Annotated in this window: 44 protein-coding genes, 1 rRNA gene and 1 riboswitch (1 of these 46 only partly in view); of the genes, 19 read left to right on the top strand and 26 right to left on the bottom strand. The window is 59.2% G+C overall.

Features of this window, described 5'->3' with window-relative positions; translation table 11 throughout:
- The first annotated feature begins 21 nt into the window (after window positions 1-21).
- Window positions 22-134 (top strand): 5S ribosomal RNA (rrf, locus tag G482_RS0112335).
- A gap of 302 nt (window positions 135-436) precedes the next feature.
- Here the strand turns inward: rrf and ubiT are convergent.
- Genes ubiT through ubiU form a run of 3 tightly spaced genes read right to left on the bottom strand, consistent with a single transcriptional unit; the run spans window position 437 to window position 2,796 of the window.
- Window positions 437-871 carry a ubiquinone anaerobic biosynthesis accessory factor UbiT gene (ubiT, locus tag G482_RS0112330; RefSeq protein ID WP_028450284.1) on the bottom strand — a complete coding sequence of 145 codons (435 nt, stop codon included), beginning with the start codon at window positions 869-871 and terminating at the stop codon, window positions 437-439.
- The gene (locus G482_RS0112325) at window positions 871-1,755 is read right to left on the bottom strand and encodes a U32 family peptidase (protein WP_028450283.1); all 885 of its coding nucleotides are present in this window, start codon (window positions 1,753-1,755) and stop codon (window positions 871-873) included. Before G482_RS0112325 ends, ubiT begins: the two co-directional genes overlap by 1 nt.
- A 33-nt stretch (window positions 1,756-1,788) precedes the next feature.
- Window positions 1,789-2,796 carry a ubiquinone anaerobic biosynthesis protein UbiU gene (ubiU, locus tag G482_RS0112320; protein WP_028450282.1) on the bottom strand — a complete coding sequence of 336 codons (1,008 nt, stop codon included), beginning with the start codon at window positions 2,794-2,796 and terminating at the stop codon, window positions 1,789-1,791.
- 307 nt (window positions 2,797-3,103) lie between these two features.
- On the opposite strand from ubiU, the gene gnd reads away from it, so the two are divergent.
- Window positions 3,104-4,015, top strand: a complete 912-nt coding sequence (gene gnd, locus G482_RS0112315; protein ID WP_028450281.1) for a phosphogluconate dehydrogenase (NAD(+)-dependent, decarboxylating) — start codon at window positions 3,104-3,106, stop codon at window positions 4,013-4,015.
- Window positions 4,016-4,053: 38 nt separating this feature from the next.
- On the opposite strand, the gene G482_RS20345 is transcribed toward gnd, so the two are convergent.
- Window positions 4,054-4,227: a hypothetical protein gene (locus tag G482_RS20345; RefSeq protein WP_156905399.1), complete on the bottom strand. Its 174-nt coding sequence runs from the start codon at window positions 4,225-4,227 to the stop codon at window positions 4,054-4,056.
- Here G482_RS20345 and G482_RS18560 point away from each other — a divergent pair.
- Both G482_RS18560 and G482_RS0112305 read left to right on the top strand, forming a co-directional pair.
- Entirely contained in the window at window positions 4,226-5,332 is a 1,107-nt protein-coding gene (locus G482_RS18560; RefSeq protein WP_084414656.1) for a succinylglutamate desuccinylase/aspartoacylase family protein, read from the top strand. The two genes, G482_RS20345 and G482_RS18560, sit on opposite strands and share 2 nt — an antisense overlap.
- Window positions 5,333-5,579: 247 nt before the next feature.
- On the top strand, window positions 5,580-5,945 hold the full coding sequence (locus G482_RS0112305; RefSeq protein ID WP_028450280.1) for a DUF1801 domain-containing protein: 366 nt from the start codon (window positions 5,580-5,582) through the stop codon (window positions 5,943-5,945).
- An 89-nt stretch (window positions 5,946-6,034) separates the two neighbouring features.
- On the opposite strand, the gene G482_RS0112300 is transcribed toward G482_RS0112305, so the two are convergent.
- Entirely contained in the window at window positions 6,035-7,501 is a 1,467-nt protein-coding gene (locus G482_RS0112300; RefSeq protein ID WP_028450279.1) for a phytase, read from the bottom strand.
- Window positions 7,502-7,807: 306 nt separating this feature from the next.
- Window positions 7,808-9,067 (bottom strand): Hsp70 family protein, encoded by a 1,260-nt coding sequence (locus G482_RS0112295; RefSeq protein WP_028450278.1) that lies wholly within the window; start codon window positions 9,065-9,067, stop codon window positions 7,808-7,810.
- A 206-nt stretch (window positions 9,068-9,273) separates the two neighbouring features.
- Here G482_RS0112295 and G482_RS18555 point away from each other — a divergent pair, with 206 nt between their 5' ends.
- The 8 genes from G482_RS18555 (at window position 9,274) to G482_RS0112255 (ending at window position 17,787) form a co-directional block, all read left to right on the top strand.
- Complete coding sequence (locus G482_RS18555; RefSeq protein ID WP_034619546.1) at window positions 9,274-9,963, top strand: metallophosphoesterase family protein; 690 nt, start codon at window positions 9,274-9,276, stop codon at window positions 9,961-9,963.
- Window positions 9,964-10,072: 109 nt separating this feature from the next.
- The gene (locus G482_RS18550) at window positions 10,073-10,477 is read left to right on the top strand and encodes a hypothetical protein (protein WP_051258984.1); all 405 of its coding nucleotides are present in this window, start codon (window positions 10,073-10,075) and stop codon (window positions 10,475-10,477) included.
- Window positions 10,478-10,684: 207 nt separating this feature from the next.
- Window positions 10,685-12,676 carry a TonB-dependent receptor plug domain-containing protein gene (locus G482_RS0112280; protein ID WP_051258999.1) on the top strand — a complete coding sequence of 664 codons (1,992 nt, stop codon included), beginning with the start codon at window positions 10,685-10,687 and terminating at the stop codon, window positions 12,674-12,676.
- Entirely contained in the window at window positions 12,673-13,938 is a 1,266-nt protein-coding gene (locus G482_RS0112275) for an HmuY family protein (protein WP_028450276.1), read from the top strand. The genes G482_RS0112280 and G482_RS0112275 overlap by 4 nt, the downstream gene beginning before the upstream one ends.
- A gap of 116 nt (window positions 13,939-14,054) precedes the next feature.
- Window positions 14,055-15,104, top strand: a complete 1,050-nt coding sequence (locus tag G482_RS0112270) for a hemin-degrading factor (RefSeq protein ID WP_028450275.1) — start codon at window positions 14,055-14,057, stop codon at window positions 15,102-15,104.
- Between the two features lie 3 nt (window positions 15,105-15,107).
- Entirely contained in the window at window positions 15,108-15,962 is an 855-nt protein-coding gene (locus tag G482_RS0112265; RefSeq protein ID WP_028450274.1) for a heme/hemin ABC transporter substrate-binding protein, read from the top strand.
- Window positions 15,959-16,987 carry a FecCD family ABC transporter permease gene (locus tag G482_RS0112260; protein ID WP_051258983.1) on the top strand — a complete coding sequence of 343 codons (1,029 nt, stop codon included), beginning with the start codon at window positions 15,959-15,961 and terminating at the stop codon, window positions 16,985-16,987. The genes G482_RS0112265 and G482_RS0112260 overlap by 4 nt, the downstream gene beginning before the upstream one ends.
- Complete coding sequence (locus tag G482_RS0112255) at window positions 16,987-17,787, top strand: heme ABC transporter ATP-binding protein (protein ID WP_028450272.1); 801 nt, start codon at window positions 16,987-16,989, stop codon at window positions 17,785-17,787. Before G482_RS0112260 ends, G482_RS0112255 begins: the two co-directional genes overlap by 1 nt.
- Here G482_RS0112255 and G482_RS0112250 read toward each other — a convergent pair.
- The 13 genes from G482_RS0112250 to G482_RS0112190 form a co-directional block, all read right to left on the bottom strand.
- Window positions 17,784-18,182 carry a DUF2306 domain-containing protein gene (locus G482_RS0112250; protein ID WP_028450271.1) on the bottom strand — a complete coding sequence of 133 codons (399 nt, stop codon included), beginning with the start codon at window positions 18,180-18,182 and terminating at the stop codon, window positions 17,784-17,786. The two genes, G482_RS0112255 and G482_RS0112250, sit on opposite strands and share 4 nt — an antisense overlap.
- Before the next feature lie 225 nt (window positions 18,183-18,407).
- The gene (locus G482_RS0112245; RefSeq protein WP_051258982.1) at window positions 18,408-19,202 is read right to left on the bottom strand and encodes an EAL domain-containing protein; all 795 of its coding nucleotides are present in this window, start codon (window positions 19,200-19,202) and stop codon (window positions 18,408-18,410) included.
- Window positions 19,203-19,390: 188 nt separating this feature from the next.
- Window positions 19,391-20,926: a TolC family protein gene (locus G482_RS0112240; protein ID WP_028450269.1), complete on the bottom strand. Its 1,536-nt coding sequence runs from the start codon at window positions 20,924-20,926 to the stop codon at window positions 19,391-19,393.
- On the bottom strand, window positions 20,919-22,874 hold the full coding sequence (locus tag G482_RS18545; RefSeq protein WP_169721077.1) for an FUSC family protein: 1,956 nt from the start codon (window positions 22,872-22,874) through the stop codon (window positions 20,919-20,921). The genes G482_RS0112240 and G482_RS18545 overlap by 8 nt, the downstream gene beginning before the upstream one ends.
- 10 nt (window positions 22,875-22,884) lie before the next feature.
- A complete protein-coding gene (gene mdtN, locus G482_RS0112230; RefSeq protein ID WP_028450268.1) occupies window positions 22,885-23,928 on the bottom strand; it encodes a multidrug transporter subunit MdtN in 1,044 nt (347 codons plus the stop codon).
- Between the two features lie 18 nt (window positions 23,929-23,946).
- Entirely contained in the window at window positions 23,947-24,177 is a 231-nt protein-coding gene (locus tag G482_RS0112225; protein ID WP_211227617.1) for a YtcA family lipoprotein, read from the bottom strand.
- Between the two features lie 411 nt (window positions 24,178-24,588).
- Window positions 24,589-25,662: a DUF1513 domain-containing protein gene (locus G482_RS19700; RefSeq protein ID WP_051258979.1), complete on the bottom strand. Its 1,074-nt coding sequence runs from the start codon at window positions 25,660-25,662 to the stop codon at window positions 24,589-24,591.
- 3 nt (window positions 25,663-25,665) lie between these two features.
- A complete protein-coding gene (locus G482_RS0112215; RefSeq protein ID WP_028450266.1) occupies window positions 25,666-26,658 on the bottom strand; it encodes an imelysin family protein in 993 nt (330 codons plus the stop codon).
- A gap of 13 nt (window positions 26,659-26,671) precedes the next feature.
- Window positions 26,672-28,063, bottom strand: a complete 1,392-nt coding sequence (locus G482_RS0112210) for a di-heme oxidoreductase family protein (protein ID WP_028450265.1) — start codon at window positions 28,061-28,063, stop codon at window positions 26,672-26,674.
- Between the two features lie 98 nt (window positions 28,064-28,161).
- The gene (locus G482_RS0112205) at window positions 28,162-28,401 is read right to left on the bottom strand and encodes a hypothetical protein (RefSeq protein ID WP_028450264.1); all 240 of its coding nucleotides are present in this window, start codon (window positions 28,399-28,401) and stop codon (window positions 28,162-28,164) included.
- A 44-nt stretch (window positions 28,402-28,445) separates the two neighbouring features.
- A complete protein-coding gene (locus tag G482_RS0112200) occupies window positions 28,446-29,585 on the bottom strand; it encodes an imelysin family protein (protein WP_028450263.1) in 1,140 nt (379 codons plus the stop codon).
- A 320-nt stretch (window positions 29,586-29,905) separates the two neighbouring features.
- Window positions 29,906-30,766 carry a lysophospholipid acyltransferase family protein gene (locus G482_RS0112195; RefSeq protein WP_028450262.1) on the bottom strand — a complete coding sequence of 287 codons (861 nt, stop codon included), beginning with the start codon at window positions 30,764-30,766 and terminating at the stop codon, window positions 29,906-29,908.
- Window positions 30,763-31,650 (bottom strand): lysophospholipid acyltransferase family protein, encoded by an 888-nt coding sequence (locus tag G482_RS0112190; RefSeq protein ID WP_034619544.1) that lies wholly within the window; start codon window positions 31,648-31,650, stop codon window positions 30,763-30,765. The genes G482_RS0112195 and G482_RS0112190 overlap by 4 nt, the downstream gene beginning before the upstream one ends.
- Before the next feature lie 84 nt (window positions 31,651-31,734).
- On the opposite strand from G482_RS0112190, the gene metK reads away from it, so the two are divergent.
- The 5 genes from metK (at window position 31,735) to G482_RS0112165 (ending at window position 36,326) form a co-directional block, all read left to right on the top strand.
- Window positions 31,735-32,904, top strand: coding sequence for a methionine adenosyltransferase (gene metK, locus G482_RS0112185; protein ID WP_028450260.1), 1,170 nt, complete (start codon window positions 31,735-31,737; stop codon window positions 32,902-32,904).
- 143 nt (window positions 32,905-33,047) lie between these two features.
- Window positions 33,048-33,500, top strand: a complete 453-nt coding sequence (locus G482_RS0112180) for a hypothetical protein (protein ID WP_028450259.1) — start codon at window positions 33,048-33,050, stop codon at window positions 33,498-33,500.
- A gap of 79 nt (window positions 33,501-33,579) precedes the next feature.
- Window positions 33,580-33,668, top strand: a riboswitch (S-adenosyl-L-homocysteine riboswitch).
- 93 nt (window positions 33,669-33,761) lie between these two features.
- Window positions 33,762-35,162, top strand: a complete 1,401-nt coding sequence (gene ahcY / locus G482_RS0112175; RefSeq protein ID WP_028450258.1) for an adenosylhomocysteinase — start codon at window positions 33,762-33,764, stop codon at window positions 35,160-35,162.
- Between the two features lie 67 nt (window positions 35,163-35,229).
- Window positions 35,230-35,496, top strand: coding sequence for a Rho-binding antiterminator (locus tag G482_RS18535; RefSeq protein WP_051258978.1), 267 nt, complete (start codon window positions 35,230-35,232; stop codon window positions 35,494-35,496).
- A gap of 11 nt (window positions 35,497-35,507) precedes the next feature.
- Complete coding sequence (locus G482_RS0112165) at window positions 35,508-36,326, top strand: dienelactone hydrolase family protein (RefSeq protein WP_034619543.1); 819 nt, start codon at window positions 35,508-35,510, stop codon at window positions 36,324-36,326.
- Here G482_RS0112165 and G482_RS18530 read toward each other — a convergent pair.
- The gene (locus tag G482_RS18530) at window positions 36,307-37,158 is read right to left on the bottom strand and encodes a LysR family transcriptional regulator (protein ID WP_051258977.1); all 852 of its coding nucleotides are present in this window, start codon (window positions 37,156-37,158) and stop codon (window positions 36,307-36,309) included. The genes G482_RS0112165 and G482_RS18530 overlap by 20 nt on opposite strands.
- Before the next feature lie 119 nt (window positions 37,159-37,277).
- On the opposite strand from G482_RS18530, the gene G482_RS0112155 reads away from it, so the two are divergent.
- The gene (locus G482_RS0112155) at window positions 37,278-38,000 is read left to right on the top strand and encodes an SDR family oxidoreductase (protein ID WP_028450256.1); all 723 of its coding nucleotides are present in this window, start codon (window positions 37,278-37,280) and stop codon (window positions 37,998-38,000) included.
- A gap of 14 nt (window positions 38,001-38,014) precedes the next feature.
- On the opposite strand, the gene G482_RS19695 is transcribed toward G482_RS0112155, so the two are convergent.
- From G482_RS19695 to ftsY, 6 genes are all read right to left on the bottom strand, one after another.
- On the bottom strand, window positions 38,015-41,938 hold the full coding sequence (locus G482_RS19695) for an ATP-binding protein (RefSeq protein WP_028450255.1): 3,924 nt from the start codon (window positions 41,936-41,938) through the stop codon (window positions 38,015-38,017).
- Window positions 41,939-41,941: 3 nt separating this feature from the next.
- Complete coding sequence (locus tag G482_RS0112145; protein ID WP_028450254.1) at window positions 41,942-43,480, bottom strand: ATP-binding response regulator; 1,539 nt, start codon at window positions 43,478-43,480, stop codon at window positions 41,942-41,944.
- Between the two features lie 141 nt (window positions 43,481-43,621).
- Entirely contained in the window at window positions 43,622-44,524 is a 903-nt protein-coding gene (ftsX, locus tag G482_RS0112140) for a permease-like cell division protein FtsX (protein ID WP_028450253.1), read from the bottom strand.
- A 10-nt stretch (window positions 44,525-44,534) separates the two neighbouring features.
- On the bottom strand, window positions 44,535-45,188 hold the full coding sequence (gene ftsE, locus G482_RS0112135; protein WP_028450252.1) for a cell division ATP-binding protein FtsE: 654 nt from the start codon (window positions 45,186-45,188) through the stop codon (window positions 44,535-44,537).
- Complete coding sequence (locus tag G482_RS19690; RefSeq protein ID WP_051258976.1) at window positions 45,166-45,750, bottom strand: GNAT family N-acetyltransferase; 585 nt, start codon at window positions 45,748-45,750, stop codon at window positions 45,166-45,168. Before G482_RS19690 ends, ftsE begins: the two co-directional genes overlap by 23 nt.
- 30 nt (window positions 45,751-45,780) lie before the next feature.
- On the bottom strand, window positions 45,781-47,013 hold the full coding sequence (ftsY, locus tag G482_RS0112125) for a signal recognition particle-docking protein FtsY (RefSeq protein WP_028450251.1): 1,233 nt from the start codon (window positions 47,011-47,013) through the stop codon (window positions 45,781-45,783).
- A gap of 69 nt (window positions 47,014-47,082) precedes the next feature.
- Between ftsY and rsmD the strand changes: the two genes are divergently transcribed.
- A protein-coding gene (rsmD, locus tag G482_RS0112120; RefSeq protein ID WP_028450250.1) for a 16S rRNA (guanine(966)-N(2))-methyltransferase RsmD crosses the window boundary here: on the top strand, window positions 47,083-47,409 show its 5' portion. 255 nt of this gene lie beyond the right edge of the window; 327 of the gene's 582 nt are visible here — the first part of the coding sequence; it begins with the start codon at window positions 47,083-47,085; the stop codon falls past the right edge of the window.

Below are 47,409 nucleotides of genomic sequence, written 5' to 3'. Positions count from 1 at the left end.
CAGTTAACTCAACCAGTTATGTCTGGTGACCATAGCGAGGTGGTCCCACTCCTTCCCATCCCGAACAGGACAGTGAAACGCCTCAGCGCCGATGATAGTGCGGGTTCCCGTGTGAAAGTAGGTCATTGCCAGACTCCCCTAAAGAAGCCCAGCTCAGAAGAGCTGGGCTTTTTGCTTTGGGCCGCGGAAGTGGAAGAGCGCAGAACAGAAGCAAAGCGAAGCCCAACACAACACCCACGACAGACAACAGCACCGCGAACCGGCCGTGCCCAAGCTTGCGGCGCAAACCCAACCCCCAAAACAAAGCCCAGCGTAGCTGGGCTTTGTTCATTCAGGCATGGAGACAATCGTAGATCGATTGCAGATTTATTTGAACTTAGGGTATACGGCTCAAATCCATTCAAATTAATGGGTTGGTCAATATACCCATAGGGGGTTATAAGGCAAGCCTTTGCCGCAGGGGGGCTGGTAGACGCGCGAACAATGGGGAAAAGTCGGTGGCATCCATCAGATTTTTAAGCTGCAAGCCCAACTCGGTGTCGCCACTAATCCGCAAACGGCGTTGAAAGAAGAGCGTATCGGGGTCTTCTTGCCGGCGCGCTAGGATCCAGTAGTCGGCCAGGCTTGCAGCAAAGCAGACATCGGCGGGCGCTTGGCTGGGGATAAAGCGGCCATTGGCAAAGCTGTAACTGAGGCCGCAGCCTAGATCGCTGATTTCGAGGCGAACAGTGCGGCCCTCTAACCAGCTAAAGTCTTCTTCTGGCCATAGCGGTTGTTTCACCCAGTTTAGGGTTTGGCTCAGGATGAATGCGGGTGGTTGCTCCGGCAGCTTTTGCAGGGCTTTTTGTACTAGGGCAGGTAACTTGAACATTAGATTGTCTCCAACTGAGCCGTCGGGCGAATGCCAGCTTGGCCATGCCAATAACCGTTCACGATGCCTTCGGGGTGGATTTGCTGCCAGTCGATGGTATGAGGCTGGGTATTGATCTGCGCGCTATAGGCAGCAATGATTTCAGCTGTATACCCCGGCTGAGGGCTGATGCGTAGGTAATCGATGCCCTGCAGTTGTGGGATGTCGGCAATCAAGGCATGACAGGCCGCGGATTGAGTCTGGATGCCATTCAGGCGCAAGAACGCCTGCCCCTCGCGGGTATGGAGGGCGAGCCCGATGGGGTGCTCTAGGCATTTGAATTCACAGGCATCTTTATTCAGATCATAGTGGCGTGCAGTAAAGCAGCGGGCGGAAAACGCCAAGGGCAGGTGCCCGTGCGCAAACAACTCGGTTTCGAGTGTATTGGTGCGCTCGGCTAGGATTTGCGCCACCATACTTTGGCTGGCTTCCAGCGGCGGTAGCCAGCGCACTGCGCCAGCTTGGGCGTGCCAATCCAGCGTGCTGCCGTTATAAATATTCAAATGCGTGCCGGCCACATAGGGGATCTCGCTTTGCCTTGCGACGCGAATCGCCCCCAGATCATTGGCTTCCAGCCAGCCACCCGCGGCGGCCAGGCGGCGCAGGCTACTCAGATCTGAGCCCGATTCCAATACCGCTTGCGAGCTAAAGACCACCTGCTTGCCCTGTTGCGCCAGCTCTTGGCCAAGGGCCAGCCAATCGGCAGTTTTCAATTCATGGCGGCGAGCACAAACGACTTCGCCCAGATAAATGGTGGCCACTGGCCAATCGGCGGCGGCGGCATAAAAGTCGAGCACTTGCTGGCGTGGCCAGTAGTACAAAATAGGGCCCAGAGTCAGTTGCATGGGGCTACTCCAATTAGGTCAAGTCACTCGCCATTAACGCCAGGGGCGGCTGTAGGCGCCTAGCGTCTGTTGATGGCCTTCCGAGACTTTGTTCAAGGCCTGTTGCCACGCCGGCTTGACCGAATAGCGTGGGTCGGCGGCGGCATCCAGTGCGGCGCGTAATGTTTTGGTGACTTCGGCGGTATAGGCAGGGCTGCGCTGGCGGCCTTCGACTTTGATCGCTCGCACACCGATGCGCAGTAATTCGGGCAAGACGGCGAGCGCATTCAGGCTGGTGGGTTCTTCCAGCGCGTAATAGGTGGCGTCGTTGACTTCAAAGCGCCCTTTGCACAGCGTGGGATAGCCGGCGGGCTCATCAGCGGCGAAATGGTCAATCAGGATGCCATTCAGCCGTGTAGACATGGTATCGCCCTGTGGAATCCATTGCACATGGCTTGCAGGCGAACACACCCCATGGGTATTGGGTGACTCGCCGGTGGCGTAGCTGGATAAAATGCAGCGGCCTTCCGCCATCACACACAAACTGCCAAAGCCAAACACTTCGATTTCCACGGGCGTGTTTTTGATCACGTATTCCACCTGCGGCAAGGTCAGTACCCGAGGCAGAACAGCGCGACGAATGCCAAAGTAATCGTGGGCCAGATTGACGGCCTCAAAATTGGTGGCCGAGCCTTGCACCGATAAATGCCGATGCAAGGTAGGGTGAACGCGGGTGGCGTAATCCAGCAAACCGAGGTCGGCCAAAATTACGGCGTCGGCACCGGCATCGGCGGCGGCATCAATGGCGCGATGCCACTCGGCTACGCGGCCGGCTTGGGCATAGGTGTTGATGGCGATCAGTACACTTTTGCCGCGTTGTTTGGCGTAATCGATGCCGGTTTTGATTTGGGCGTCGGTGAAATTGAGCCCGGCAAAATTGCGGGCGTTGGTGGCATTTTTAAAGCCCAGATACACGGCATCGGCGCCATGGTCGACCGCGGCTTTCAATGCGGGCAGGCTGCCGGCCGGACAAACCAGCTCGGGCAGGGCAGTAGCAGGCATGATGGGGCCTCTTTCGTGCAGATGCGTACAAAGACGGATGAAAGAGCTTAGGCCGCCGCACTGGCCAGAATGTTAATCCAAGTCAAGGTTTAGGCCTTCTGCGGCGCGAATCTGTCCAGTGTTGCGGCGCGCAAAACAGCCGAAAAGCGGCTAAAACCGCGAATTAGGTAAATTAATTAGGGGATTAGTGCAATTCTGGCTTGGCGTGCGCGCTGTCTTGCTAGAAAATACGGGTACGCATCTTATTGGCTACAGGCGAAGTTGCCAGCTACCCGCTCGCAACTCGACACCTAGAAGGGATTACACAATGAATATCGCAATGATCGGTTTGGGTAAAATGGGCGGCAATATGGCACGCCGTCTCGCGCGCGGCGGGGCCACTGTGTTTGGCTTTGACGTCAGCGCTGAGACTCGGGAAGGTTTGGCTAAAGAAGAAGCCAACTTCCGTGCTTTTGCCTCTGTACCTGAGCTGATCGCTGCGCTGCCTACCCCGCGCGTGGTATGGCTGATGTTGCCATCGGGCGAGATCTCTGAAGCGGCTTTTGCCGAAATGAAAACGCTGTTGGCCCCGGGCGATCTGATCATCGATGGCGCCAACGCAATGTACAAAGACAGCCAGCGCCATGCGGCTGAATTGGCTGAGCTGAATATCAAATTCGTTGATGCCGGCGTTTCTGGCGGTGTGTGGGGCTTGCAGAATGGGTATTGTTTGATGTTTGGTGGCGATAAAGATGCCGCTGAAATCGCCACGCCATTTATGAAAATCTTGGCGCCTGCTGCTGATCGCGGCTGGACGCACACTGGCCCAGCTGGCTCTGGCCACTTCACCAAAATGCTGCACAACGGTATTGAATACGGCATGATGCAAGCCTTTGCAGAAGGCTTTGCCATGCTGAAAGCGAAAAAAGAATTCGATCTGGATGTGGCTGAAATCGCCGAAACTTGGCGCCATAGCTCAGTAGTGCGCTCTTGGTTGCTGGACTTGGTGGCCGAGTCGTTCTCGCACGATACCGAGCTCGAGTCGCTGAACCCATTTGTACCTGATTCAGGTGAAGGCCGCTGGTCGGTGCTCGAATCAGTGGAGCTGGGTGTACCGGCACCGGTGATGGCAACCAGCCTTTACTCGCGCTTTGCTTCACGTGGCAACGACGATTACGCGATGAAAATGCTGTCGCTGATGCGTAATGCCTTTGGCGGCCACGCCATGTCGAAAAAATAAGCGGCCTGCCTTGCTGCAGAAATAGGCGGTCACGCGATCTAGACGATCCAGTAGAAATCAGCAGGCGGCAGCAACCGCCTTTGCCAGCTTAAACTGCCAAGGCCACCTAAAACGCCATCATCGATGGCGTTTTTTACGCCCATTGTCTCGCCATTTCGCGGTAATCCCGCGATAATTGCACCTCTTTGATTGTTTTGCGGAATCAACGCCATGCACCATCAGCACATGCTCAAATCTTATGTTTATCACGGCCTAACGGCTGGTCCCAAACTGGTGGTGTTGGGTGCCGTGCATGGCAACGAGATTTGCGGCCCAATCGCGATTGAGCGCGTGATGAAAGAGCTGGATTCTGGCCAATTGGTGCTGCAGCGCGGTCAGATCACGTTTATTCCGGTAACTAACCCGCTGGCGCATGCCAAAAACGAACGCAATGGCGATCGCAACCTGAACCGCAATCTGCGCCCCAATGCGTTGCCGCATGATTTTGAAGACCGCATTGCTAATATGCTGTGCCCGATCTTGGAGCAGCAGGATGTGCTGCTGGATCTGCATTCCACCACCAACCCACCGGGCGAGCCATTTATTATGCTCGGGCCTGAAAACAACGATGGCGAACTCTCGCCATTCTCTCGTGCCGCTGAAGAAGAAGCGCTGGCAATGCGCCTGGGCCCTAAACGCATTGTGGAAGGCTGGCTGGAAACCTATGCCGAAGGCGTGAAACATCGCCTGGCGCACAGCAAGGCCAGCGAGCGCGCACACATGCTCAGCACCGATCCAAGCTACGGCGTGGGCACCACCGAATACACCCGCGCCCACGGCGGCATCGCGCTGACGCTGGAATGCGGTCAGCATCTGGACGCCGACGCGCCCGAAGTTGCCTATCAGGCCATTCGCAATACCATCGCCCATCTGCATCTGGCCGATGTGCCAGCCCCTGCGGTGCAAACCGAGTTTGAATTGCTGAAACTCACGCAAGTGATCGACCGCCATGATTTGGGCGATGCCTTTGTGAAAACTTGGGCCAGCTTCGATAAGCTGCACGCTGGCGATCTGATCGGTCACCGCGCGGATGGTAGCGTGGTGACCGCGCCCGCCGATGGTTATATTTTGTTCCCCAATCCCGCCGCTAATCCGGGCAATGAGTGGTTCTACTTTGCGCAGCACAGCGATCGCTTGGTTGATGGCATGCACTCCACTCGCACGGCCTTGGGGGGTATAGACCACTGGGATAAATCTGGATTGCATTATAGGCATATACCTAGGCTGTCTCCGCTGGTGGTGCAGGCTGAGACCAAAGTGCACGAGCAATCTTCTTAAAGTCTCGGCTAGGCCGAGCCTAGGAAATCGGGCTGTGAATCTGCAGCCTTGATGTTTTATACCCACCCCTCCCGTCCCCTCCTTGAGGGGAGCCTCGCTTCGTGAGCGGGGGGTAATCAATCTCAGCCGCCTCTTCGCAGGCGGTATTTTATTGGCCTGCCGCAGCGATACCTGCGCTGGCGCGATAGTGCCGGGTGGGGCAAACGCGGTAGCATCAGGGCTTCGCTGATTGCCGCCAGGTGTTGCCATGTCTGCCCAAACCGTTACGGCTTTGCTAGATGATATCCAGTTTGTAAACCCGCCCCTGCATGCCATCGTGCAAGCTGTGCGCCAGCGGGTGCGGCAGCTATTTCCCGATTGTGGCGAGGTGGTGAAATATGGCGGCATTTTGTTCACCGCCGAGGTGCAGTTTGCTGGTGTATTTGCCTATCAGGCGCATGTATCGGTGGAATTTGGCCACGGCGCGCAGATCGCTGATCCGTTTGGTTTGCTCGAAGGTCAGGGCAAAGGCCGGCGGCATCTTAAATTACGCACCCTTAGCGATCTGAATGACAAACATCTGAGTGAATATTTGCAGCTGGCGCAGCAAGCGGCGCGGTTGGCGCAGGCCTAAAAGCCTCGCCCGACTATCCCGCGGGCAGAAATAACAACGCCTGCCCGCTCGGCGGACAGGCGTGTGCTGAAGAGGTCTACGCGAGCGGATTACAGCTTGCGTGGGTCAAAGTTGTTGTACTTTTCCAGCTTGAGTGCAGTGGCGATTTTTTCCCAGCTGGTGAATTTCAGATTGGTTTGCGCGGTTACGCCATCCAGATTATTCAGATCGTCGTTGTAGCCGTCCTGAGTCACTAGCAAACCATACGGGTAGCCTGGCAATTGCAGTGCCACCACATCCGCACCATCACATTCCTGTACCCCTTCGGTATTGCCATTTGGCCCCTGGCTGAGACGGAAGCCTTGCTTGAGTACCGGTTTGGCATTGCCATTGAGGGCAAACACCGCAAAGCTATCGTCATACGGTGCATCGCTGACATTCGGTGCGCCACCGTGGGCGCCGCCCTGGCTCGAAGCGATCAGATAGCCGGTGCCATTCGGGCCGTAATAAATGCTCAGGCCTTCCAGATCGCGGCTGATTTTGCTCTCTGGGTTAAAGAAGCTGTGTTTCACCACGGTGGCAGGTGTGCCGGTGGTGTAGGTTTCGCGGCTACTACCGCGGGTTTCGTACACTGGCTGGGTATCGGCCTGACCGGTTTTCAGGTCCACTCGCCAGATACCCACGTCTTCTTGGCCCGCATAGAGCATGCCATTGCGCTGATCGACCACCATGCCTTCAAATTGCGGGCTCCAGTCACGGGTGGCATCCAGATCATTGGTTTCGCGCAGATTTTGCCCGCGCCAGCTATATGGGAAGCGCCAGTCGCGGCCCGCCACCGCCACCACATTCACGGTGCCGCCGGCTTCGGCGATCAATTCAAACTGACGAATACGCGCCTGTTTACGCTGATTCACCAGCACAAAATGTTTGCCGCTGGCTTTGTCCGAGAAATGGGTAATGCCATAGCCGGTGTTTTGTTTGGATACTGCAATCGCCGCATCTTTGCTCGCGTCGCTCTCGCTACCCTCGGTCGGCACGGTCGGGAACAGGCGCAGCGGGGTGGCCGAAGTGATATCGCTCAGTGGTGTGGTGCTGTTATTCGGATCGATTTTCCATACCCGGATCAAATCCTGGCCACGGTCGGTGGCGATGGCCAGATCGACGGTGCTGTTATCGTCCAGCTTAAAGCCATACACGATATCCACATTGTTGTAGCGGCTTTTGCCTTTGTTATCGTTATTCAGCGCACCCGGACCGATGCTCTGCACCAATTGCCCTTGCAGATCATAAACCCGCATCCCGCCATCTTTGATGGCCGTTACGACTAAGCTTTTCGCGCTTTGGCTGGGGTGTACCCAAATGGCAGGATCATCCACATCGCCAGCGGCGCTCAGCACATTTTCGGTTTCGGCATCAAAGCTGACCGCGCTGACGGTATAAGGCTGCACGGTCGGAGCCGGGGTTGCCGTCGCAACCGGCGTGGCCGTCGGGGCCGGCGTCGCCGCCGGATCAGTGATATCACCGCCACAGGCGGTTAAAAGGGCGCTGAGCACACTCAGACAAAACAAATGGCGCATTTTTTTGTAAGTGGGTTAGGGAAAACCCGAGGAGCTTACGCAGCAAAGCTTACAAATTTGTGGCGGATGCGTGATGGAATGATGACGATGGCTAGCCGCCATGTATCAATGAGGCCGACCGATCGCCGCGCTGCTATTGGGGTATATGCCTAAAGCGACTCTCAGGGTTGCTTTGTGGTCATATACGCAGGCGGGTATGCTCGCCACGATGAAGCGCTGTATTGGGTTAAGCAAGCCAAGCGCTTATTAAGTCAGTCACGCTGACCCAATCACGCCCACTCTTGTCTTGCCAAACGCGCTCCAATATCAGCCGTAGCGCTGCTGCGCTACGACCGCCAGCCCACAGCCCACACTACCAAAATGATCGCCCTCCACCGCGCGGGCGGTGGGGAAGGCGGCGGCGAGGGCGGTGCGCAGGGCGGGAACGGCGGATGAGCCGCCGGTGAAAAACAGCGTATCAACTGCTGCGGGCGCGACACCGGCTTGCGCCAGCGTGGCCAAGGCGGCTTTGCATACGCGCTGGATTTCCTGTGCCACCGCGGTTTCAAATTGGCCGCGGCTGATGGCGGCGCTAAGGCCGGCTTCGGCTTCGGCCAGATCGAGCTGGGTACGAGCCTCGGCCGAGAGGGCGATCTTGGCGGCTTCAACCCGCATGGCCAGCTGGTGGCCGGCCTGATGGCGAATCACATTCAGCAGCCGCTCAAAGCGCACCTGATCGACCACTTCCGGCGAAATATCCTGGAAAGTGCGCCACATTTTGCGGGTATAGGCCAGCTGAATGGTGTGCCAGGTGGCGAGGTGGAAAAACACCCCGTTCGGAAATTCGGCGTTATTGCTCAGCAAGCTGCCCATGCCCAGCTCGGGCATGACGCCGGCCAGCGATAGCCGTTTATCAAAATCAGTACCCCCGATATGTACCCCGCCACTGGCTAATAGATCTGCGCTCCGGTCAGCCATACCCCTGCGCTGGGGCGAGAGGCGCACCAGCGAAAAGTCGGATGTACCCCCGCCAATATCAATCACCAAGACCAGCTCTTCCTGCGTAATGCGCTGCTCGTAATCATGGGCGGCGGCAATCGGCTCGTATTGAAAGCTGACTTCTTTAAAGCCCAGCAGGCGGGCGATCTGGCTTAGGGTGTCTTCGGCTTGCTGGTCGGCGCTGCGATCGTCATCGACAAAATACACCGGCCGCCCTAACACCACGGCATCAAATTGCTGGCCGGCGGCTTGTTCGGCGCGGCGTTTCACTTCGCCGATCAGCGCGCCGATCAATTGCTGGAAAGACAAATGCCGGCCGCCCACTTCGGTGCCGGCGTCCATCAGGCTGCTGCCAAGCAGGCTTTTAAGCGAACGCATCAGCCGGCCTTCGTAGCCTTCCAGGTATTCCGCGAGCGCGGCGCGGCCAAAGGCCATGCTGTCTTCTTCCAGATTGAAGAACACCGCCGAGGGCAGCGTGAGCTTGCCATCTTCCAGTGGCAAAAGGCGCGCGCCATCCGGGTGGTAGAGGCCAGCAGTGGAATTGGATGTGCCAAAATCAATGCCGCAAGCGGCGCGGGATACGGTCATGCAAACAGGTCCGAAGGGGGCGAGGGGGCAGCAAGGCTACGCGGCAGCGGGCGGGGCGTCAAATCGGTGTGACCAAAGACAGGTCAAGCAGCTTGTCTGGTTGCCCAGTGGCGCGAGCCAGCCCGCAGCCGGGCTGGAATTGAGCCGCAACGCCAGCGCGTTTTGCAATACAATAGCACTATCCTATCCCCCATTTCGGACGCGAAATGATTTTTTTCTGTGGCGACACGCATGGCCGGTTCGAGCATGTGATCCGCGCGGTGCACACGCATCGGCCGGACGCCATTGTATTGCTGGGGGATATTCAGGCGCAGCGCCCGCTGGAAGACGAGCTGGCAGCGATTCTGGCGCTGACCGAAGTCTGGTTTATCCATGGCAATCACGACACCGATACCTTCTACGATTACGCCCATCTGTTTGATTCTCCACTGGCCGAGCGCAATTTGCATGGGCGGGTGGTCGACATTGCTGGCCGCCGGATTGCCGGCCTGGGTGGGATATTTCGTGGCCAGATCTGGATGCCACCAGCGGCGCCCAATTACCCCAGTCAGGCGCATTATCTGGCGCATTGCGGCCAGAGCAATCACTGGCGCGGTGGTCTGCCGCGCAAACATCGCAGCACGATTTTTTATGCCGATTACCAGGCATTAGCGCAGGAACGCGCAGATATTCTGGTGACGCACGAGGCCCCGAGTTGCCACCCTTATGGCTTTCAGGCGCTGGATCAGCTGGCCAATAAGCTTGGCGTGAGCACGGCTTTTCATGGCCATCAGCACGATTGCCTCGATTATCGGCCGCATGATGCCCGGCTAGGGTTTCGCGCCTATGGCGTTACCCTGCGCGGCATCACCGACGAGCACGGCAATATCATCGATCCGGGCATTCTGCCCGACTAAATCCCCGCGCGGCGCTGTGGCCGGCTTCACGCCGGCGCGCAGCTCAATTCAGCCGAGGTTCAGCCGCGGCTTTCCATACTGGCGACTCTGTGTGTGAAGGAGTTGTGCAATGTGGTCATCCCTTTCTTTGGTGGGTGCGCTGGCGCTAGTGAGTGCCATGGCACAGGCGGCGAGCCCCGCGGTATCGGTGCGGGTGGGCGACCCTGATTTTTATGGCCGCATCGAATGGGGCCAGCAGCAGCGCCCGGCTGTGATCGTGGATGAGCCGCTGCTGATTCACCGCACCCGCTATGACGATGCCCCGGTGTATTTGCGCGTGCCGCCCGAACATCGCCGGGCCTGGGGCCGCAATTGCGGCTATTACCGTGCCTGCGCCCGGCCGGTGTATTTTGTGCAGGAGCGCTGGTATCGCGATACCTATTGGCCGCAGCGCGGGCGCTGGGAAAAGCATGGTCGCTGGCGGCATCATCATCATGATGGGCGGGGGCACCCTCGCTGGGAGCGGGATGATTGATGCTAGGTCAATTTTATTGACTTAATTTTGATTGGCGTATTTAGGGGTATGGCCGTTAGTTCCTTTTAGATAAAGGCACTGGCGGCTATACCTTTTGTTGTTTCTGGCCTGCGGCATGGTGGCAGGCATAGAAATGACTTTCACGTATTGATAATTGTTATCAATATCACTATAGTGTTCACCTCTGTAGTGATAATGATTATCAATATGAAATTGAATTTGATCGCGCTCAGCCTGCTGGCTCTGCCAGCGCTGGGGCAGGCCGATACCGAGCTCGATACCGTGGTGGTCAGCGCGACCCGCAGCGAGCGCTCGCAAGCCGATGCACCGGTGAAAACCGAAGTCGTTACCCGCCAGGAAATCGAGCGCACCCACGCCCGCACCTTGACGCAAGCGCTGGAAAACATTCCCGGGCTGCAGCTGCGCGAAATTCATGGCAAGTCGGGGTATGAACTTTCGCTGCAGGGGCTCAATAGCGATCAGGTGCTGGTGCTGATTGATGGCTTGCCGATTTCGGCCAGCACGGGCTCGACGGTGAATCTGAGCCAGTATCTGGTGGGCGAGATCGAGCGGATCGAAGTCATCAAGGGCGCCGCCTCGGCGCAATACGGCAGCTCGGCGATGGGCGGGGTGATCAATGTGATTACTCGCCGTACCCAGCCCGGCTTGCGGGGCAATCTGGATTTAAGCGTAGGCAGCTATGGCGAGCAAAATGATGCGGGCCGCGCCTTGGCCCCCGGTCGCAGCAGCGGCCGGGCTCAGTTGGCGGCGGGCAATGCCAACTGGCGCCTAGCGGCACAGGCCGAGGTGCTGGACGATCAGGGCTTTGCGCTCGATCCGGCTGGCTGGAGCCGACAGGGCGATGCCATGCGGCGCGAGCAATACGGTGCGCGACTAGATTGGCTGCCAGCGGCGGGACTGCAGTTTTGGCTGGATGGTAGCCGTTACCTCGAAAACGATACCCAGCGCTACCAGACGTACGCGCCACCCAAATATATTCCGCAGCAAAAGCAGGAAGAGATCACCCGCGATCGCTGGGTGGCGGGTGGGGAATGGCGCTTTGCCGGGCATGGTCGCCTGAGCGGGAATTGGCTGCACGAGCAATACGATACCCGTTCGGTGGCGCAGGCCAATGGCGCGCTCACCGGCGATCGCCGCGCGCGGCAAACCTTGCAGCAAGCCTCGCTGCAACTCGATTTACCGGCATGGTATAGCCAGCTGTGGCAGGTGGGGATTGATCTTCGGCGCGATACCCTTGCGCAATTAAATAATGGCTACAGCGAATTGCAGCGCAGCGGCATGGCCGAGCGCGAAAGCCACGAGCTGTATCTGCAAAATGATGTTTTCCTCGGCGACTGGCTGGAGCTGGTGGCCGGCCTGCGCGCACAGCATGATTCCGATTTTGGTGGCCACGCCGCGCCCAAGCTGGCGCTAAAGGCCGATCTGCTCAATACCGCCGAGCAGCGCCTGGTGGGGCGCGCCAGCTGGGGGCAAGGCTACCGCGTGCCCAATCTGAAAGAGCGCTACTACCTGTTTGACCACAGCGCGCTGGGCTATATGGTGCTGGGCAATCCGGCCCTGCAACCCGAGCGCTCGAATAGTTACCAGCTGGGGCTGGATTGGCACTGGGGTACTACGCTGGCGGTGCAGGCCAATGCCTTTTACAACCAGATTCGCGATCTGATTCAGGTCGATCAGGATCAGGCCACCGTGGTGCAGGGCGTGGCGCAATACCGCTACGAAAACCTGGCTAACGCCCGCACGGCCGGGCTGGAGCTGGCTACCCAATGGCAGGCGCTGCCAACGCTGGCGCTCAATGCCGCTTACACCTACACCCATACCCGCGATGAGCAAACCGGCCAGGCGCTGACGCGGCGGCCCGAGCATATTGCCCGCTTTGGCCTCGATTGGACGCCGCGCACCGGCAGTACCCTCAGCTGGCGTACCCAGTGGCAAAGCCGCGAGCTGGTGAGCAGTGCCAGCCAGGCGTATTCGCCCGCCTGGAGCAAAAGCGATCTGAGCTTTAACCAGCAGCTGGGGCGCGATCTCACCGCCTATGCCGGCATCAGCAATCTATTTAACGCGCAGCGCGACTTTAGCGATGCCAATGATTTCGGCCCGCTGGCCGGCCGCTTTGTTTATCTCGGTGCCCGTTATCAATGGGGCGCCGGTTCAACCCCAGGGAAGGAAACACCATGAAACTGAGATTGCTGGCGCTGGGTAGCGCCCTCGTACTGACGGCGTGTGGCGGTGGCGGGCTGGATACCCCGATCGCCGTGGCCACCCCAAGCCCCGCGCCCACCGCTGCGCCAACCGCGGCGCCGGCCAAAGCCGTGCAATGGCAGGCGCAATTGCCTGCCGCTGGTAGCGCCGTGTGTTTTGATTTTGATGCAGGTAGTGAAGTGGCGTGCAGCACCGCCAATTGGGATCTGAAGCTTGCGAGCGCCGCGCGCGGGGTGTCGCTGTGGAGTAATAGTGGCGAATCGGGCAGCGGCAAGGGTGGGGTGTTTGGTAGCCCATTCGATTACACCTGGAGCGCACTGCAAAAATGGCAGGCCGGCTTGCTCGACCCAACAACCGGGCAGGCGATTCCAGACACGCTGTATCTGAAAGACACCGCCGATAGCGTCTTTACCGGCAGCAATGGCATTCAAAGCAAGGCCTTTGAATATGGCGTGGGCGGCAGCAATGATCACAAGCTGTATCCGAATTTCCGCGTGTTCTTGGTGACCACCGACCATAGCGCGGCAAGTGCCACGGGCAATAGCACATCCCCGGTGTATGCGCTGCAAATGACCGGCTACTATGGTGGCCCAAGCGGTACTACCTCAGGGTATCCAACTTTCCGCTGGGTTGACCGTAGTGTGGCCGGCGCGCCTGTGCGCAATGAGCAAGTCGATGCCCGCACCGGCTGGGTGTATTTCAACCTCACTAGCGGGCAAGCTGTGGCGGCGAGCGATGCATGGCATATCGCCTTTAACCGCTACAACGTGAAACTCAATAGCGGCTCTTCGGGCACTGGCAAAGTCGGCGGCTTCCTCGCCAAAACCCCGGCGGGCTTCTATGCCGCCGATGGCAGCACCCCGGTGGCGGCGAAATTCACCGAAAACAATATTCTAGATACAACCAAATCCGAGCTAACCGCCAGCGATTTGCAGCTGCCCACCCAAGCCAGCCAGTGGAAAAAAGACAGCGTGGCTTCCAAGCTCAACCCAGCGTATCAGGGCAATTACCCCGGCAAGCTCGATTTTGGTTGGTATAGCTACTACCCGGTGGCCAATGGCGCGATTGTGGCGCACAGCCAAGTGGCCAACCCGGATCGCGGCACGCTGCTGCGCTCGGCCGAGGGCAATAGCTACGCCCGCGTGCGGCTGAAGGAAATCCGCTACGCCACGCCGGGCAATGTGAGCAGCCAGCAAACCTGGCAGTTTGAATTCGAAACCTTGCCCGCGAGCAAATAAGCCCCGCTAGCGCCCGCTGCAGCGCAGGCTGGCGGGCGCAAACCAAGCCTTTCTCTTTACGATCCGGCTGGCGTGCTGTGGCGCGCCGGCCAGCCTATTGCACAGGAAATTGAACCATGAATGCCATTACTTTTGCGGCCCAAGCTTCGGCTTTGCAAGCCAGTTACCAAAGCCTGAAAGACGCCGAGCCCAAGCTGCGCGCACGCGAGGCCGCTAAACGCCTGCAGGTGAGTGAAGCCGAGCTGGTGGCGGCGCAATGCGGCGTGACGGCGATTCCGCTGCAGGGCTTGGCGCAGGCCATGTTCCGCGCTTTGCCGCCGTTTGGCCGCGTGATGGTGCTAAGCCGCAACGAGCATTGCGTGCACGAGCGCCACGGTGAATACGAAGACCTGCATTGCGAAGACAAACCGGTGGGCATGGTATTGGGCAAGGATATTGACCTGCGTATGTTCTTTAACAACTGGGTGCATGCCTTTGCCGTGACCGAAGGTGAGCGCCGTAGTGTGCAGTTTTTTGCCGCGGATGGTGAGGCGGTGCACAAGGTGTATCTCACCGAGCACAGCAATGCGAGCTACTGGACCGAGTTTGTCGGCCGCTTTGCCGCCGAAAGTGCGACTTGGCCACAAATTACGCACTATCCGGCCGACACCGCGGCCACCGCAGTGGCCGATCCGGCCGCGTTCCGCAAGGCTTGGCAGGCTCTGACCGATACGCATGGCTTTTTCCCGCTGCTGAAAAAATTCAATGTCAGCCGTTTGGCCGCTTTGCAGGCTGCTGGCGCCGATTTGGCGCAGCAAGTGGCGCAGGATGCCGTAGAGACGATGCTGAGCCGCGCTGCCGAGCAAGCTTTGCCGATTATGTGCTTTGTGGGCAATCGCGGCATTGTGCAGATTCATTCGGGCCCGGTGGCCAAATTGCTGCGCACCGGCCCGTGGTTCAATATTCTTGACCCCGATTTCAATCTGCATCTGAACACCACTGCCATTGCCTCGTGCTGGGTGGTGAATAAACCAACCGATGATGGCTGGGTGACTTCGCTGGAAGTGTATGCCGCCGATGGCGAGCTGATTGTGCAGTTCTTCGGCGTGCGCAAACCGGGCGTGCCAGAGTTGCCCGCTTGGCGCGCGCTGCTGCGTGATTTGTGCAGCCAGCCTTTGGCGGAGTAAGCCATGCGTTTTGTGTTGTCATTATGGTTATTGGCCAGCGCCTTGCTGCTGGGGACGGCGGCCAGCTTTGCCGCGCCCCCGCAGCGGGTGGTGAGCCTTGGTGGGCCGCTGACCGAGATTGTGTACGCCCTCGGTGGCGGCGCGCAGCTGGTGGCGGTGGATCAGTCGAGTATTTATCCGGCGGCGGCGGCGCGCCTGCCCAAAGTCGGCTACTACCGGCAGTTTTCGCTCGAAGGCGTGGTGGCGATGAAGCCCGATCTGGTGCTGGCTTCGGATCAGGCTGGGCCGCCGGAAGCGATTGAGCAGCTGCGCCGCCTGGGTTTGCGGGTGGTGGTGTTGCCGGCCAAGGCCGATCTAGAGTCACTACAGCGCCGGATTTATGGCGTGGCTGGGGCTTTGCAATTGAATCAGGATGGCAAAGTGCTGGTCAGCCGCTTGCAGCGCGAGCTGGCGGCGGTGCCTAAGCTTGCTGGCCAACCACGGGCACTGGTGCTGATTAGCCGTACCGGCCAGCCTGAGGGCGCCGGCAAAGACACCGCCGCTGATGCCACGCTGCGGCTGGCGGGCTATCGCAATGTGCTGGCCCAGCAGCAAGGCTATAAGCCGCTGTCGGCCGAGGCCATTGCGGCGCTCAAGCCCGAGGTGATCATCACGTCGAGCATGTCGCTACAAAGCCTGGGTGGGCTGGATAAATTGCTGGCCTTGCCCGGTTTGGCGCACACCAGCGCGGCCAAACAGCGCAAAGTGCTGGTGCTGGATGACTTGCTGTTGCTGGGCTTTGGTCCACGCTTGCCAGAAGCGATTCGCGCCTTGCGGCAGCCGGCCCTGCCCGCCGCCACTGCGGTGAGCGCACCATGAGCCAAAGCTTGCGCGCGCCCTTGCCGCTCGTGCCTGGCCCAGTTGGGATCGCCTGGCTGTGGCCGGTGCTGCTGGCGGTATTGCTGCTTTTGCTCTTGCTGTCGGCGGCCAGCGGCGCGGTGGAAATTCCGCTGGCGGAGTTACCGCGCGTGGTGCTGGGCCACAGCACGGCGGCCGAAGCCGAGCTGTGGCGCTCGATCGTGCTGGAAGTGCGCTTGCCGCGGCTGCTGTTTGCCGCGCTGGCCGGGGCCGTGCTGGCGCTGGCGGGGGCGGTGATGCAGGCGCTGTTTCGTAATCCGCTGGCTGAGCCTGGCTTGGTGGGTATATCGTCCGGCGCCTCACTGGGTGCGGTCTGCGCAATTGTACTGGGTGGGGGTAGTTTTGCCTTGCTGGCCAGTAGCGCCTTTGTCGGGAGCTTGCTGGCTACTGCGGCGGCCTATCATCTGGGGCGGCGGCATCCGGGCATGGCGGGCTTATTGCTGGCGGGCATTGCGATTAATGCGGTGTGCGGCAGCTTGATTGGGCTGTTTACCTATCTGGCCGATGATAATCAGCTGCGCAGCTTAACCTTTTGGAATATGGGCTCGCTGGCCGGCGCCAGCTGGCCGCGGCTCTTGGTGCTGTTGCCGCTGTTGCTGCTACTGAGTGCGCTGGTGCTGCGCTACTGGCGGGCGCTGAATGCCTTGCTGCTGGGCGAGCGCGAGGCGCTGCATTTGGGCTTTCCATTCAAAAGCATTCGCCGGCAGCTGATTTTGCTGACTGCCTTGCTGATCGGCCCGCTGGTGGCGGCGACCGGTGGCATCGGCTTTGTGGGCCTGGTGGTGCCGCATGTGGTGCGCATGCTGCTGGGCGCAGATCATCGGCGGCTGTTGCCGGCGGCCATGCTGGGCGGGGCGATTGCGCTGGTGTTGGCCGATTGGCTGGCGCGCACCGTGGTGCAGCCAGCGGAATTACCCATCGGCATTGTCACCAGCTTGGTGGGTGGGCCGTTTTTCCTGTGGTTGCTTTTAAGCCGGAGGCGCTGATGCTGCAATTAGACCAAGTGAGTTTTCAGCGCGGCGAGCGGCCGATTTTGCGTGGCATCGATCTGACCCTGCCGTGCGGCGAAATCACCGCCATTCTCGGGGCCAATGGGGCGGGGAAATCCACGCTCCTGCAGCTTTTGACCGGAGAGCTGGCGCCCAGCGCCGGGCGCGCGCTACTGGATGGCCAGCCTCTGGCGCAATGGCCCGCCGCCGAGCTGGCGGCGCGGCGGGTGGTTTTGCCGCAGCAAGCGCAGCTGACTTTTCAGCTGAGCGCGCATGAGGTGATTGCCATGGGCGGGTATCCGTTCCCGCAGCTCAGCCCCGCCGAGATGCGCGCCCTGCTGTTGCAAGCGGCGGCGCTGGCGGATGTGAGCGAGCTCTTGCTGCGACCGTATCCACAGCTATCGGGCGGCGAGCAACAACGCGTGCAGCTGGCGCGGGTGTTGCTGCAAACCTTGGCCGCGCTGCAGCACAGCACGCAGCCGGTGTATTTGCTGCTGGATGAGCCTACCGCCAGCCTTGATCCGCGTCATCAGCAGCATGTGCTGGTGCAGTTGCAAAGCTTATTGGCCAGCCTGCCGGCTGGGCAGCAGCTGGCGGTGGGCGTGATTTTGCATGATGTGAATCTGGCCGCACGGTATTGCCAGCGGCTGGTGCTGTTGGCCGCGGGGCAGTTGGTGGCCAGCGGGCCGGTGGCGCAAGCGCTCACCGGCGCGCATCTTGAGCAAACCTATCAGCTGCCCGCTACCGTGCTGCCGCATCCCTTGCATGCGGGGCAGCAGCTGGTGGTGTTTGCTTAAAAGCCCAGCCACTGCTGGGCCAGCTGATTGAGCAGGCGGCCGGGCAGAAAAGCCAGGCTGCCGGCCACCACCAGCGCGCCGAGATATACCCCGCGCATTTTGGCGCGATGCACCGCAATCTGCCCCCGCCGCGCCGCCAGCACTGCGGTGGGAATCTCGTACCACACCAGCAGGCTAAACAGGTGAATCAGCCCCCAATGGCCAAACAACACCGGGCCAATGCTGGCCGGAATTAAAAGCGAAATCGTGGCCGTGCCCAGCATCAGCAACACATAAATCCGCCCCAGCCAGCGATGCAGCGCATCCCCTTTGCGCCGCCACAACAGCCAACTACCCAGCCCAAAGGCCGGCACCACCGTGGCCAAGTGCCACTGGACTAAAACAGGGATGGACATGCAGGCTCCTGCCAGAACGGATGAGAGGTTGAACGCTGGGGAGGAAATCCGCACCAGCAGCTTGGCCGAATATGCTAATGGGATTGCTGGCTGGAGCTCAACTTTTGCGCTGCGATTGTGCTGTTTGGGTGTCTGGAGGGGCGAGGCGGATCGGGGGATGGATTGAGAGTGCCGCTGAGGTAGATCACTGTACCTAGTTTGCTTAGGATGGCGCCATCACTACTTTTATTTGCCAATACTCACCGTGGGTAATGCTTCGATGTGTGGTTTGGCAAAGTAATAGCCCTGAAAAAGATGAACGCCCATGGCATTTAATACCGCGAATTCATCGGCAGTTTCTACGCCTTCGGCGATGACTTGGATATTTAAATGCGAGCAGGTGAGCAAAATACCCGCCAGAATGGCTTGCCGGCTGGCGCTGTGATTAATGCCCCGCGTCAATTCCATATCAATCTTCAGAATGTCGGGCTGAAAAGTCGCGAGCAAATTCAGTCCCGAATATCCGGCCCCGAAATCATCAATCGCTGTGGTAAAGCCGCGCTGGCGATAGGCCGCAAAAATGCTAATCAGATGCTCGCTATCCACAACTCTTTCGCCTTCCGTGACTTCAAACATCAGCCGATCGGTTGGAAACTGGAAACGCTCGGCAGCCTCGAGAGTGGCGCGAATGCAAGTTTCAGGGCGATAAACTGCATTGGGTAAAAAATTAATCGAGAGTAGGCAATCAGGCAGATGCTGCAAACCGAGCCCCGCGGCTAATTCAATCGCCTTAACTCGGCAGGCCTGGTCGAATTTATAGCGGTTGCCATCATTCACCTGGCTCAGAATATCTGCTGCGGTTTCGCCGTTCTTGCCCCGAATCAAGGCTTCATAGGCAAATGGCCGGGCTTTTGTGACATCCCAAATGGGTTGGAACGCCATCGTAAAATCAAAACCTAGATCATCCAGATTGCGGCATTGGTCACACCCGACTGACTGAAAATGACCCTGGAATGCGGGTGTGATCTGGATGTTCTGCATGCTCGACTCTCTTTTTGGTGCAGGAAATTTGGCTCAACCCAAGCAGCATAGCCGGTTTTACTCGGCAACACTGAGGGCCATGCCAATCGTTCGTGAGTGTTGCAGGGGGTTAGATACAGAGGGCATGCCGCGCGCTGCGCCCATCTGATGCGTCAACAAGGCGCGGTGGCTGAAGTAGCGTCATGTCCTTACTCCGGTGCCTTACCTAAGGCCCCGGTCGCGAGCGCCAACGTGGCGGCCGCAGTGAGCGTGGCGCTATAGCTATCGGCTAGCGTATTTTTGGCCACAAGCAATTGGGTTTGCGCGCTGGTGACCTCGCTGATCGAGCCTACTCCATGCTGATAGGCAGCCAAGGCCGCCTCGTAGGTGGTTTGCGTGGCCGATACAAGCGCTTCTGCTGCGCTGTAGGCCGCCAGATGGCTTTGTAAGGCATTGCGCGCGACCACAACCTGGCGAATGGCTTCATCCTTCGTGCGGCTTAGGTGCAGCTCGGTATTTTCCGCCGCGATCTTGGCTTTGGCTAAGGCCGTGCTGCGTGCGCCGGCGTCGTATAAGGGTACCGTGACTCCGAGGAAAATCTGTCCACTATGCCGTGAGCCATTTAAATCTAGCGTGGGCGCCAACGGCCCCAGCGAAGGAATCAGTGTGGTGCTGGATGCGCCAGCGCTTTGCGCGAGCGAGGTCACCACAAACACCTTGGGTTTGAATTCCGCTTGCACCGCTTCAATGTGCGCTTGGCTGGCGGCTTGTGCCGCATAGGCGCTTAATACATCGGGGCGTCGCGACAAGGCCGCGGTCAGCGTTTGTTCTACGGCGGGAAGTAGGGTCGGCGTTAATTGCCGACCGGCAGCGCTAGCGATCTTGAATTTACTCAGTGGCGAAATCCCCATTGCCGATAGCAAGCCTAAATAGGCGTTCTCGAGTGCCCCATTGGCCTGCACCAGCGCCAGATTGGCCTGAGCATAGGCTTGGCGAGCCTGCGCGACTTCCATTACGGTGCCGATGCCGTTGTGGCGGCGGGCTTCGGCCGCTTGCTGGATGATTTTGGCATTTTGCAAGGATTGGGTGGCGCTCTCCACTCGAGCTTGGGCTGCTGCATGAACGTAATAGGCGCTCACAATGCCGTAAATCAGCTGCTGATGACTAGCCATAAAGGCAATATTGGCGATGACGGCCCCTTGCTCGGCCACCCTGAGCATGGCGGCTCTTGCCCCGAAATCAAACAGTAGCCATTCCAGTGAAAGCGCTGCGACCGAGCCCGATGCTGTTGTTTCGCTGCTGCCGCCAATCCCTTCGACACGGCTGTGTTTGAAACTGGCTTGCCCGGCGCCAATGAGGCTGGCGTTTATTTTGGGATAGAAACTGCTTTGCGCTGCCGCGACCGCCAGTGCGGCTTGGCGAGACTCATTCCAGGCCATCCGGGTGGTTGGGTGGCGGGATAAGGCAATCTCGATCAAATCAGCCAGTGCGTATGCTTTTCCGGCCTCCAGCGTCAACGGCTCCGGTAACAGGCCAAGCTCATCATTGGCGGGCAGTACGAAATTTAGCTCTTGCGCAGTGGGCGCATTGGCTGGGGCGCCTGCCACAATTTGCCCGCTCGCAGTGGTGGCCGGTATCCAAGGTTGGTCCGGGCGGGGGGGCGCTAGATCAGCGGCAAAGCTGGCGAGGTTGGGCAGGCACAAGGCGGCGAGGGCAAAGCTCGCCATGGGGGATTGCTTACGCATGGTCTGGCTCTTCCGGCGAGGTGGTGGCTTGTAGCGCGAGAATGCGCTCCAAGTCTTGTAGGCATGATTCAAGGTGTGGATCCAGACTGGGCTCACTACTAGGGCTAGGTGGCCAAGTGCCGTGGGGTTGAGCGCCGGCAGCGGATGGATTCAGGCGCGCTAGGCGCTGCGCGATGGCGGTTCTGGCTGCGGGGGGCTGGGTGCTTGCCGCAAGCAAGCACAGCAGTAAAGGCCCAATGAGGCGGCTGATGTGTTGGGCGGTTTGCTGCTGCTGGGCGAGCCAGGCGGCCGATGGGCGAATGGCGGCAGGTTCAAACCGGATTAAACCTAAATCGCGCTCTACTGTACTTAAGGCGGCGCTTAGTGTGCTGGCTTGGCGTTGTAGTTCAGCGTGGTTGTCGGCACGGCCCATCTCGCCCAAGCCTTGCAGTAAGCGCGCCAGCCCTGAGTCGATGCGTGGGGCGATGCTCACCGGCCAGAGATAGGTAAACACCAGCGAGATCATCAGAAAACCCAGCAACATGCCTAATAGCCGATCACGGGCGCCGACCAGATCAAACGACGCTGAATCCCCCTGAATCACGCAGATAAAAAACGCAAATGCAATCTGCAAGCCGGCATAGGCAATCTGCGCGCTGCCCCCGACAACCCACGCTGATAATGCCGCCCCGATAAACACCAAGATTAATAAGGGGGTGATCGAAGTGAAGGTGGGGATCAGCCACACCAAGGCCAGCACGCCAGCCAGTGCGCCCACGAAGCAGCCGAAAATACGTAGCCGCAACTTTTCCTGCGTCTCGGCCGTGGTCGCCAGTGCGACGATGTAGCAGGTGATGAGGCTGGTGTGAATGCCGGGCCAGTTGAGCGCGGTATAAATCAAGTAGCAGGCCATGGCGGCTGCGGTGGTTTTGAGGGCGTAGCGCAGATGCATTGGATTACTAAACGCATCGGCGACAAAAAAGCCGCTAGCCTCGCGGTTGGCCGCCGGGCTGGCAGGCACAGCTGCCGTGGGCGGTATCGTTAAGCCCAGCAGACAGGCAGACATTTGCTGCCAGAGGGTTTGCGCATACTTGGAGTCGCCATCCCCCGGCAGGTGGGCGGCTAGATTAGGGCGGGCGGGGTATTCGCCAGCGCGAAAACTGCTCGCGATGGTGTTGAGTGCCTGCGCCAGCTGCTGTCGTGCCGAGGCAGGAAAGTCCGGCTCTTGTGCTGCCACCTTGAGCAACAGTAGCAGTGGGGTGATGGTTTGCGTGGCGTGATCCAGAGCTGCTAGTTCATTGGCGGGGGCCGTCTTTTCCAGTTTTGCCAGCTTTAGCCATTGGCCGATTTGGGTTGTGCCTTCAGCCAGGATTTGTGTCCAGGCGTGGGCTGGGGCTGCGTTTGGTGGCGCGCTCAACTGGCTCGCCGCTAGCTCCAGCCGGTGGGCCAGGGCTTGTTCGGCTAAGCGCCGGGGGACTGGGCCCAGTAGCAAATTAATAAGGATGCAGCTTGCTGCTGGGATCGCCGCAAACAGCCAGGCGTAGAGCAAGGCTCTGGTCACGATCTCGCCGCTGGGGGCCTGCCCAAGCAGATCCAGCGCATACACCATGATCAGCGCGATGATGGCTCCCACTGGGCGCAATTTGCTCGCCGAAGTACAAAACAGTAACAGGATGGAGAACCCCACCATGCTGGCTACCCGCAGCATCGGCTCATCGATCAATGGCCTGGCCATCAGTAGCACCACCCCGATCAGCAGTGTTGCCAATACCACGATTGCCAGGCTCTGGATGATGCTGCTAACGCGATCGGTTTTGCTCAGAAAAAACACCAAATAAACCGTTAATGCGGGCTCCGGGGTGGCAAAGTACACCACCGCCAAGGTGGTCAGTAGGCAAATCAGCGCCGTGCGCAGGGCATATTCCAGCCGCCCCGGGCTTGGGCGCAGCAGCTGCAGGAGTGTAGGCATGTGCCAGATCTTAGGCTGGGCGCTTGCAGGCTGCGCCATGCTTGATCTCGACCAGCGCGCTGGCGCCGAGGCGGGTGACTTGGGTCGGTGGGTGCTCAAGGCGTATTCGCACCGGGAAGCGCTGCGCCACCCGCACCCAGTTCAATGAACGTTCCACATATGGCACCGAGCGCGGCAGCGTGATGTGGCCGGTATCCATGACCCCCCAGCCAATACCCTGCACGACACCTTTGATGGCTAGGCTGGGATTAATCATCGAATACACGGTGACACAATCCCTGGGGGCAATGGCCTTTAGCTCGGTTTCCCGAAAATTGGCCAGCGCAAACCATTCTTCGGTATTCACCAAGGTAAATAGCGATTGCGACGGGGCCACCATTTCACCGGGCGAGACGCTTAAGCCCACTACCCGGCCCGCTTGAGTGGCTTTTACCGTGGTATTGGCCAGTGCGTGCTGCGCTAAGGCTAATGCGGCCATTCGCGCCTGCACGGTGGCCTGTGCGCTATCGAGCGTGCCAATCGCCGCAGTGGCGGCGGTTTCCTGCGCTTTGGCCTGCAGCAGCGAGGTGTGTGCATCGCGCTGGGCGGTTACAGCTTGATCTAATTGCTGTTGTGGCACATACCCGCTGGCCGCCAGTGGGCGCAGGCGTTCAACAGTGCGGGTGGCCAAGGCCAGGTTGCTGGTGTTGCGGCTGATCTGCTCGGTGGCAATGCGGGCTGTGGCTTGTTGCACCGCCAGCTCGCGTTGTTTTGTGGCTAATGCCGCCTGCGCCAGTGCCAAATCCGCTTGTGCCTGCTCTACCGCCAGACGATAGGGTGCGGGGTCGATTTGAAACAGCGTCTCTCCGGCTTGCACATGCTGGTTTTCGCTTACCGCGATGCGGATAACCCGCCCGCCCACCGCGGCGGCGGCATGGGTTACATCCGCATCGATTGAAGCCTCATCTGTGGAGGGAAGCTGTGATTTGCGCTGCCACACATACAGCCCCAAAGCGATGGTGAGCACGATGAGGGACAGCGAGATGAGCTTGCCAAGCAGCGGGTGTTTTTTCATTTTTGTGTATTCAGATGATTAGCCAAACCAGGTCAGCCACAACAAGAGGGCGCAGATGGCGCCGATCGAGGTACATACCCACAGCGGATAAGGCAGGAATTCGGCTAACTTGAGTGCTAGCAGGACGCAGCGCGCCGCAATCGCGGCGCCAACCCCGATCAGCGCGCAAACCAGCCAAGCCGGAAACTGCGCTCCAAATAAGCTAAACGCGGGGGCGATGGATGAGCTGCAGGCGCTCAACTGCGTCACGAGTAATAGCGCAGCTAAGCGTCTTGGCCTTGGTGGTTTTCTGGCAATGATGTTCATCGGCACGCGTTCTGCTCAGTAATCGGCCTGCGATTTGACGCGGGCGCTTGGCTTTATGATGGGTGCCACTATCTCTGTCAAAGAGTGTAATGAATGCGCTTTAAAGTTTTGTGATTGTCAGTCGGGTTGACCAAAAAACAGCTCACAGGCGTGGGCTGAAAAGACAAAGCAACTGCTACCGTTGCTCTGGCAACGCTGCCCGGTGGTGGATGAATTACTTAATGAAATGGGCGACTTAAGTAAAAGTGCTCGGCGGGTTTTTACTCGATTGGCTTGCCAGGCACGCTTAGGCTTAAGCGTTAGGTGATTTCACTGAGCTACCGCCGCCAGGCGTGACTGACTGGCGGCAGGGCATCAAGTGGCGATCACCAAATGGTTATCCCATTTCTGCTGGGTATAGCCCGCGAGCCTTTGAATGGACTGGTCTGCAGCCTGATACTGGTAGATGCCACCCTCTTCGCTGCTAATCCAGGCTTGCTGGCCGCGGCTGGCGATGCCGGCGGGGCGGGGGATGGCGAGGGCGGGCAAAGGGCTGCCGTTGCTGCGCCAGCGGGCCAGCTGGTTGCCGCGCATGGCGCTGATGAGAAATTCGTTCCCCACCGCCGCAATGCTGGCGCCGTAGCCCATGAGTCCGGCGGGCTGCTCGGCGAGGATCAGCCGCTCGCCACCGGGTGGCAGCAGGGCCAGCAGCGGCGCATCGCGATGCTGGCTGGCGCTGGCATATTCGGCCTGCATGGCAATCCCCAGCGTGCCGTCGCTGGCGCGCGCGAGATGGCGCAGGCTCAGGGCTTTATCCGGTAGGCTGTAATTAGCCAGCAATTTGCCCGATGGCCATTCAAGCAGCGCCACGCTTGGGTTCATGGCGCCGCGATTGAGTTTGGTGCGGCCGGTTTCCGGCAAGGTGAGAATCCCGCCATTGGCCACCGCCAGTATCTTGCCTGGTACTAGCCATAGCAATTCATGTGGGCCGATGCCCCCGGAGGGTATTTCGCCCAGCCGCTTCAAAGTGTGTGCTTCGTAAATGCCCAGTAGGCCGGCGCTGGTGTCGTCGTTGTTTTCGGTGGTCAATAAGGTTGACGTATCGGGGGTGAGCAGGGCGTGGCCGAAAAAGTGCCGATCAAAGGCTGCGTCGGCCAGCTGCAGTAGCTCGCCGCGTTGCCAGTTGATGCGGGCCAGCCACACCCCCAACCGGCGGCTAAGCACAATCGCCTCGCCGTGGGGCAAGGGCAAAATGGCGTGGCCACGGCTAGGTAGGTCAACCACTTTGCCATTGATCGCGCCAAAGCCATTGACGGTCTCGCCCCAGTAGGCGCTCAGCAGCGTGGGCGCCGGCTCGCTGGCTTTCACCCACGGGCTAAGCAGCGAAATGGCGCTAATTTGCAGCGAACAGCGCAGAAAATCGCGGCGGCTAGGCGCATGCATCACCATCGCTTAATCCCCATCGCCTTCGGTAAAGCCCAGCGTCAGGTCGAGCTTTTCCGCAACCTGATCTTGCAGGATTTTGCGTGCCTGCTGGATGGCTTTGCTGCAGCCCAGCCGTGCGGCGCTGGTGGCCTTGTCGAGGTTGGCGGGCAGCTGGCCGCAGCTACTTTGGGCGCTCGCGAGAGTTTGCTGCATGCGCTGATCCAGCGCGCTATGGCCATCGGCCTGCAATTGCCGGCTAATGCCGCCATAGGCCAGCGCGGCCCCTTGCAGCTGCGCCAACAGCTGGGCTTTGCTGCTGCCGCTGCGCCATTCCACAAATTGCTCGGCGCTTACCGCGTCGGCGGTGGGCATGCGTTTGCCCAGCCCGGTGAGGCTGGCAATCAGCAGGTTCACATGCTCAGAGAACATATTGCGGCGGAAAAACGGGTTTTCGGCGCCCAGCTGCTCGCGATAAATCCGCCAGCCTTCATCGAGGGTATGTGTTTCGGTGGCAATCTGCTGGCTGATTTGCTGCAGATACCCACAACGCGCTGGGTTTTTCAGCTTGGCCAGCTGCGCCTTGGGCTGATTATCACCCCACAGCAGGTATTCGGCTGCGCCCAGCCCCTGGGTAGCCACATTGGCTGGCCCGCCGTTGATTGCGGTTTCGAGCTCATTGATGCGGGTGGGGCGAAAATCAATTTTGCGGCCCAGCCGCGCCAGCACCATTGGCCCGGCCGGGGCGCCATCCAGCGCGCGCCAGGCGCTGCTGGTGGCTAGCCAGGCTTGGCGGGTGGCTTGCAGCTGCGCTTCGTCGGGTTTGGCGCACAGCGTAGCGCTGCGGCTGGCCAGCTGCTCGGCCGCGCGGGTCAGTGCCTGCTGGCGTGGCAGATAGCCTTCGTCCAGCCATTGCTGGGCTTGCGCGGCAGTGGGCTCGGGGCCGCTAAATTCGGGCTCGGCGGCTTGGGCGAGCTGCGTCAGCGCCAGTAGCAGAGCGGTAAAAAGCAATGAGTTGCGCATAGTGGCCTCGGGCTTAGAGCGAATTCAGGAAGGTCAACAGGTTGTCCCTATCCTGCGCCGTGAGTTTTAGTACATATTGCTGGCTGGCTGCGGCTTCACCGCCGTGCCAGAGTACCGCTTCCATCAGGTTACGCGCGCGGCCATCGTGCAGAAAACGCGTGTGGCCGTTCACGGTATGCACCAGCCCCAAGCCCCACAGCGGCGGGGTTTTCCACTGGCGACCATTGGCGCGGCCATCGGGGCGACCATCGGCCAAACCTTCGCCCATATCGTGCAGTAGCAGGTCGGTGTACGGATAAATAGTCTGATTTGCCAGCTGCGGAATGGCTTTGAATTCACCCGTTTTATAGCTTGGCGTATGGCAGCTGACGCAATTGGCGTCTTTGAAAATCTGCTTGCCACGCAGCACGGCGGCGCTGTCGGCATCGCGGCGCGTGGGGACGGCCAGCGTTTGCGAATACAAAATCACCTGTTTTAGCGTTTTGTCGTCAATTTCGGGTTTGCCACCGCTCGGCGCTTTTTTGCAATCAGTCTGCGCTGGCATGCAGTCTTCGTGCGGATTAATGCTTGAGGTAATACCGATATCGCCAAGGAAAGCGCCGGCGCTTTGGTGGCCAATCGAGGCGACATTGGCCTTCCAGCCAAAGCGCCCGATCAGCTCTTTTTTGGCGAAAGCGTCGTACACGTAGTTGGGCTCGCCAGCGATGCCTTTATTGTCGGCCTTTTGCTTGGCCGCATTGGCGAGGATGTCTTTCTCAGGTATTGCCTCTAACAGCCCGAGCCCAATCATCTGCGGGGCAATACGGGGGGAGAGCATCACGTCTTTATGCATTGGCCCATAAGCCAGATCGCTAATGCGGTAGTGCGGTTTCAGTAGTTCATACGGCGTGCCATCGGCAAATTGGCCGGTGATGGGCTCGTATTTAATCTGCACCTGGCCTTCGGGCTTCACATACGGAATGGCGCGATTATTCAGCTGGCCGCCGTAAACCGGATCGGGCTTCTGACCGGGAATCGACAGACGAATCAGCAAAGCCATTGGCTGCTCTTGCTGAATGCCATTGCTAAAGTCGGGCGGCGCGCCGCGACCATCGAGCGTATGACAGGCGCCGCACGATTGCGCCACAAAATGCGGGCCTAAGCCATCGCGTGCCTTGGTGGACGACGGCGCTTCCACCCAGGCTTTTTTAAAGAAAGAATTACCAACCACAAAATCGGTTTTTTGCTGATCGGTGAGGCCGGGGTAGGGTAGCGAGAAGGCATTTTTGCCGTGATCGTCAGTGGTGCCGACTTCGCCGCCGGGCGTTTCCTCGGCAGGCTCAAACGCCGCGAGCAGCGCCGCGCCTTCATACGCCAGCACCGAGCCCGCGAGCAGGCAGCCCATTAGGGTGAGTTTGGTTTTCATCGGGTTTCCCTAACAATGACAAAACCCCAGCCCACTGGCTGAGGTTTTGTAAGCGCTAATCAGTTAGCTGTATTTGATCGTGACTTGCAGCGATCACCTTATCGTTTGAAAAGTGCGATGAAGTCTTCCCATTTTCCAGACTGGTTCAGTTTTCTTAGCTTTATCGTGTTGTATTTGTTGTAAAAATAGATAGCCACCGCAATTGGGAGCACAACAAAGAGGATTAGCGCCTCGATGACCGTGGCATCTGCTTCAGTGATAAGTTTTAAAAAGCTATGGTCTGGAAATAACACCAGAACAACTAGCGCACCCAATCCGCATGCAATGAAATTAATCATCTCTTCTCCGTGCTGTCACAAGCGTCTGTTGTAGTGCTTGTCGTTCACACGCTAGTATTCAGCCGCTTAATGCCCAGCTCTTTGGCTGCATTCACTAGATTTTTAGTCTGATTTTTCAGCGATTCCACCACCGCTTGCACGCGTTTGCGGCCCGGCGCGTCTTTTTTGCCGACGATTTCGCGATCAAATGGCGCTTGGATGGCTTCGGCGGCTTGCACGCTGGTGGCCATATCGCGGCTCACTGCGTCGGCGACTTCGGCATTTTTCTGCGCCACCAGCGCTTTCAAACTCGCGCCTTCAATCACTTCGCCCGAGCGGCGTACAAACCGGCCTTCCCACACGTTTTGAATGCCTTTGGCGTTGGCCACGATATCGCGGTGGGTGTTATCCGAGAAACATGAGTGCTCGTCTTCCTGGTTTTGCGTATCCAGCGCCACTTCAATGCGCTCGCCGGCCAGTTCGCCACGACTTAACGTGCCCAGACTGGTGAAGATTTTCTTGATGCTGTCCTGACCGCCTTTTTCAAACTGGGCGCGGAAATTTTTCTGGTTGGGCTGCCATTCTTTTTCGACGCTGGCCAAGTCATCCACCAGCATTTGCGTGACTAATTTCAGGTATTCGCCGCGGCGTTTGGCGTTCGGCGCGGTGGTGTAATCGGTGTACGGGCGCTGGCCGGCGCTATCGCGGCTCAAGTCTTGGCCCCACAGCAAGAATTCAATCGCGTGCCAGCCGGTGGCGATGTTTTCTTCGCCGCCGCGCTCGTTCAGGCTGCGCAGTTTGGCTTCGGTAATTGGCGTTTTGCTATTGATAATGCCTGCTTTGGCCTTGCCTTTCACGCTGTCGATGTACGCTTCATCCAGCGGCCAGGCGTTGATAAAGCCTTCCGGGCCGGTTTCACTATCAATTGGGCCGCCGTAAAAGCGGAAAGCTTCGGTTTGGCCATACCATTCGCGCGCTTCCAGCCATGCGGCTTGGGCAGCTTTTTGCGTGTCGGCCGATGGATTGGCGATAAAGGCGTCGATCTTGGCTTGCATCTCGCGCGCGCTGCTCAAGCTGTCTTGATAGCCGGCCGCTACCTGCGTGGCGTATTGGCTGATGACTTGTTGCTGGGTGATCTCGGCGGCCATGGCTGGCGCGGCGTGCAGCAGGCCGCTGCAAAGCAGGGCAAGGGCTAGTTTTTTCATCATCGCTCGCTCGCGGCTAGGGGCCGCTGTGTCGTTATCAAAATAGAATGATTCTCAGTGTATTTGATAACGCTTCTCAATGGCAAGAGCTGGCCCGGCGGGCTTGCAGCAGGGTTGTGCCACAGCTGAGGCCAGCTTGGTGCGCGGGTGGCGCAAGCACTCGGGGCGACCACTGCGCAGCATGTGCAGCCAGTGAGCCGGCAAGCGTGGCTTGGCCTGAGGCTGGTGCTGGCGTTGCCCGAGTGATCGGGGTGGGTTATTGCTTTAGGGTATACGCTCTAGGCTATTGCTATTATTGCACTACAGCGCAATACCTACCCCTAGTAAACGCTGGCTTCGCCTTCGGGGCGGGTTTTAAAGCGGCGGTGCAGCCAGAAATACTGGCTAGGATATTCCAGCACTTTACGCTCGATAAACTGATTCATGCGCAAGGTATCGGCCGCCGCATCGGCGCTGGGGAAATTGTCCCACGCCGCTTCGTAGCGCAACACCAGCTGCGAGCCGCGCAGTGTGGCGATCATCGGGATGACCGCGGCGCCGCTCATTTTGGCAATGCGCGAGAGCGCCGGAATGGTGGCAGTGGGTACGCCAAAAAACGGCACAAAGATCGATTCTTTCGGGCCCAGATCCTGATCGGGCAGGTAGTAAAAGGCGATGCCCTGCTTTAAAGCGCGAATAATCGGCCGGATACCGTCGGCGCGGGGCACCAGCAATGGCTGGCGAAAGCGCCGGCGGATGCGCAGGCTAATTTCATTAAACGCACCGCGCTGCGAGGCCAGATAGGCCGAGCCATCGTGTTCCATTGCGTAGCGCACGCCACCAAAATCCAGCCCCAAGAAGTGCGGTGAAAGCAAAATCACCGGCTGGCCGGTATGCGCCGCCAGATGCTCCTCACCTTCAACCCGCACCAAGCGGCGAATGCGGGCGGCACTGCCCCAATACAAAATGCTGTAGGCCAGAAACAAATGCGCGGCCTGACAAAAATGCTGGCGCAACACCTGCGCGCGTTGGGCGGCCGGCCAAGCGGGGAAGCACAGGCGCAAATTGGTTTCGCCAATGTGGCGGCGGCGTTTGAGCATAGCGTAAAGCAGCAGCCCGATCGGAATGCTGACCCAGCGCATCAGCGGGAAAGGTATCCAGTGCAGTAGCCACAAGAGGGCGGCGAGCAGGCGGGTACTCATGCGGCCTCCGACGGGTAGGCGGGCGGCAGTGGCGCCCCTGCCGGATGTTTAAAGCGGCTGTAGCTCCAGAAATATTGCTCGGGAATCTGGCGGATCAGGTCTTCCAGATTTTGATTCATCACCGTGGCATCGTGCTCGGGCTCGCCGGTAAGCTCACCCACAAACGGCTGTACATGAAAGCGGTAGCCACGGCCAATGCCGAGGCGCTCGGTATAGCAGGGCAGAATAATGGCATTGCTGGCGCGGGCCATTTTGGCCAGCAAAATCATGGTATAGGCCGGCTGGCCAAAAAACGGCGCCCACACGCCTTCGCCGCCGCCCGGCACTTGATCGGGCAGCAGATAGGCCACGCCGCCTTGCTTGAGGGTTTTGAGTAGCACGCGCACGCCAGCGGCATTGGCCGGGGCGGGCTCGGCGCCGCCGCGCGAGCGTGAATAAATCATCAGTGGCTCAAGATAGGGCTGTTTGGGCGGACGATACAGCGGGGCCAGTTTGCGTGGGATGAGCCCGGCGACGCAGACGCCGGTCATCTCTAGCGCGCCCAGATGGGGCGACATAAAAATAATCGGCCGACCGCTGGTCAGCGCGGCTTCAACATGCTCCCAGCCGCGTTTTTCCCGCACCAAGGCCGTGAGGCTATGCAAAGGTCTCATCCAGTGCGGTAAAAATTCGAGGGCCGCGATGCCATGGGCAGGAATACTTGAGTGTAATAATCGGTTATAATCGCGGCTATTTTTCGCAATCGCACTTAACCTTAGATTGGTTCGCAGCACGCGCCGGTGACGGGGGGAGCCCCACCACACCAGCCAGCCAACGATCCAGCCTAGCGCTTGCAGCAAGGGCAGTGGCAGTCGGGCAAAGAGTTTGGTAATGGTCAGCAGCATTGACAATGTTGAAAGCCGGAATCAAATGCCGATTGTAGCTGCGATTGGCCCAAAAGGGGTCATGTAACCGAGGACAATACTGCAATGAAAGACTTTCTGTTTACTTCCGAATCGGTTTCTGAAGGCCATCCGGACAAGGTGGCAGACCAGATTTCCGACGCGATTCTGGATGCCATTCTGACTCAGGATAAAACGGCCCGCGTGGCAGCCGAGACTCTGGTGAACACGGGGTTGGTTGTGCTGGCCGGTGAAATCACCACCACCGCGAACATCGATTATATCCAGATCGCCCGCGATACCATCAAACGCATTGGCTACGATCATTCCGACATCGGTTTTGATTACAAAACGTGTGCCGTACTGGTGGCCTACGACAAACAGTCGCCCGATATCGCCCAAGGCGTGAACGAAGGCGAAGGCATCGATCTGGACATGGGCGCTGGCGATCAGGGCCTGATGTTTGGCTATGCCTGCGATGAAACGGCCCAACTGATGCCGGCATCGATTTACTACGCCCACCGTCTGGTACAGCGCCAAGCCGAATTGCGCAAAGATGGCCGCCTGCCGTGGCTGCGCCCCGATGCCAAATCGCAAGTGACCCTGCGTTACGATGGCGAAACCGGCAAGGTGAAGGAAGTGGATACCGTGGTACTGTCAACCCAGCACCACCCAGATGTATCGCACGAAGAATTGTCGGCAGCGGTGATCGAGCATGTGATCAAGCCGGTGTTGCCGGCCGAGTGGGTTACTGAAAACACCAAATTCATGGTGAACCCAACTGGCCGTTTCGTGATCGGCGGCCCAATGGGCGATTGCGGTCTGACTGGCCGTAAAATCATCGTGGATACCTACGGCGGTGCCGCGCCACACGGTGGCGGCGCTTTCTCGGGTAAAGACCCATCCAAAGTGGATCGCTCGGCCGCTTATGCGCTGCGCTATGTCGCGAAAAATATCGTGGCGGCCGGCATTGCCAAGCAATGTCTGGTGCAAGTGTCATACGCGATTGGCGTAGCTAAGCCGGTATCGATCATGGTCGACACCTGGGGCACTGGCGTGATCCCGAACGAAGCGATTGTGGAACTAATCCAGAATAACTTCGATCTGCGTCCGAAAGGCATTATCCAGATGCTGGATCTGCAGCGCCCGGTGTACGGCCGCACGGCCGCCTACGGCCACTTTGGTCGCGAAGAGCCGGATTTCTCGTGGGAGCGCACCGATAAGGTTGAGCAGCTCAAAGCTGCGGCAGGCCTGTAATCTTGCGCTAGCTAAAAAGCCGCCTTCGGGCGGCTTTTTTTATGCCTTTTTTGGGCGAGGGAGATACAGATCAAGATCATTGTCTTATCCCTATGCTGAAATAAGCCCATAAATCCTCATAAATCAATCACCGGAGCTTCATCATGCGCATTGTTACTCGACTTGCCTCCCCACCCGAATACCGCAAACTCGCGCCGTGGTTTAAAACGGCCGGTCAGGCAGAGCCGACGCTGGCCGATATGGTGTTGCTGGCCGAAACCGAGGGCGAGCTTTGTGGCGCACTGCGCGTGGTAATGGCTGGGGTGATTCGGCTAGAGAGTGTGATTGCCCGCGATGACGAAGTGCTGGCCACCTTATTGCAGCAGCTGGGCCGCTGGATCGGGCGCGAAGCCTGCTGGGCCGTGGTTAGCCCAGATGCCCTGCCGGTGTATCTGGCCGCAGGCTTTGTTGAGCAAGTCGCAGGGCCAGATACCCTAGTGAATGAAGCGGCAACTCAGGCGCGGGTGCTGTTGCAGCGGCCGGTGCCCGTCGATGCCGAGCCTACTGAGGCGATTGCGCTGGCGGCCAGTGGCGCGCAGCCCAGTGCTGGCGAATAGGCGTTTAGTCCTTGCCGCCCATCAGTTGGCTAGCCCGAAAGTAGGCAGCCAACGGCGCTAATTTACGCTAAAATTGCCCCACACCGAGGGGCGCTGCAGCCCGCCGGCCCTACCAGGGCCGCGTGAGTCAGGCTCGGTGCTTATCCAATTTAACGGCGCTCACCTATCGTTAAACCCTGCCGGGTTCGATGACCGTCGCTGCAGCACACCATCTGTTGCCGACTTAAGGTGAGCATCGACCCGGCCACATGGAGCATTATCGTGGCCGAATTTAAAGACTATCACGTAGCCGATATCAGCCTTGCCGCCTGGGGCCGCAAAGAGCTGAGCATTGCCGAAACCGAAATGCCGGGCCTGATGGCCGTGCGCGACCAATTTGGCGCGCAACAGCCATTGAAAGGCGCGCGCATTGCCGGTTCGCTGCATATGACGATCCAAACTGGCGTCTTGATCGAAGCGCTGAAAGCTTTGGGTGCTGATGTACGTTGGGTATCGTGCAATATTTTCTCGACGCAAGATCACGCTGCTGCGGCGATTGCTGCGGCGGGCACGCCCGTGTTCGCTTACAAAGGCGAATCGCTGGAAGAATACTGGGAATTCACGCACCGCATTTTCGACTTCGGTAACGGCGAATACGCGAATATGATTCTGGACGACGGCGGCGACGCAACGCTGTTGCTGCATTTGGGCGCACGCGCTGAAAGCGACTCGAGCCTCGTTGCGAATCCAACCAACGAAGAAGAAACCGTACTGTACGCCGCGATCAAAGCGCAAATTGCCAAAGATCCAAAATGGTATTCAACGCGTTTGGCTGCCATCATCGGTGTAACCGAAGAAACCACCACCGGCGTACACCGTCTGTACCAGATGCACGAGCAAGGCAAGCTGGCTTTCCCAGCGATCAACGTGAATGATTCGGTGACTAAATCAAAATTCGACAACCTGTACGGCTGCCGCGAATCATTGGTTGACGGTATCAAACGTGCAACTGACGTGATGATCGCCGGTAAAGTGGCGGTGGTATTGGGTTATGGCGACGTAGGTAAAGGTTGTGCGCAATCATTGCGCGGCCTGGGTGCAACGGTTTGGGTCACTGAAATTGACCCAATCTGCGCGCTGCAAGCTGCGATGGAAGGCTACCGCGTGGTGCGGATGGACGATGTGGCCGGCGAAGCCGACATTTTCGTTACCACCACTGGTAACGTTGGCGTGATCACGCACGATCACATGAAAGCGATGCGCCACAATGCGATCGTCTGCAATATCGGTCACTTCGACTCTGAAATCGAAGTCGCCAGCCTGCGCCAATACAACTGGGACAACATCAAGCCACAGGTTGACCACATCGAATTCCCTGATGGCAAACGCATCATCTTGTTGGCTGAAGGCCGCTTGGTGAACTTGGGCTGCGCAACCGGCCACCCTTCGTTCGTGATGTCCAACTCGTTTGCCAACCAAGTTTTGGCGCAAATCGAGTTGTTCACTAAGCGTGAACAATATCCAGTGGGCGTGTACGTACTGCCAAAACATCTGGACGAAATGGTAGCCCGTCTGCATCTGCAGAAAATCGGCGCGAAGCTGACCGTACTGAGCCCAGAGCAAGCCGCCTACATCGGCGTGCCAGTGGATGGCCCTTACAAGCCAGCGCACTATCGCTACTAAGCAACTCGCAAAACGCCCCTTGTGGGCGTTTTTGTTTATCTGCGTATGAAAAAATACTGAGGCTGCAATGAGCGCACCTGCCACTTATACCCCGATTGCTTGTGCCGCCTACGATTATCTGGAGATCGCCGCGATGCACCGCGAGCCGGTGCAACTGGTGCTCCACGATGGCACGTGCCTGCAGGCCGTAGCCTGCGATGTGCGGGTGCGTGCACAGATTGAGTATTTTGTCGTTGAATGTGCTGGTGCTGTGCAAGAGATCCGGCTTGATCAGTTGGTGTCGATCGAGTCGCTGGCGCAGCCCCCACGCTTTGCCTTAATCCAAATCCGCTAACAAGGAAGATGATGACCACCGAAACTCGCCGTGATTTTCTCAAAGCATCTGTGGCCAGCGGCTTTGCGCTGGCCGTGCAGCCCGTGGCTGCGACCACGCTGCAAACCGATAGCACAGGCCTAACAGCAGGCATGGTGCAGATTGGCCCGCTGCCCGCCTATCGGGCGATGCCCGCGGCGGCCACTGGCCCCTTGCCGACTGTGCTGGTGATTCAGGAAATCTTTGGTGTGCACGAGCATATTCAGGATTTATGCCGCCGGCTAGCCAAGCAGGGCTATCTGGCGATCGCGCCGGAGCTCTTTTACCGCTATGGCGATGCGCGGCAGTATGCCGATGTGGATAGCTTGATTCGCGAGCTGGTAAGCAAAGTGCCCGATGCCGAAGTGCTGGCCGATTTGGATGCCACCGCCGCCTGGGCCGCCAGCCAAGGTGGTGATCCGCAGCGCTTGGCGGTAACGGGGTATTGCTGGGGCGGGCGCATTACATGGCTGTATGCAGCACATACCCCCAAGGTAAAAGCCGGTGTGGCTTGGTATGGTCGCTTGGTGGGGCCAACGAATCCGAATACGCCGCGCCAGCCCATTGATGTGGCCAGCCAGCTAAAAGCGCCAGTGCTGGGCCTGTACGCCGGGCAGGATAAAGGCATTTCGCTTGAGAGCGTGGCGCAAATGCAGGCGGCGCTCAAAGCGCAAAAGCAATCGTTTGCCTTCCAGATTTACGATACGGCCGCGCATGGTTTTAACGCCGACTATCGCCCAAGCTACAACGCCGCCGCGGCGCAAGATGCGTGGGCAGCGATGCTGGCGTGGTTTAAGCGCTTCGGGGTGTAGCCATAAAGACGGGGGCTGCGCTGAGCGCGGCCACCGCTTGATTAAGAATCGGCTGCTCCAGCAGAGCGGCGCGGTAGCACAAACCATAGCGGATGCTGGGCAGTGTTTGCGCGAGCGTCACTGGCTGTACGGCATAATCGGCGGCGAGGCTGGCGGGCACCAGCGCCCAGCCTTGGCCCGCCTCGACCAGCTGCAAGACCAGTGGTAGGGTATTGGCCCGATGATTCGTCTGCATCGCCACCGTATCCACCCCCAGCAACGCCAATAGCTGCTGCTGGCTCGGCGCATCCGGGCATAAAATCCAGTCGTCCAGTGCGATATCGTGCAGCTGCTGGATCGGCTTATCTTGTGGCCAATCGCGGGGCGCGACCACACACAGCGGGTCATCCAGCAGCGGTAGAAATAACTCATCCTCGCAGCGCTCCGCCTCGGCTGCGAGCCGCACATCGCCGGCGCAGCCAGCCTGTAATTGCCACTGCACTGCTGGCAATGCGCCAGCCAACACCGCTAGCCAATAATTCACCGCCTGCCGGGGTACATCGGCCGCCACGCCCAGCGCCAGCGGCTGGCAATGATGTTGGGCGGTGAATTGCTGACGAATGCCGGCCAGTTGCGCCAGCAGGCGCTGCGCTTGCGGATACAGTAGCCGTGCCGCTTCGGTGACCGCTACGCCGCGCGGCTCGCGGATAAACAACGGCGTCGCCAGATCGTCTTCCAGCTGGCGAATGGTGACCGACAAAGTAGGCTGGGTGATAAACAGCCGCTGGGCAGCCAGCGTGATATTGCGCTCTTCAAACACCGCCAGAAAGGCCTTGAGGTGACGGGTATCCATAGATTAAACCGATGGCAGCCAGCGATATTTCCCATTTTACGCCGCTTATGGCCGGGGAATACACTCTCTTTCATCGCAAGCCATTGTTAATGGCGATTACAGAACCAAAGGATACCATCATGCAAAAGAAACTAGTCATTATCACCGGTGCCAGCTCAGGGATCGGCGCTGAATTAGCCCGCCAAGTGGCGGCCTTGGGTCACCCCATGCTGCTGTTGGCTCGCCGCATTGACCGGTTACAAGCGCTGAATCTGCCTAATACCCTGTGCCGCAGTGTGGATGTCTGCGATGGCGCCGCGGTACAGGCCGCGGTGGCCGAAGCCGAGGCGTTGTATGGCCCCGCTGATTTGCTGGTGAATAACGCCGGAGTGATGTTGCTGGGCAAAATGGCCGAGCAAGCGCCGGGCGAATGGCAGCGTATGCTGGATGTGAACATCGGCGGCGTATTGAATGGCATTCACAGTGTCTTGCCCGGCATGGTAGCGCGCCAGCATGGCACCATTATCAATATCAGCTCGATCGCTGGGCGCAAAACTTTCCCTAACCATGCAGCCTATTGCGGCACCAAGTTTGCGGTGCATGCACTGAGCGAAAATCTGCGCGAAGAAGTGGCCGAGCACAATGTGCGGGTGATTACCATTGCCCCGGGCGCGGTGGAAACCGAGCTGTTAAGCCACACCACCGATGCGCAAATCAAGGCTGGCTACGAAGACTGGAAAACCGCGATGGGCGGGGTTTTGGCCGCCAGCGAGGTAGCGCAAGCGGTGTTGTATGCCTATCAGGCGCCGCAGTCAGTGTGTATTCGCGAAATCGTGCTGGCCGCCACGCGCCAGCCCGCGTAAACCACACGGCGGGTTTAGGCTGGGCTGGCCAGGGTTTGGGCTACCCAGTCTGCCAGTGGCGCAAAATCATAGTCATCCAGCGCCGCTTGCAGTGCGGCCAGCTCGGCCCTTGGGTAATGCGCCGCGATACTCGGGCGCAAGCGGGCAAAGGCGGCGCTAGCACGGCGATCATTGCTTTCGAGCCAAAGCTGCAGTATTTCCAGCTCATTCAGTAGCTCGGCCGGGCTGATTAGCGGGGCGGTGGCCTCGGTGGAGGTGGTTGGCGCCGGTAGCTTGGCCTGAATTTCGGCGCAGGCGCTGCTTAGCGCCTTGGCCAATTCAGCCAGTAGCGCCTCAGTGGCGGCAGGCTGCGGGGCGGCGGGAGCGCAGGCGTTTTCCAGCTCGGCCGCCAGAGTGGGAATACGCTGTAGCCCCAGATTGCCGGTGACGCCTTTCAGCGTGTGCGCTAGCCGCTGCGCACTGGCCCAATCGGCGCTGGCGATGTGGGTGGCGAGCGTGGCCGCAGCCTGTTGATAGTTACGAGCGAAATCGCCCAGCAGGCGGTTGAGGGTGTCGGCCTTGTTGGCTAGCCGGCCCAGCGCCTGCGGGTAGTCGAGGCATTGCCATTGGTTGGTTTCAGGGGTATTGCTCTGTGGGTCATAATTTTCAATATCTACAGCAGTATACCTAAGGTATTTGCTCAGCGTTTGGGCCAGCTGCTGCGGGTCAATCGGTTTGCTGAGGTAATCATTCATGCCGGCAGCGCGCACCGCGACCTGATCCTCGGCGCTGGTGTTGGCGGTCATGGCAATAATCGGCAGCGTGGCCAGTGCCGGCAATCGGCGAATGGCGCGCGTGGCGGCATAGCCATCCAGCCGCGGCATTTGAATATCCATCAAGACCAAGGCATGGGCCGCAGGCGCCGCGCTCAGTTGCTCTAGCGCCGCCTGGCCATCACCGGCCTCGCAGGCTTGCAGGCCCAGCTCGGCCAATAATTCGCAGGCAATTTGCTGATTGATGGCATTGTCTTCTACCACCAGCACACTGGCGGGGGCAAAGCGCAGCGTAGGGGCGCTTGGCGTAATGGGTTGGGCTTCGCCTCGCCAAGCTGCGGGCAAGTAGGGCGCCGCAATAGCGCGCGCATTCAGCGCTTGCCACGTAGGCCAATCTTCGGCGGCCGGCTCGCCCAGCAGCCATAGCTCGGCCGCGGGCTGCGCCGCTCGCAGCTGGCGGGCGATGGCTAGCAGGCTGGTCGCTGGCGCAAACAGCATATCCAGCAAATAGCAATCACTCGGCCCAAGCGGGCTGTCGTCGATGATTTGCTGAAACGTCGTTGCCGGGCTGTAGCGCTGGGCCAGCTGCGCGAGCCCCGTATGCCGGCTTAATAGAGTGACATGGCCGCGCGTGGGTGGCTGAATGGGCGTGGCGGCGGCGCTGGCGCTGAGCCGCACCTTAAAACGAAATACACTGCCTTGCTCGGGGGTACTTTCGACGCTGATCTCGCCCGCCATCAGCTGCACCAGTCGCTGCGCAATACTCAGCCCCAAGCCGGTGCCGCCAAATTGGCGGGTGGTTGAACTATCGGCCTGTGTGAAGGGCTGAAACAGCCGCGCCAGTTGCTCGGGCTGCATGCCCACGCCGGTATCGCGAACAGCGGCGCTGAGCCAGCAAGCATCCCCTTCCTGAATGGCCTGCAAGTGCAGGCTCACTTCGCCATGGGCGGTAAATTTGATCGCGTTATTGAGTAGATTGATCAGCACTTGCCCCAGCCGCAGCGGATCGCCTTGCCACTGCTCCGGCAGTGTGGGGGACAGATCAAACCAATAGTGCAGTCCTTTTTCTTGCGCCCGCCCCGCCGTGACCGTCGCAACTTGGGCGAGCACGTCGCTTAACGAAAAGGGGATCTGCTCTAAAGTGAGCCGATCGGCTTCGATCTTCGAGAAGTCGAGCAGGTCATTAATCAGGCTGAGCAACACCTGGCCGGCATGACTGATTTTGTTTAGGTAATCGTGCTGGCGCGGATTGTCGCTGTGTTTCGCGGCCAGATGCGCCAGACCCAGTACGGCATTCAGTGGAGTGCGGATCTCATGGCTGATATTGGCCAGAAAGCGAGATTTGGCTTCGGTAGCGGCTTCGGCTGTGTGGCGGGCTTGCTCCAGCGCGGCGGCTTGCTGTACCGCGCGGGTGATATCCATAAAAAAGCCATTCCAGTAATCTTGCCCATCGGCGCCACGCGCCGGCACACCCACGGTGCGAATGTGATGCAGCTCGCCCGCCAGCTGCACGGTATGTTGCACATCTGCGGTTCGCCGCTCGGCAATGGCGGCGCGGATTTCGCTGCGCGCCTGCTGCATCTCTGCCAGCGGCACATGCCGCCAGCGCTGCGCCGGATCTGCGTAGATTTCCTGCAGACTCACGCCAAATAGCTCGGCGGTTTTGGCGCTGAGGAAGGTAAATTCGCCAGCTTCCCCTTGTTGGCGATATTGAAAGACCGCCAGCGGCAGGGTGTTGGATAAATCCACAATCTGCTGTCGCGCCAATTCGGCGGCTTGTTTGGCATTGGCCAGCGCCGTTTGCTGCGCCAGCTGTTCGCTGATGTCGCGCGAGGTGACGAGCACGCTTTGCACCTGCCCGTGCGCATTCAGCTCGGGCGTGAGCATCCATTCACGCCAATGCTCGGCCAGGCCATAAGCAAAGCTGCGGCGCAGTGGTTGCGCCAGCTGGCTCACACTGGCAATCGCGGCTTCACGCTCGGCCGCTTCGCTGGCGCTAAAGCCCAAATCGGCCAGCCGACAGCTACTGACCTCGCGCGCAGGCTGCCGCAATTGCCGAAACAGCGCCGGGCTGGCATACAGCAGCCGGCCATCGGGGGTAAAGCGCATGATCACATCCGAGGCATTTTCGGCCAGGGTGCGAAACGCGGTTTCCCGCTCCTGCAATTGCCGCGCGGCGGCGGCTTGCTCGTCCTGATGACGCTGTTGCAGCGCCCGCCAGCGCTGGCGGGCATACAGCAGCAGGCTCGCCACCAAGACCAGAATGCTAGCCAGGCTCGCTAACGGTAGCCAATGCCACCAGGGCGAGAGCTGGCTGCGATCTTGTAGCACCATTACTTTCCAGGTTCCGCGCGGGTCGGGCCAGCTAAGTTGGGATTCCGCCACCAGATAGCGCATGCCACCCAGCCGCAGCACGCCCGCACCCGCTGGCGCCCAATCCAGAAGGCTGGGCGGGGTATTGCCCAGTAAGGCGTCAAATTGATGCAGCTGGCGCAAAGCCAGTAAATCATCGGCGGCGAGCGGCTTTAGCCACTGAAATAAATCCCCGGGTTGGCTGCTGCCAAAAATCAGCCCATCGGGCGATAGTAGCCAGGCACGCGAGCCGTGCTTGCGCAGCAGCCCATCAATAAAGTCACCGCCCATTTTGATGACCAGCACGCCTTGCGGATAGTGTGGCACTTGCGGCAACCACACCGGGGCAGCGAAGTAGAGGCCGCGCTCATGCGAATGAATACCAATGGCCGGATAAATATGCGCTTCACCGCGCATGGCTTGCTGCCAGTACGGGCGCTGCCCCAGCTGTTCGCCCAGCAGCAGCTGGCGGTTTTGGTTATCGGTGTAGGCCAGTACCTGGCCGGTGCCGCTTAGCAGGTAGGTGCTCTCGGCGCCAAATTGCCGCAACACATGCTGGCTATCTTCGACTAGGCGCGCCGTGGCGCTCGCCTCGCCAAGTAGGCTGCCGCGCACACTGGCCGAGGTGCGCCCCATCAGCTGGGCTGCACCCAAAACGCGCCCTTCGCTGGTATTGGAGCGAATCTCTAACGCCAGATCATGCGCCAACAATTGTAAATGGGTTTGCTGAGCTGCCTGCTGTTGTGCCGCTTGCCACTGCACTGTAACCCAGCCCGCGAGCCCCGCGAGCAGTAGGCTCAATAGCCACCAGCGCCAAGCAAAGCGGGCCTGCATGGCTTAGTCTGCCTGCCGCGGTAGACGCAGCGTGAGGGTGGTGCCGGTGTCATCGTCGGTTTGCATCTCTAGGCTGCCATGCTGGGCCTCGGCATACAGCCGGGCGGTGTAGGTGCCGATGCCATTACCCTTGGCTTTGCCCGCGGTGACATATTTCTCGAAAAAACGCTGGCGGATCGCCATGGGCACCGCGCCCTGATTGTGAATGGCCAGCTGAATGTCTTTCTGACCCACGGTGGCCGAGCAATGAATCTGGCTGCCTTCGGGGGCGGCCTCGGCGGCGTTTTTCAGTAGATTGGACAGAATCCCCAGGCTTAGGCCAGTATTGCCCAGCACATTTAAAGGCTGCTCACCCAGGCCGGTGAGATCCATGCTGATTTTGCCGGCAAAGGCGAGCTCAACCTCGGCGGCCACGCGGCGCACCTGCTCGCCCAGCTCGAATACCTCGGCATCGAGCAGGTAGCTGCCGGTTTCCATCCGTAATAAATCGAGGGTGCGGTCAATTTGCTCTAGCGCGGCATGCGTGGCATTGGTGGCCAGCCGTACCAATTTTTGCTGGCTACTGGTGAGGCCATCGGTGAGTAATTGCTCGGTGGCTTGCAGTACCGCGCTCAGCGGGCTTTTCAGATCGTGTTTATTGAGCTGTTCTACTTCCTCGCGTAAGCGGGCGTCTTCTTCCAGGCGCGCTGATTGCAGCTGCAGATTGCTCACCGCTTTGGCTAGACGTAGCTGGGTGCGCACGCGTGCGCGCAAGATGGTGGGGTGAAAAGGCTTGACCACATAATCAACTGCGCCCATTTCCAGCCCCTTGGCAACATCATCTGGCTGATCTTTGGCGGTCATAAAGATAATCGGAATCTGGCGGGTGGCTGGGTCGGCCTGCAGTGCCTGACACACGGCATAGCCATCAGGCTCGGGCATCATCACATCGAGCAGAATCAAATCGGGCGGGGTGGCGCTGCGGGCGAGCTCCAGGGCTTTGTTTCCGCTTAAGGCCACTTGCAGCTGGTAATCATCTTCCAGCACCGTGGCGGCGGCTTCGATATTGTCTTTGGCGTCATCCACAATCAGGATGCTGGCGCGGCGGGTTTCCTGCTCGAGATTGAGTTCGCCAATCAGGGGGCGGCGGCTGGCGGGTTGAGGGCGAGCCGGCGCCGAGCGTTTGCCCAGCAGCATGCGGTGCATGCGGTTGGCAAAATGTTGGGTGGTAAAGGGTTTGATCAGGTAATCGGTAACGCCGTTTTCCAGCGCGGCCTCAATGCTGCTGCGCGTGGCATTGGCGGTGATCAGCATAAACGGGATATGCGCGGTGCCCGGCTGATTGCGAACCCATTGCAGCAGCTCCAGCCCGTCCATGCCGGGCATATTCCAGTCGCTGATGATGCAGTTGATGGGCTGCTTTTTGAGGATCTGCAGCGCCTCGCGGCCGCTACTGGCTTGCTCAATGCCGGTAAAACCCTGCTCTGACAGAATGCTTTTTAGGGTTTGCCGGAAGGTGGTTTGATCATCAACGATCAGCACATTTTCTTTGCGGAGCGCCACGCGGTTGCCTCATCCAAACAATCATATTCCTGCTTGGATTATGCGTGGCACGGCAAGCCCTTGCCAAACAAAACGCCCCATTCACCAGCGCCTGTTGTAAAGCGCGGTGGGATGGGGCGCACGATTAGGCTCTACGTGGCTTTAACGGTACTGACGCAGATGGCGCCACACCGCCAGCAAGGCGCCGAGCAGGCACAACGTAGCGACAATGCCGCAGACTGCGGCAATAGTCAGCAGATCAGGTGTTTGCAGTGCAAATTGCTGGCCATACGACTGCGCCAGTGCATTAATGGCCGGATTCAGATGCCCGATCACGCCCCAAACAATGCCGGTGGCCACCAGCCCGCCCAGAATACCCTGCAGCAGCGCGCTGTGGATAAAAGGGCGGCGGATAAAGGCATCGGTGGCGCCGATCAGTTTCGCCACTTCGATTTCGTCTTTGCGGGTCAGGATCTGCATGCGGATCGCATTGCCGGTAATCAGCACCAAGGCTGCACCGAGCATGCCGGCAACAACTTCAAATACGTTCGCCCCCAGCTGGGTAATGCGCGCCAAGCGGCGCGCCCATTCGGCATCCAGCTGTACTTCTTCCACGCCAGTGTGGCCGCTGAGCTCTTTTTGCAATGCTTCCAGCGCGGCCGGATCAACGCTTTTCGGTTGCAGTACAAAGGCATCGGGCAAGGGGTTGTCTACCAGCCCAGCCAGCAAATCGGCATTGCCAAAGCTGCCTTGCAAGCTTTTGAGTGCTTCATCTTTCGGCGTGAACGTGAGCTTAGCGATGCGCGGGTCGGCTTTGAGTTGCTGCTGCAGGGCGCTCACCTGCGCGGGCTCGGCGCTGGGCGCCATAAAGATCGAAATCTGTGGCTCGATGCTGATATGTTGGCTGATCTGCCCAACGCTATTCACGATCAGCCACAGCGCGAGTGGGAAAGCGGCGGTGATGCCAATCACCAGCAGATTAAGCAGGCTGCCGATGGGCTGGCGCACCAGCGCCCCGATCGAGCGAGTAAAAGCTTGTAGGTGAGAGCGGAACCAGGCTGTCATTGTGTGCCCCTCAAGCGGTAAATTGGCCGTTTTTCAGGCGCAGAATGCGGCGGCCATAGTCGGCCATCAGGCTTTCATCGTGGGCCGAGATCACCAATGTGACGCCCACCTGATGGAAGGATTTGAACAGCTCCAGAATATCGTGCGCGTAATCGCGATCGAGATTGGCGGTGGGCTCATCGGCCAGCAAAATCGACGGACGATGCACAACCGCGCGGGCAATACACAGGCGCTGCTGCTCGCCACCCGAGAGCGAAATCGGGTTGAGTTTTTCTTTGCCGGCGAGGCCGACTTTATCCAGCGCGGCTAATACGCGGCGGCGGCCTTCCTGATGATCAAAGCCGATGATATCCAGCGGCAGGCGCACATTATCAAAGACGCTGCGGTCGTACAGGATTTTGTGATCCTGAAAAATCAGGCCGATATGCCGGCGCACAAAAGGCAGCGAGGCGCGGCTCATCCGCGCCAGATTTTGCCCATTCAGCAAAACCGCCCCGGCGGTGGGCTTTTCGATGCCGGCCATTAATTTGAGCAACGTCGATTTACCCGCACCAGAGTGGCCGGCCAGAAACACCAGCTCGCCGCTGGGGATTTCGAAGCTCAGATTCTTGATGGCATCAAAACCACCCGGATAGCTTTTGCTAACTTGCTGAAACTGAATCATACAAATCCTCAATAAAACTGGGGTCAGCTCGACTGCTATCCCAATGTCCATCTAGATGATAAAACATCAGCTCAACGCCTGCGCCCTCACGACCCTCGCCAAAATACTGCCCCTTAGGCTGAAACCCCAGCTTTTCCAATACGCGGCCACTACGAGGGTTGCTGACTAAATGCTCGGCATAAAAATACTGTGGGGCTTGTGCTTGTCGGCAGTAAGCGATGGTGGTCTGAGCGGCTTCAGTGGCGTAACCTTGCCCCCAGAATGCCTGGCCAAACCAATAACCTAATTCGGTGTGTTGCGGTTGGTAGACCAGCCCGACACACCCAATCAAGTTGCCGCTGCCACGTAAAGTGACAGCAAAGACATCTTCAACCCGATCCCGGCTGGCTTGCGCTTGCCAGGCGAGAAACTCTTGCGCCATTGTTAAATCATAAGGATGCGGAACGCGGCGGGTATTGCCCGCAACCGCCCATTCTCCCGCAAGTTCAGCAATATACGGGGCATCCGTATCTTGCAGTGGCCGCAGTGTCAGCCGGGCGGTGGTGAGGGTGGGCAGTTGCATGCGCGGGCGTTTTAAGCTGGGCTGAAACGGCTATTCAAACAGCGCGTCGATGTAGTCTTTGGCCACAAACGGGCGCAGATCATCAATACCTTCACCCACGCCAATAAAGCGCAGCGGTACTGGGCGGTTTTTGGCAATGGCGGCGATCACGCCGCCTTTGGCCGTGCCATCCAGCTTGGTGAGCACCAGCCCAGTCAGGCCCAGCGCATCATCAAAAGCCTTGGTTTGCGCCAGCGCATTCTGGCCGGTGTTGGCATCAAGCACCAACAGCACTTCATGCGGGCCAGTCGGCTCGGCTTTTTGCACCACGCGTTTTACTTTTTTGATTTCTTCCATCAGGTGCAGTTGGGTGGGCAGGCGGCCGGCGGTATCGACAATCACCACATCAATGCCGCGCGCTTTAGCGGCGTTAACCGCGTCAAAGGCCACGGCGGCGGCGTCGCCCGATTCTTGGGCAATCACATGCACGCCATTGCGCTCACCCCACACCACCAGCTGTTCGCGTGCGGCAGCGCGGAATGTATCACCAGCGGCCAGCAGTACCGATTTGCCTTGGCTTTGGAAATACTTGGCCAGCTTGCCGATTGAGGTGGTTTTGCCGGCGCCATTCACGCCCGCCACCATCAAGATAAACGGCTTGTGCCCGCTGACATCCAGCGGGATTTGCAGCGGCTGGATCAACTCGGTGAGGCTGTCTTTCAGCGCGCCTTTGAGCTCGGCCGCGTCTTTCAGGCCCTTGAGCGACACGCGATCGCGCACATCATTCAGCAAATGCTGGGTGGCATCGACGCCCATATCGGCCGTGAGTAAGACGGTTTCCAGCTCGTCATACAGATCGTCATCGATCTTGCCGCCGCCAAACACGCTGGCCAGGCTTTTACCCAGTTTATCGCGGGTTTTCGCCAGACCTAGCTTCAGGCGCTCGGTCCACGAGAGCTTGGGTTTTTCTTGCGGCTGCGCTACTGGTGCCAGTTGAGCAGGGTCGCTCTCGATGTATGTGTCTGCAGTTTGTGTAGTAGCTGCTTCTACAGGCGATACCTCGGCAGGGTATTCTGGGGCTGCGCTGGGCGCCGGCGCCGCCGGCTCGGCGTGCTCGACGGCGGCATGGGGCAAGGGCTCGCTGGCGGCTGCTGGCGGGCTAATCGGCTCGGCTGCGCTCGGGTTCAGCGCCGGACTGGCCGCCGCGGGCGTGGTGGTGTCCGGGGCCGGTGAAGTCGTTACCGGGGTGTCGGCCGGCTTCTTTTTACGAAAAAAACTAAACATGGTGTTGGCTTGATTCCTGCAAATCGCGGAAAATACGAATCTATTTGCGAGATTTTAACTGGAGCAGCCGTGTCCGCACAGCACAAAAATCAGGTGCGTATTATTGGCGGCCAATACCGGCGCCGTATCCTGAAGTTTCCCGATTCACTGGGCCTGCGCCCCACCCCCGACCGCGTGCGCGAAACGCTGTTCAACTGGCTGGGGCAAGACCTCACGGGTTGGCACTGCTTGGATCTGTTTGCCGGCAGCGGCGGGCTAGGTTTTGAAGCCGCCAGCCGCCATGCCAAACAAGTGGTGATGGTCGAAATGGCCCGGCCGGTGTATCAGGCCTTGCAGTCCAGCCAGCAAACGCTGGGTGCGCGCGAGATTCAGCTGTTGAACGCCGATGCGCAGCGT

The organism is Chitinibacter tainanensis DSM 15459 (assembly GCF_000429785.1).
GTDB classification, from domain to species: Bacteria; Pseudomonadota; Gammaproteobacteria; order Burkholderiales; family Chitinibacteraceae; genus Chitinibacter; species Chitinibacter tainanensis.
Note: the sequence above shows the minus strand (reverse complement) of the source record. Positions and strands in the feature narration are given on the sequence as shown.

Coding starts and splice junctions, on each gene's coding strand:
- ubiT (WP_028450284.1), bottom strand. CDS start 871: ATGTTCAAGTTACCTGCCCTAGTACAAAAAGCCCTGCAAAAGCTGCCG.
- G482_RS0112325 (WP_028450283.1), bottom strand. CDS start 1,755: ATGCAACTGACTCTGGGCCCTATTTTGTACTACTGGCCACGCCAGCAA.
- ubiU (WP_028450282.1), bottom strand. CDS start 2,796: ATGCCTGCTACTGCCCTGCCCGAGCTGGTTTGTCCGGCCGGCAGCCTG.
- gnd (WP_028450281.1), top strand. CDS start 3,104: ATGAATATCGCAATGATCGGTTTGGGTAAAATGGGCGGCAATATGGCA.
- G482_RS18560 (WP_084414656.1), top strand. CDS start 4,226: ATGCACCATCAGCACATGCTCAAATCTTATGTTTATCACGGCCTAACG.
- G482_RS20345 (WP_156905399.1), bottom strand. CDS start 4,227: ATGGCGTTGATTCCGCAAAACAATCAAAGAGGTGCAATTATCGCGGGA.
- G482_RS0112305 (WP_028450280.1), top strand. CDS start 5,580: ATGTCTGCCCAAACCGTTACGGCTTTGCTAGATGATATCCAGTTTGTA.
- G482_RS0112300 (WP_028450279.1), bottom strand. CDS start 7,501: ATGCGCCATTTGTTTTGTCTGAGTGTGCTCAGCGCCCTTTTAACCGCC.
- G482_RS0112295 (WP_028450278.1), bottom strand. CDS start 9,067: ATGACCGTATCCCGCGCCGCTTGCGGCATTGATTTTGGCACATCCAAT.
- G482_RS18555 (WP_034619546.1), top strand. CDS start 9,274: ATGATTTTTTTCTGTGGCGACACGCATGGCCGGTTCGAGCATGTGATC.
- G482_RS18550 (WP_051258984.1), top strand. CDS start 10,073: ATGTGGTCATCCCTTTCTTTGGTGGGTGCGCTGGCGCTAGTGAGTGCC.
- G482_RS0112280 (WP_051258999.1), top strand. CDS start 10,685: ATGAAATTGAATTTGATCGCGCTCAGCCTGCTGGCTCTGCCAGCGCTG.
- G482_RS0112275 (WP_028450276.1), top strand. CDS start 12,673: ATGAAACTGAGATTGCTGGCGCTGGGTAGCGCCCTCGTACTGACGGCG.
- G482_RS0112270 (WP_028450275.1), top strand. CDS start 14,055: ATGAATGCCATTACTTTTGCGGCCCAAGCTTCGGCTTTGCAAGCCAGT.
- G482_RS0112265 (WP_028450274.1), top strand. CDS start 15,108: ATGCGTTTTGTGTTGTCATTATGGTTATTGGCCAGCGCCTTGCTGCTG.
- G482_RS0112260 (WP_051258983.1), top strand. CDS start 15,959: ATGAGCCAAAGCTTGCGCGCGCCCTTGCCGCTCGTGCCTGGCCCAGTT.
- G482_RS0112255 (WP_028450272.1), top strand. CDS start 16,987: ATGCTGCAATTAGACCAAGTGAGTTTTCAGCGCGGCGAGCGGCCGATT.
- G482_RS0112250 (WP_028450271.1), bottom strand. CDS start 18,182: ATGTCCATCCCTGTTTTAGTCCAGTGGCACTTGGCCACGGTGGTGCCG.
- G482_RS0112245 (WP_051258982.1), bottom strand. CDS start 19,202: ATGCAGAACATCCAGATCACACCCGCATTCCAGGGTCATTTTCAGTCA.
- G482_RS0112240 (WP_028450269.1), bottom strand. CDS start 20,926: ATGCGTAAGCAATCCCCCATGGCGAGCTTTGCCCTCGCCGCCTTGTGC.
- G482_RS18545 (WP_169721077.1), bottom strand. CDS start 22,874: ATGCCTACACTCCTGCAGCTGCTGCGCCCAAGCCCGGGGCGGCTGGAA.
- mdtN (WP_028450268.1), bottom strand. CDS start 23,928: ATGAAAAAACACCCGCTGCTTGGCAAGCTCATCTCGCTGTCCCTCATC.
- G482_RS19700 (WP_051258979.1), bottom strand. CDS start 25,662: ATGGTGATGCATGCGCCTAGCCGCCGCGATTTTCTGCGCTGTTCGCTG.
- G482_RS0112215 (WP_028450266.1), bottom strand. CDS start 26,658: ATGCGCAACTCATTGCTTTTTACCGCTCTGCTACTGGCGCTGACGCAG.
- G482_RS0112210 (WP_028450265.1), bottom strand. CDS start 28,063: ATGAAAACCAAACTCACCCTAATGGGCTGCCTGCTCGCGGGCTCGGTG.
- G482_RS0112205 (WP_028450264.1), bottom strand. CDS start 28,401: ATGATTAATTTCATTGCATGCGGATTGGGTGCGCTAGTTGTTCTGGTG.
- G482_RS0112200 (WP_028450263.1), bottom strand. CDS start 29,585: ATGAAAAAACTAGCCCTTGCCCTGCTTTGCAGCGGCCTGCTGCACGCC.
- G482_RS0112195 (WP_028450262.1), bottom strand. CDS start 30,766: ATGAGTACCCGCCTGCTCGCCGCCCTCTTGTGGCTACTGCACTGGATA.
- G482_RS0112190 (WP_034619544.1), bottom strand. CDS start 31,650: ATGCTGCTGACCATTACCAAACTCTTTGCCCGACTGCCACTGCCCTTG.
- metK (WP_028450260.1), top strand. CDS start 31,735: ATGAAAGACTTTCTGTTTACTTCCGAATCGGTTTCTGAAGGCCATCCG.
- G482_RS0112180 (WP_028450259.1), top strand. CDS start 33,048: ATGCGCATTGTTACTCGACTTGCCTCCCCACCCGAATACCGCAAACTC.
- G482_RS18535 (WP_051258978.1), top strand. CDS start 35,230: ATGAGCGCACCTGCCACTTATACCCCGATTGCTTGTGCCGCCTACGAT.
- G482_RS0112165 (WP_034619543.1), top strand. CDS start 35,508: ATGACCACCGAAACTCGCCGTGATTTTCTCAAAGCATCTGTGGCCAGC.
- G482_RS18530 (WP_051258977.1), bottom strand. CDS start 37,158: ATGGATACCCGTCACCTCAAGGCCTTTCTGGCGGTGTTTGAAGAGCGC.
- G482_RS0112155 (WP_028450256.1), top strand. CDS start 37,278: ATGCAAAAGAAACTAGTCATTATCACCGGTGCCAGCTCAGGGATCGGC.
- G482_RS19695 (WP_028450255.1), bottom strand. CDS start 41,938: ATGCAGGCCCGCTTTGCTTGGCGCTGGTGGCTATTGAGCCTACTGCTC.
- ftsX (WP_028450253.1), bottom strand. CDS start 44,524: ATGACAGCCTGGTTCCGCTCTCACCTACAAGCTTTTACTCGCTCGATC.
- ftsE (WP_028450252.1), bottom strand. CDS start 45,188: ATGATTCAGTTTCAGCAAGTTAGCAAAAGCTATCCGGGTGGTTTTGAT.
- G482_RS19690 (WP_051258976.1), bottom strand. CDS start 45,750: ATGCAACTGCCCACCCTCACCACCGCCCGGCTGACACTGCGGCCACTG.
- ftsY (WP_028450251.1), bottom strand. CDS start 47,013: ATGTTTAGTTTTTTTCGTAAAAAGAAGCCGGCCGACACCCCGGTAACG.